General features: G+C 70.0%; 56 protein-coding genes and 3 pseudogenes (1 of these 59 running past the window's edge). 26 read left to right on the top strand and 33 right to left on the bottom strand.

Annotation, left to right across the window (positions count from 1 at the left end; translation table 11 throughout):
- On the bottom strand, window positions 1–686 hold the 5' portion of the coding sequence (locus AB0436_RS28020; RefSeq protein ID WP_366470724.1) for an alpha/beta fold hydrolase. The gene continues 76 nt to the left of window position 1, outside the view; the window shows 686 of its 762 coding nt (coding positions 1–686); the start codon lies at window positions 684–686; the stop codon falls past the left edge of the window.
- Between the two features lie 2 nt (window positions 687–688).
- Window positions 689–1,435, bottom strand: coding sequence for a 3-oxoacyl-[acyl-carrier-protein] reductase (gene fabG, locus AB0436_RS28015; RefSeq protein WP_366470723.1), 747 nt, complete (start codon window positions 1,433–1,435; stop codon window positions 689–691).
- Window positions 1,436–1,535: 100 nt separating this feature from the next.
- Here fabG and AB0436_RS28010 point away from each other — a divergent pair, with 100 nt between their 5' ends.
- Window positions 1,536–2,270 (top strand): 4'-phosphopantetheinyl transferase superfamily protein, encoded by a 735-nt coding sequence (locus AB0436_RS28010; protein WP_366470722.1) that lies wholly within the window; start codon window positions 1,536–1,538, stop codon window positions 2,268–2,270.
- Between the two features lie 192 nt (window positions 2,271–2,462).
- Window positions 2,463–3,584 (top strand): citrate synthase 2, encoded by a 1,122-nt coding sequence (locus AB0436_RS28005; RefSeq protein ID WP_366470721.1) that lies wholly within the window; start codon window positions 2,463–2,465, stop codon window positions 3,582–3,584.
- A 68-nt stretch (window positions 3,585–3,652) separates the two neighbouring features.
- Here AB0436_RS28005 and AB0436_RS28000 read toward each other — a convergent pair whose 3' ends face one another.
- Window positions 3,653–4,156, bottom strand: coding sequence for a DinB family protein (locus tag AB0436_RS28000; RefSeq protein ID WP_366470720.1), 504 nt, complete (start codon window positions 4,154–4,156; stop codon window positions 3,653–3,655).
- Window positions 4,157–4,252: 96 nt separating this feature from the next.
- Here AB0436_RS28000 and AB0436_RS27995 point away from each other — a divergent pair, with 96 nt between their 5' ends.
- Window positions 4,253–4,744, top strand: a complete 492-nt coding sequence (locus AB0436_RS27995) for a GNAT family N-acetyltransferase (protein WP_366470719.1) — start codon at window positions 4,253–4,255, stop codon at window positions 4,742–4,744.
- Between the two features lie 134 nt (window positions 4,745–4,878).
- On the opposite strand, the gene AB0436_RS27990 is transcribed toward AB0436_RS27995, so the two are convergent.
- From AB0436_RS27990 to AB0436_RS27970, 5 genes and pseudogenes are all read right to left on the bottom strand, one after another.
- The gene (locus tag AB0436_RS27990) at window positions 4,879–5,646 is read right to left on the bottom strand and encodes a D-Ala-D-Ala carboxypeptidase family metallohydrolase (protein WP_366470718.1); all 768 of its coding nucleotides are present in this window, start codon (window positions 5,644–5,646) and stop codon (window positions 4,879–4,881) included.
- Window positions 5,647–5,776: 130 nt separating this feature from the next.
- Entirely contained in the window at window positions 5,777–6,361 is a 585-nt protein-coding gene (locus AB0436_RS27985; RefSeq protein WP_366470717.1) for a TetR/AcrR family transcriptional regulator, read from the bottom strand.
- Between the two features lie 56 nt (window positions 6,362–6,417).
- Window positions 6,418–6,540, bottom strand: a pseudogene (locus tag AB0436_RS27980) (acyclic terpene utilization AtuA family protein); the annotation flags it as partial.
- Window positions 6,537–7,328 carry a TIGR03084 family metal-binding protein gene (locus tag AB0436_RS27975; protein ID WP_366470716.1) on the bottom strand — a complete coding sequence of 264 codons (792 nt, stop codon included), beginning with the start codon at window positions 7,326–7,328 and terminating at the stop codon, window positions 6,537–6,539. The gene AB0436_RS27975 and the pseudogene AB0436_RS27980, both read right to left, overlap by 4 nt.
- 105 nt (window positions 7,329–7,433) lie before the next feature.
- Complete coding sequence (locus AB0436_RS27970) at window positions 7,434–9,824, bottom strand: excinuclease ABC subunit UvrA (RefSeq protein ID WP_366470715.1); 2,391 nt, start codon at window positions 9,822–9,824, stop codon at window positions 7,434–7,436.
- Window positions 9,825–10,073: 249 nt separating this feature from the next.
- Between AB0436_RS27970 and AB0436_RS27965 the strand changes: the two genes are divergently transcribed.
- Complete coding sequence (locus AB0436_RS27965; RefSeq protein WP_366470714.1) at window positions 10,074–10,622, top strand: hypothetical protein; 549 nt, start codon at window positions 10,074–10,076, stop codon at window positions 10,620–10,622.
- A gap of 89 nt (window positions 10,623–10,711) precedes the next feature.
- On the opposite strand, the gene AB0436_RS27960 is transcribed toward AB0436_RS27965, so the two are convergent.
- Window positions 10,712–13,048 carry an LPXTG cell wall anchor domain-containing protein gene (locus AB0436_RS27960; protein WP_366470713.1) on the bottom strand — a complete coding sequence of 779 codons (2,337 nt, stop codon included), beginning with the start codon at window positions 13,046–13,048 and terminating at the stop codon, window positions 10,712–10,714.
- Between the two features lie 205 nt (window positions 13,049–13,253).
- On the opposite strand from AB0436_RS27960, the gene AB0436_RS27955 reads away from it, so the two are divergent.
- A complete protein-coding gene (locus AB0436_RS27955; RefSeq protein ID WP_366470712.1) occupies window positions 13,254–13,781 on the top strand; it encodes a hypothetical protein in 528 nt (175 codons plus the stop codon).
- A gap of 34 nt (window positions 13,782–13,815) precedes the next feature.
- On the opposite strand, the gene AB0436_RS27950 is transcribed toward AB0436_RS27955, so the two are convergent.
- From AB0436_RS27950 to AB0436_RS27930, 5 genes are all read right to left on the bottom strand, one after another.
- A complete protein-coding gene (locus tag AB0436_RS27950; protein WP_366470711.1) occupies window positions 13,816–15,210 on the bottom strand; it encodes an alpha/beta hydrolase in 1,395 nt (464 codons plus the stop codon).
- 71 nt (window positions 15,211–15,281) lie between these two features.
- The gene (locus tag AB0436_RS27945; RefSeq protein ID WP_366470710.1) at window positions 15,282–15,740 is read right to left on the bottom strand and encodes a MaoC family dehydratase; all 459 of its coding nucleotides are present in this window, start codon (window positions 15,738–15,740) and stop codon (window positions 15,282–15,284) included.
- Between the two features lie 70 nt (window positions 15,741–15,810).
- A complete protein-coding gene (locus tag AB0436_RS27940; protein WP_366470709.1) occupies window positions 15,811–17,349 on the bottom strand; it encodes a long-chain fatty acid--CoA ligase in 1,539 nt (512 codons plus the stop codon).
- 13 nt (window positions 17,350–17,362) lie between these two features.
- Entirely contained in the window at window positions 17,363–18,244 is an 882-nt protein-coding gene (locus AB0436_RS27935; RefSeq protein WP_366470708.1) for an amidohydrolase family protein, read from the bottom strand.
- Between the two features lie 40 nt (window positions 18,245–18,284).
- Window positions 18,285–19,196, bottom strand: coding sequence for an SDR family NAD(P)-dependent oxidoreductase (locus AB0436_RS27930; protein ID WP_366470707.1), 912 nt, complete (start codon window positions 19,194–19,196; stop codon window positions 18,285–18,287).
- Window positions 19,197–19,306: 110 nt separating this feature from the next.
- Here AB0436_RS27930 and AB0436_RS27925 point away from each other — a divergent pair, with 110 nt between their 5' ends.
- On the top strand, window positions 19,307–20,239 hold the full coding sequence (locus tag AB0436_RS27925; RefSeq protein WP_366470706.1) for a PaaX family transcriptional regulator C-terminal domain-containing protein: 933 nt from the start codon (window positions 19,307–19,309) through the stop codon (window positions 20,237–20,239).
- 323 nt (window positions 20,240–20,562) lie between these two features.
- Window positions 20,563–22,128 carry an MFS transporter gene (locus AB0436_RS27920; protein ID WP_366470705.1) on the top strand — a complete coding sequence of 522 codons (1,566 nt, stop codon included), beginning with the start codon at window positions 20,563–20,565 and terminating at the stop codon, window positions 22,126–22,128.
- 184 nt (window positions 22,129–22,312) lie between these two features.
- Here the strand turns inward: AB0436_RS27920 and AB0436_RS27915 are convergent, their stop codons facing one another.
- Together AB0436_RS27915 and AB0436_RS27910 are read right to left on the bottom strand one after the other, a co-directional pair.
- On the bottom strand, window positions 22,313–23,428 hold the full coding sequence (locus AB0436_RS27915; protein ID WP_366470704.1) for a hypothetical protein: 1,116 nt from the start codon (window positions 23,426–23,428) through the stop codon (window positions 22,313–22,315).
- Window positions 23,429–23,441: 13 nt separating this feature from the next.
- On the bottom strand, window positions 23,442–24,569 hold the full coding sequence (locus tag AB0436_RS27910; RefSeq protein WP_366470703.1) for an SPFH domain-containing protein: 1,128 nt from the start codon (window positions 24,567–24,569) through the stop codon (window positions 23,442–23,444).
- Window positions 24,570–24,802: 233 nt separating this feature from the next.
- Between AB0436_RS27910 and AB0436_RS27905 the strand changes: the two genes are divergently transcribed.
- A complete protein-coding gene (locus AB0436_RS27905) occupies window positions 24,803–25,222 on the top strand; it encodes a hypothetical protein (protein ID WP_366470702.1) in 420 nt (139 codons plus the stop codon).
- On the opposite strand, the gene AB0436_RS27900 is transcribed toward AB0436_RS27905, so the two are convergent.
- Both AB0436_RS27900 and AB0436_RS27895 read right to left on the bottom strand, forming a co-directional pair.
- Window positions 25,216–26,277: a helix-turn-helix domain-containing protein gene (locus AB0436_RS27900; RefSeq protein WP_366470701.1), complete on the bottom strand. Its 1,062-nt coding sequence runs from the start codon at window positions 26,275–26,277 to the stop codon at window positions 25,216–25,218. The genes AB0436_RS27905 and AB0436_RS27900 overlap by 7 nt on opposite strands.
- A gap of 139 nt (window positions 26,278–26,416) precedes the next feature.
- Window positions 26,417–27,343 carry an EamA family transporter gene (locus AB0436_RS27895; RefSeq protein WP_366470700.1) on the bottom strand — a complete coding sequence of 309 codons (927 nt, stop codon included), beginning with the start codon at window positions 27,341–27,343 and terminating at the stop codon, window positions 26,417–26,419.
- A gap of 227 nt (window positions 27,344–27,570) precedes the next feature.
- Here AB0436_RS27895 and AB0436_RS27890 point away from each other — a divergent pair, with 227 nt between their 5' ends.
- From AB0436_RS27890 to serC, 7 genes are all read left to right on the top strand, one after another.
- Window positions 27,571–28,884, top strand: coding sequence for an ATP-binding protein (locus tag AB0436_RS27890; RefSeq protein ID WP_366470699.1), 1,314 nt, complete (start codon window positions 27,571–27,573; stop codon window positions 28,882–28,884).
- The gene (locus AB0436_RS27885; protein WP_366470698.1) at window positions 28,881–29,282 is read left to right on the top strand and encodes a roadblock/LC7 domain-containing protein; all 402 of its coding nucleotides are present in this window, start codon (window positions 28,881–28,883) and stop codon (window positions 29,280–29,282) included. The genes AB0436_RS27890 and AB0436_RS27885 overlap by 4 nt, the downstream gene beginning before the upstream one ends.
- Window positions 29,279–29,653: a DUF742 domain-containing protein gene (locus AB0436_RS27880; protein ID WP_366470697.1), complete on the top strand. Its 375-nt coding sequence runs from the start codon at window positions 29,279–29,281 to the stop codon at window positions 29,651–29,653. Before AB0436_RS27885 ends, AB0436_RS27880 begins: the two co-directional genes overlap by 4 nt.
- The gene (locus tag AB0436_RS27875) at window positions 29,634–30,281 is read left to right on the top strand and encodes an ATP/GTP-binding protein (RefSeq protein ID WP_366470696.1); all 648 of its coding nucleotides are present in this window, start codon (window positions 29,634–29,636) and stop codon (window positions 30,279–30,281) included. Before AB0436_RS27880 ends, AB0436_RS27875 begins: the two co-directional genes overlap by 20 nt.
- Window positions 30,278–31,492 carry a cytochrome P450 gene (locus AB0436_RS27870; RefSeq protein ID WP_366470695.1) on the top strand — a complete coding sequence of 405 codons (1,215 nt, stop codon included), beginning with the start codon at window positions 30,278–30,280 and terminating at the stop codon, window positions 31,490–31,492. The genes AB0436_RS27875 and AB0436_RS27870 overlap by 4 nt, the downstream gene beginning before the upstream one ends.
- Window positions 31,493–31,567: 75 nt before the next feature.
- Window positions 31,568–32,779 carry a cytochrome P450 gene (locus tag AB0436_RS27865; RefSeq protein WP_366470743.1) on the top strand — a complete coding sequence of 404 codons (1,212 nt, stop codon included), beginning with the start codon at window positions 31,568–31,570 and terminating at the stop codon, window positions 32,777–32,779.
- A 125-nt stretch (window positions 32,780–32,904) separates the two neighbouring features.
- Entirely contained in the window at window positions 32,905–34,023 is a 1,119-nt protein-coding gene (gene serC, locus AB0436_RS27860; protein WP_366470694.1) for a phosphoserine transaminase, read from the top strand.
- A 69-nt stretch (window positions 34,024–34,092) separates the two neighbouring features.
- Here serC and AB0436_RS27855 read toward each other — a convergent pair whose 3' ends face one another.
- The 4 genes from AB0436_RS27855 to AB0436_RS27840 form a co-directional block, all read right to left on the bottom strand.
- The gene (locus tag AB0436_RS27855) at window positions 34,093–34,263 is read right to left on the bottom strand and encodes a type II toxin-antitoxin system RelE/ParE family toxin (protein ID WP_366470693.1); all 171 of its coding nucleotides are present in this window, start codon (window positions 34,261–34,263) and stop codon (window positions 34,093–34,095) included.
- Window positions 34,264–34,511: 248 nt separating this feature from the next.
- The gene (locus AB0436_RS27850; RefSeq protein ID WP_366470692.1) at window positions 34,512–35,117 is read right to left on the bottom strand and encodes a TetR family transcriptional regulator; all 606 of its coding nucleotides are present in this window, start codon (window positions 35,115–35,117) and stop codon (window positions 34,512–34,514) included.
- Window positions 35,114–36,592 carry an MFS transporter gene (locus AB0436_RS27845; protein ID WP_366470691.1) on the bottom strand — a complete coding sequence of 493 codons (1,479 nt, stop codon included), beginning with the start codon at window positions 36,590–36,592 and terminating at the stop codon, window positions 35,114–35,116. The genes AB0436_RS27850 and AB0436_RS27845 overlap by 4 nt, the downstream gene beginning before the upstream one ends.
- Window positions 36,593–37,074: 482 nt before the next feature.
- Window positions 37,075–37,611 carry a GNAT family N-acetyltransferase gene (locus AB0436_RS27840; RefSeq protein ID WP_366470690.1) on the bottom strand — a complete coding sequence of 179 codons (537 nt, stop codon included), beginning with the start codon at window positions 37,609–37,611 and terminating at the stop codon, window positions 37,075–37,077.
- A gap of 57 nt (window positions 37,612–37,668) precedes the next feature.
- Here AB0436_RS27840 and AB0436_RS27835 point away from each other — a divergent pair, with 57 nt between their 5' ends.
- Both AB0436_RS27835 and AB0436_RS27830 read left to right on the top strand, forming a co-directional pair.
- Window positions 37,669–38,493, top strand: coding sequence for a pentapeptide repeat-containing protein (locus AB0436_RS27835; protein WP_366470689.1), 825 nt, complete (start codon window positions 37,669–37,671; stop codon window positions 38,491–38,493).
- Between the two features lie 72 nt (window positions 38,494–38,565).
- Window positions 38,566–38,979 carry a PPOX class F420-dependent oxidoreductase gene (locus tag AB0436_RS27830; protein WP_366470688.1) on the top strand — a complete coding sequence of 138 codons (414 nt, stop codon included), beginning with the start codon at window positions 38,566–38,568 and terminating at the stop codon, window positions 38,977–38,979.
- Here the strand turns inward: AB0436_RS27830 and AB0436_RS27825 are convergent.
- Window positions 38,976–39,998 (bottom strand): WD40 repeat domain-containing protein, encoded by a 1,023-nt coding sequence (locus AB0436_RS27825; RefSeq protein WP_366470687.1) that lies wholly within the window; start codon window positions 39,996–39,998, stop codon window positions 38,976–38,978. The genes AB0436_RS27830 and AB0436_RS27825 overlap by 4 nt on opposite strands.
- Before the next feature lie 50 nt (window positions 39,999–40,048).
- Between AB0436_RS27825 and AB0436_RS27820 the strand changes: the two genes are divergently transcribed.
- Window positions 40,049–40,735 carry a GDSL-type esterase/lipase family protein gene (locus AB0436_RS27820; protein ID WP_366470742.1) on the top strand — a complete coding sequence of 229 codons (687 nt, stop codon included), beginning with the start codon at window positions 40,049–40,051 and terminating at the stop codon, window positions 40,733–40,735.
- A 9-nt stretch (window positions 40,736–40,744) separates the two neighbouring features.
- Window positions 40,745–40,988, top strand: a pseudogene (locus tag AB0436_RS27815) (hypothetical protein).
- On the opposite strand, the gene AB0436_RS27810 reads toward AB0436_RS27815, so the two are convergent.
- Window positions 40,970–41,686 carry an SDR family oxidoreductase gene (locus AB0436_RS27810; RefSeq protein ID WP_366470686.1) on the bottom strand — a complete coding sequence of 239 codons (717 nt, stop codon included), beginning with the start codon at window positions 41,684–41,686 and terminating at the stop codon, window positions 40,970–40,972. The pseudogene AB0436_RS27815 and the gene AB0436_RS27810 overlap by 19 nt on opposite strands.
- 76 nt (window positions 41,687–41,762) lie before the next feature.
- On the opposite strand from AB0436_RS27810, the gene AB0436_RS27805 reads away from it, so the two are divergent.
- On the top strand, window positions 41,763–42,800 hold the full coding sequence (locus AB0436_RS27805) for an Lrp/AsnC family transcriptional regulator (RefSeq protein ID WP_366470741.1): 1,038 nt from the start codon (window positions 41,763–41,765) through the stop codon (window positions 42,798–42,800).
- Between the two features lie 73 nt (window positions 42,801–42,873).
- Here the strand turns inward: AB0436_RS27805 and AB0436_RS27800 are convergent, their stop codons facing one another.
- Window positions 42,874–43,812, bottom strand: a complete 939-nt coding sequence (locus tag AB0436_RS27800; RefSeq protein WP_366470685.1) for a hypothetical protein — start codon at window positions 43,810–43,812, stop codon at window positions 42,874–42,876.
- A 183-nt stretch (window positions 43,813–43,995) separates the two neighbouring features.
- Here AB0436_RS27800 and AB0436_RS27795 point away from each other — a divergent pair, with 183 nt between their 5' ends.
- Window positions 43,996–44,493: a Scr1 family TA system antitoxin-like transcriptional regulator gene (locus tag AB0436_RS27795; protein WP_366470740.1), complete on the top strand. Its 498-nt coding sequence runs from the start codon at window positions 43,996–43,998 to the stop codon at window positions 44,491–44,493.
- Window positions 44,490–44,754: pseudogene (locus tag AB0436_RS27790) on the top strand (DUF397 domain-containing protein). Before AB0436_RS27795 ends, AB0436_RS27790 begins: the two are co-directional and overlap by 4 nt.
- 42 nt (window positions 44,755–44,796) lie before the next feature.
- On the opposite strand, the gene AB0436_RS27785 reads toward AB0436_RS27790, so the two are convergent.
- Genes AB0436_RS27785 through AB0436_RS27770 form a run of 4 tightly spaced genes read right to left on the bottom strand, consistent with a single transcriptional unit; the run spans window position 44,797 to window position 47,909 of the window.
- On the bottom strand, window positions 44,797–45,558 hold the full coding sequence (locus AB0436_RS27785) for a contact-dependent growth inhibition system immunity protein (RefSeq protein ID WP_366470684.1): 762 nt from the start codon (window positions 45,556–45,558) through the stop codon (window positions 44,797–44,799).
- A 43-nt stretch (window positions 45,559–45,601) separates the two neighbouring features.
- Window positions 45,602–46,768 (bottom strand): RNase A-like domain-containing protein, encoded by a 1,167-nt coding sequence (locus tag AB0436_RS27780; protein WP_366470683.1) that lies wholly within the window; start codon window positions 46,766–46,768, stop codon window positions 45,602–45,604.
- A complete protein-coding gene (locus AB0436_RS27775; RefSeq protein WP_366470681.1) occupies window positions 46,768–47,091 on the bottom strand; it encodes a hypothetical protein in 324 nt (107 codons plus the stop codon). Before AB0436_RS27775 ends, AB0436_RS27780 begins: the two co-directional genes overlap by 1 nt.
- Before the next feature lie 53 nt (window positions 47,092–47,144).
- Window positions 47,145–47,909, bottom strand: coding sequence for an SDR family NAD(P)-dependent oxidoreductase (locus AB0436_RS27770; protein WP_366470680.1), 765 nt, complete (start codon window positions 47,907–47,909; stop codon window positions 47,145–47,147).
- 200 nt (window positions 47,910–48,109) lie between these two features.
- On the opposite strand from AB0436_RS27770, the gene AB0436_RS27765 reads away from it, so the two are divergent.
- The gene (locus AB0436_RS27765) at window positions 48,110–48,982 is read left to right on the top strand and encodes a helix-turn-helix transcriptional regulator (protein WP_366470679.1); all 873 of its coding nucleotides are present in this window, start codon (window positions 48,110–48,112) and stop codon (window positions 48,980–48,982) included.
- 277 nt (window positions 48,983–49,259) lie between these two features.
- Here AB0436_RS27765 and AB0436_RS27760 read toward each other — a convergent pair whose 3' ends face one another.
- The gene (locus AB0436_RS27760; protein WP_366470678.1) at window positions 49,260–49,733 is read right to left on the bottom strand and encodes a rhodanese-like domain-containing protein; all 474 of its coding nucleotides are present in this window, start codon (window positions 49,731–49,733) and stop codon (window positions 49,260–49,262) included.
- 93 nt (window positions 49,734–49,826) lie between these two features.
- Here AB0436_RS27760 and AB0436_RS27755 point away from each other — a divergent pair, with 93 nt between their 5' ends.
- Together AB0436_RS27755 and AB0436_RS27750 are read left to right on the top strand one after the other, a co-directional pair.
- Entirely contained in the window at window positions 49,827–50,288 is a 462-nt protein-coding gene (locus tag AB0436_RS27755; RefSeq protein ID WP_366470677.1) for an Lrp/AsnC family transcriptional regulator, read from the top strand.
- A gap of 220 nt (window positions 50,289–50,508) precedes the next feature.
- A complete protein-coding gene (locus AB0436_RS27750) occupies window positions 50,509–51,507 on the top strand; it encodes an aldo/keto reductase (protein WP_366470676.1) in 999 nt (332 codons plus the stop codon).
- Between the two features lie 132 nt (window positions 51,508–51,639).
- On the opposite strand, the gene thpR is transcribed toward AB0436_RS27750, so the two are convergent.
- Window positions 51,640–52,185, bottom strand: a complete 546-nt coding sequence (gene thpR / locus AB0436_RS27745; protein WP_366470675.1) for an RNA 2',3'-cyclic phosphodiesterase — start codon at window positions 52,183–52,185, stop codon at window positions 51,640–51,642.
- Between the two features lie 107 nt (window positions 52,186–52,292).
- Between thpR and AB0436_RS27740 the strand changes: the two genes are divergently transcribed.
- Window positions 52,293–52,874: a Uma2 family endonuclease gene (locus AB0436_RS27740; protein ID WP_366470674.1), complete on the top strand. Its 582-nt coding sequence runs from the start codon at window positions 52,293–52,295 to the stop codon at window positions 52,872–52,874.
- A gap of 19 nt (window positions 52,875–52,893) precedes the next feature.
- Here AB0436_RS27740 and AB0436_RS27735 read toward each other — a convergent pair whose 3' ends face one another.
- Together AB0436_RS27735 and AB0436_RS27730 are read right to left on the bottom strand one after the other, a co-directional pair.
- The gene (locus AB0436_RS27735) at window positions 52,894–54,222 is read right to left on the bottom strand and encodes an MFS transporter (protein WP_366470673.1); all 1,329 of its coding nucleotides are present in this window, start codon (window positions 54,220–54,222) and stop codon (window positions 52,894–52,896) included.
- Between the two features lie 72 nt (window positions 54,223–54,294).
- On the bottom strand, window positions 54,295–54,732 hold the full coding sequence (locus AB0436_RS27730) for a MarR family transcriptional regulator (RefSeq protein WP_366470672.1): 438 nt from the start codon (window positions 54,730–54,732) through the stop codon (window positions 54,295–54,297).
- Between the last annotated feature and the right edge of the window lie 126 nt (window positions 54,733–54,858).

Genomic DNA, 54,858 nt, shown 5'->3' with positions numbered 1-54,858 from the left:
ATATAGAAGTGGTCTCCGGTGAAGGACCGCAGCGTGAAGCCGCCGCTGGTCAACTCCTCCCAGGCCAGTACCCGTTGCTGGTCGCAGCCCGGGTCCCGGTCGCCCCGGTACGCGATGATCGGGGCACGCAGCCGCACGGGTTTCTCCGGCTGGTACGTCTCGATCAGCTTGTAGTCGGAGCGCAGCGCGGGCAGCAGCAGGTCGCGCAGTTCCGGGATGCCGTAGGCATCGCCGCCGAGGGTCCCCAGCCGCCCCACTCCGGCGATCAGCACCTCGTCGGCGGCCCGGTGCAGCTGGGTACGGGACGTACGGTGCGGGGCGTTCCGGCCGGAGAGCATCACCGTCGCCGGCCCTGCGCCGGTGCCGGCCTCCAGCCGGGCCGCCGCCTCGTAGGCCACCGCGGCGCCCATGCTGTGCCCGAAGAAGGCGACCGGCATGTCCCGGTAAGGGGTGAGTGCTTCGGTGATTTCGCCGACCAGCTCGTCCATCGACTCGATGCACGGCTCCGAGAGCCGCTCCTGCCGGCCGGGATAACGGACGGCGAGCAGCTCGATGTCGGCGGGCAGTCGCGCGGGCCAGCCGTGGAAGAGCTGGGCGTTGCCGCCGGCGTGCGGGAAGCCGACGAGCCGGAGCCGCGGGGTGCTCTGCCGCGCGTACCTGCGGAACCAGATCTCCGAAGCGCTCACCCTCACAGCGCCATGCCTCCGTCGATCCTCAGGACCTGTCCGGTGATGTAGTCGGCCTGTGAGGAGACCAGATAGGAGACGAGCGCCGCCACTTCCTCAGGGGTGCCGAAACGCCCCAGCGGAATGCGCTTGATGGCTTCCTTCGCCATCGCCTCCGGCACCGAAGCGACCATCTCGGTGTCGATGAAGCCCGGGGCCACCGAGTTGGCGCGTACTCCGTACCGCCCGAACTCCTTGGCCAGTGCCTGGGTCAGGCCGATGATCCCGGCCTTGGAAGCCGAGTAGTTCGTCTGCCCCGCGTTGCCCATGACCCCGGCGACCGACGCGAGGGTGACCACCGTGCCGGCCCGGCGCCTGATCATCGCCCGGACCACCGAGCGCAGCAGGTTGTACGTACCGTCCAGGTTGGTGCGCAGCACCGAGTCCCACTCGTCGTCCGACATGAGCGCCATCGGACGGTCCCGGGTGATACCCGCCGAGGTGACCACCGCGGACACCGGGCCCAGCTCCGCTTCGGTCTCGGCGACAAAGGCCCGGACGCCGACCCGGTCGGCGACGTCGACCTTGCGGATCAGGGCTCGCCGGCCGGCCGCCTCGATCTCCTTCTCCACCTGCTCCGCCGCCGCGTCGTCGGAGCGGTAGCAGATCGCCACATCGAAGCCGTCCCGCGCGAGCCGGGCGGCAACCGCTCGACCGATGCCACGGGAACCCCCGGTGACCAATGCCACCTGCGCCTCTTGGTCGGACACTCTTCCCCCATCCGTTTGAATGGTTCGAGAGTGCGTTCGCTCGCTATATCCGGCCTATACGCCCCTGGCCATGCCTTCACCGTCGGTAGGGTGACTCGTCATGACCCCGCTTGCGAAGTGTGGCCCGGTCCTGGCCGGCGTTCTGGCGCCGCTGCTCCCGACAGGGGTCGCCGTCGTCGACACCTTTTACGACAGCAATGAACTCGGGCTGTTTCCCGAGGAGGAAGCCCTGCTGGTCAAGGCCGTGCAGAAGCGACGGCAGGAGTTCAGCACCGGGCGGCGGTGTGCCCGTGCGGCACTGGCCGCCCACGGTCTCCCTCCCGCACCGATCCTGCCCGGCCCGCGCGGAGCACCGCTCTGGCCCGACGGCATGGTCGGCAGCATCACGCACTGCGCCGGCTACCGGGCAGCGGCGGTGGCCAGGGCGACGGACATCGCGGCCCTGGGCATAGACGCCGAACCCACCGAACCGCTGCGTGATCCCGGCGTCCTCGCCCTCCTCACGGACGCCGAGGAACGTGCCGCACTCGCCGGGCTGAAGCTCCGGCAGCCCGAAACGCCCTGGGAGAAGCTGCTGTTCAGCGCCAAGGAGTCCGTCTACAAGGCCTGGTTCCCGCTGACGGGGGAATGGCTGGGCTTCCACGACGCCCATGTCTCCCTGGCCCCCGACGGCACCTTCACCGCCACCCTGCTCGTCCCCGGCCCCTCCGTCGGCGGTATCCCGCTCACCGGTTTCGACGGCCGCTGGCTGGTCACCGGCGGCCTCGCCGTCACCGCCGTCACGCTGTCCGCCACGGCGGTACGGGACCGGACGGCCGACGGGGTGCCGAGGTAGGCGCCGTTCACCTCCCTGCGCGGATCCGGACGGCTCGGTGCCGGGTGCGGGGCTCCGGGGAGGGAGAACGGGGGCACGGCCATGTGCTCCCGTGGCGTGACCACCCCTTGTACGGGGCATGACCGGGATGACCGAACCCGCCAAGACCCCGTTCAAACATTTCACGCCCCGAGCGCCCCAAGGAGCCACCCGATGCCCGCATCTTCCTCCGCCTTTGTCCCCGGCCTCGAAGGAGTCGTCGCATTCGAGACGGAGATCGCCGAACCGGACAAGGAGGGCGGCGCGCTCCGGTACCGAGGCGTCGACATCGAGGATCTGGTCGGACAGGTCTCCTTCGGGAACGTCTGGGGCCTGCTGGTCGACGGAGCGTTCAACCCCGGCCTGCCGCCCGCCGAGCCCTTCCCCATCCCGGTGCACTCCGGTGACATCCGGGTCGACGTCCAGTCCGCGCTGGCCATGCTCGCCCCCGTGTGGGGGCTCAAGCCGCTGCTGGACATCGACGAGAAGACCGCACGGGACAACCTGGCGCGGGCCGCCGTCATGGCGCTCTCGTACGTGGCCCAGTCGGCGCGTGGGCAGGGCAGCCCGATGGTTCCGCAGAGCGAGATCGACAAGGCCGGGTCGATCGTCGAACGCTTCATGATCCGCTGGCGCGGCGAGCCGGACCCGAAGCACGTCAAGGCCGTCGACGCCTACTGGACCTCGGCCGCCGAGCACGGCATGAACGCCTCCACCTTCACCGCCCGGGTCATCGCCTCCACCGGCGCCGATGTCGCGGCCGCGCTGTCCGGCGCGGTGGGCGCGATGTCAGGACCGCTGCACGGCGGCGCGCCGTCCCGGGTCCTCGGCATGATCGAGGAGATCGAACGCACGGGTGACGCGAGTGCCTACGTAAAGCGGGCCCTGGACCGTGGCGATCGCCTCATGGGCTTCGGCCACCGCGTCTACCGCGCCGAGGACCCGCGTGCCCGCGTCCTGCGCCGCACGGCCAAGGAACTCGGCGCCCCGCGCTTCGAGGTCGCCGAGGCCCTGGAGAAGGCAGCCCTGGAGGAGTTGCACTCCCGCCGCCCGGACCGCGTACTGGCCACCAACGTGGAGTTCTGGGCGGCCATCATGCTCGACTTCGCGGAGGTCCCGGCCCACATGTTCACCTCGATGTTCACCTGCGCCCGTACGGCGGGCTGGTCCGCCCACATCCTGGAACAGAAGCGGACCGGCCGCCTGGTGCGGCCGTCGGCCCGCTACGTGGGGCCGGGCGTCCGTGACCCCCGGGATGTCGAGGGGTACGAGCAGCTGGCGGAACTGGGGAACTGAACCCCACGGCCGGCCCCGTAGCGCTCGGAGCTCGGCTCCCGGGACCACTCGGGACCCGAGCTTCGGGCCTATTCGCCGACCTCTCCATCGATCGCTTCGCGGATCAGGTCGGCATGGCCGTTGTGGCGCGCGTACTCCTCGATCATGTGGGTGAGGACATAGCGGAGTGAGATGACCTCGCCCCGGAAGCCGACCGTGTCGTCGAGGGACTCGACGGCGTCCGCGGCAGCACGGGAGCCCTCGCACGCCTCACGCCAGAGCACCCAAGCCTCGTCCACGTCGGCGTCGTCCACGCGGAATTCCGCGAGCTCGCCGCTGATCCTGGGCCAGAGGGGCTTGCAGTCCTCGGCGTTCAGCACCAACCGGAACCAGCTCCGCTCGACCTCGGCCGCATGCCGTACGAGGCCCAGCAGGGACAGGTCCGAGGTCGGAACCGCCTGCTGCTTGAGTTGCTCGCCGGTCAGGCCCTGGCACTTCATGGCGAGCGTCGCGCGCTGGTAGTCGAGGAACGCGGTCAGCGACGCACGGTCGCCGGCCACCTTGGACGGGTGTATGCGATGGTCATCACTCATCGGGCGATCATTGCACCGGACGGCGGACGACTCGCAGCCCTGGCAGGCCCGTTAATCGGATCGCGTGGTGACCACGTGCTTCCTATACTCGCGGGCATGTTGCAGCTGGAGCGGCTCCGGGCCGATCACGCAGGTGCTCTGCTGACGTTCGAGGAAGAGAACCGGGAGTACTTCGCACGGACCGTGCCGGATCGCGGGGACGCGTACTTCGCCGACTTCGCCACCCTTCTCCGGGCCCGGCTCGACGAGCAGGACGCCGGGGTGTGTCACTTCCATGTCGTCCTGGACGACCAGGGGGAGCTGATCGGCCGCATCAATATCGTGGACGCCGTGGACGGCGCCGCTGACCTCGGCTACCGGATCGGTGAGCGCGCCGCGGGCCGGGGTGTCGCGACTGCGGCGGTCCGGGAGGTGTGTCGCCTGGCTGTCACGGCGTACCGGCTCTCCGTGCTCAACGCCGCCACCACCCTGGACAACCGGGCATCGGCGGCCGTGCTCGCCCGCAACGGGTTCACCGCTGTGGGAGACGTCGTCCTCAGCGGGTGCCCCGGCGTGCGGTACCGGCGCCGACTCGTGGCAGCGGGCTGACGCACCCGCCGCCGCGCGGCCCGCTGTGTACGGTCGGCTGATCTGCACCCGCGACACGACCGACACAGGAGTGCGGGGTCACCCCGAGGACCACCGCTGACGCGCCCGCGCGTCAGCGGAGCAACCCCGACGGCTCAGATCGTGCCGTCCTGCCACCACCAGGCCCGGCCGAGGTCGGCCCGGCTGTCGACGTGCTGGTGGTCCTCGGTGTAGGTCTCCAGTCCGGAGAACCCGCAGGTCTCCGCCTTCTGGTAGACGGTGCGGTTGGAGACGCCCGCAACGCCCAGGTCGGCGGCGGTGCCGTACAGGTGCATGCTGTCGCTGGCCCCGCCCACATCGGCGTTGTGCTGGATGCTGCGGAAGCCGGAGTTGACGGTGATGGCCGTGTTGCCGAGCTTCTTGCGCAGCGCTTCGAGTTTGTACATGGCGCGCCGTACGTTCTCCTTGGTGGCTGCCGCGCTCAGCTTTCCGCCGGAGAACGTACCGCTGACCCGGTCGGTGAACTCACTCCAGTTGAAGTGGACGGTCGAACCGTCGGACTGCTGCAGGGCGTTGAGCTGCGACTGGGTGGCCGGGCCGACCACGCCGTCGGAGCTGAGGCCGTAGGCGGTCTGGAACCGGCGCACCGCGGCCGCTGTTCCCGCACCGAAGTCGCCGTCGATGGCCACCCTGGCCTGGCTCGGGCCGGTCGCCGCCCACCCGGCGACCCGGATCTGGAGTTCCGTCACGTCGGCCCCGGTCGCGCCCTGGCTGAGTGTGCGGGACCAGGCGTAGGCGTACGCGGTGCCGGTCGGCAGCAGCGGAACGAGGGTCACCGCGGCAGCCGCGGCGAGCGCACCGCGCAGCAGGGCGCGTCGGCCGGGAGCGGAGGGGAGTGCGGAACCGGGTCGGGAGGGAGTCATCGTTGTCCTTCCGAGCAAGTGGGGATTGGCACGTCCATGACAGCGGTCAATGTACGCGCGTAGAACAGTCGCGTGAAGAGGAGGGTGAAACCGCCATTGGTCTATGCGACGGAAGGTTGGCGAGGGACGATCAGCCCAGGGCGTGGTCCAGCAACCGCGCCCACTGGGCGACGACCCGGCGGTGGCGGGCGGTGTCGTCGGTGAGCACGTTGGCGAGGCCCAGGCCGCAGGCCATGTCGAGGAGGCCCTGGACCGTTTCCCGTACGCCGGGGCGGGACTCGTCGGCGCCGAGGAGTTCAACGGCGATGCGGTGTGTCTCGCGGCCCACCCGGGCCTCGAGTTCCGTGACCCGCGGGCGGAGCTGGTCCTCGTTGGAGGCGGCGACCCAGAGTTGGAGGGCTGCGCGGAAGAGCGGGCCGGTGTAGAGGTCGACCAAGGCGGCGACGACGGCTGTGCGGTCCTGCACGGGCAGCGCGCGCAGAGCAGTGAAGCGCTCCTCGGCGACGTATTCGACGGCGGCGGTGAAGAGATCCTCGCGGGTGGGGAAGTGGTGCTGGGCGGCGCCCCGCGAGACGCCCGCGCGTTCGGCCACAGCGGCGACCGTGGAACCGGCCCAGCCGTGTTCGGCCAGGCTGGAGACGGCGGCCGCCAGCAGGCGCTGCCGGGTGGCGCGGCTGCGGTCCTGCTTCGGGCCGCGGTCGGCGGACCTGGTCACCGGACTCCTCCGAGGCTCTGGCCTTGAGGGTGAGGACTCAAATGGAATCCGGGGTAGCTCAGCTCGGCCAGGAAGTCGCCGGTGAGGACGTCCAGCGGGCCCCCGGTGAGCATGTCCTTCATCGCGTCGAAGCGGTCGCCGTAGAACCCGGACGCGTTGCCGATCCGCAGCGGCCTCACGCTTCTCCCTTCGGCGCGCGGCCCGCGCCGGGCGGCCCGGCGAAGGCCTGCGCGATGTCCAGCCACTGCTCGGCGTCGGTTCCCTCGGCGCGTACCGCGAGGTCGTCGCGGTGCGCGCGCTGCGTCACCAGCAGGCAGAAGTCCAGCGCCGGCCCGGACACCCGCTGCACCGCGTCCGCCGGCCCGTACTCCCAGAGCTCCCCGCCCGGCGCCGTCAGCTCGACCCGGAACTCCTCGTCGGGCGCCGCCAGACCCCGTACCGAGAACGCGAAGTCCCGCGCCCGCACCCCGATCCGCGCCACATGCCGCAGCCGCGCCGTCGGCTCGCGCCGCACGCCCAGCGTGTCGGCGATGTCCTGGCCGTGCGCCCAGGTCTCCATCAGCCGCCCGGTCGCCATCGAAGCGGTGCTCATCGGCGGCCCGTACCACGGGAACCGGGCGCCGGGTGGCGCGGCCCGCAGCGCCCGCACAAGCCGGTCCCGCCCCGCCCGCCACTGCGCCAGCAGCTCGGGCGCGGGCAGCCGCGCGCCGGCCGCCGCCCCCTCGTCCACGAAGGTGTCAGGGGCGGCCAAAGCTTTCTCGACCTCCCCCGCGAACTCCCCCGCATCGGTCACGGCGAGCAGCGCGACCCGGTCGGTCCAGGCGAGGTGGGCGATCTGGTGCGCGATGCTCCAGCCGGGCGCGGGGGTGGGCAGCGCCCACCGCGCTTCGGTCAACCCGGCGACCAACAGGTCGAGTTCATCGCCTTCGTCGCACACATCGTCGAGCACGGCAGCTGCATCGGACACGGGCGCTCCCTCCGGGACACGACTTCGTGCCCCGGAGCATGGCAGCGGACCGAGAAACAATCAAGCGTGCTTGCATTTTTTTCTGGGTGCCGCGCGCGGCCCCGGTCAGCTGCCGACGTATGCCGCCAGGTGCTCGCCGGTGAGGGTGGAGCGGGCGGCGACGAGGTCGGCGGGGGTGCCCTCGAAGACGATCCGGCCGCCGTCGTGGCCGGCGCCGGGGCCGAGGTCGACGATCCAGTCGGCGTGCGCCATGACCGCCTGGTGGTGCTCGATGACGATGACCGACTTACCGGAGTCGACGAGCCGGTCCAGCAGCCCGAGCAGCTGCTCGACGTCGGCGAGGTGCAGACCGGCGGTCGGCTCGTCGAGGACGTAGACGCCGCCCTTCTCGGCCATGTGGGTGGCCAGCTTGAGCCGCTGCCGCTCACCGCCGGACAGCGTGGTGAGCGGCTGGCCGAGACTGAGATAACCGAGCCCGACGTCGGCGAGCCGCTCGAGGACGGCGTGCGCGGCCGGAGTGCGCGCCTCGCCGGCCCCGAAGAACTCCTTGGCCTCCGTCACCGACATCGCGAGCACCTCGCTGATGTCGCGGCCGCCGAGGTGGTGGTCGAGCACCGACGCCTCGAACCGCTTCCCCTCGCACACCTCGCAGGTGGTCGCGACACCGGCCATGATCGCCAGGTCGGTGTAGACGACGCCGGCGCCGTTGCAGTTGGGGCAGGCACCCTCGGAGTTGGCGCTGAACAGCGCCGGCTTCACGCCGTTGGCCTTCGCGAACGCCTTACGGATCGGCTCGAGCAGTCCGGTGTACGTCGCCGGGTTGCTGCGCCGGGAGCCCTTGATGGCCGCCTGGTCGATCGACACCACGCCGTCCCGGCCGGACACCGATCCCTGGATCAGCGAGCTCTTGCCCGAGCCCGCCACCCCGGTGATGACGACCAGCGCGCCGAGCGGGATGTCGACGTCGACGTCGCGCAGGTTGTGTGTCGTCGCGCCGCGGATCTCCAGTGTGCCGGTGGGCTTGCGTACCGTCTCCTTGAGAGAGGCCCGGTCGTCGAAGTGGCGGCCGGTGATGGTGCCACTGGTCCGCAGCCCCTCGACGGTGCCCTCGAAGCAGACGGTGCCGCCCGCCGTACCGGCGCCGGGCCCGAGGTCGACGACGTGGTCGGCGATCGCGATCGCCTCCGGCTTGTGCTCCACGACGAGCACCGTGTTGCCCTTGTCGCGCAGCCGCAGCAGCAGGTCGTTCATCCGCTGGATGTCGTGCGGGTGCAGGCCGACGGTCGGCTCGTCGAAGACGTAGGTGACGTCGGTCAGCGACGAACCGAGGTGGCGGATCATCTTGGTGCGCTGGGCCTCGCCGCCCGAGAGGGTGCCGGACGGCCGGTCCAGCGAGAGGTAGCCGAGCCCGATCTCGACGAACGAGTCGAGGGTCTCGCCCAGCGCGGTCAGCAGCGGGGCCACTGAACGTTCTTTCAGCCCCCGCACCCAGGCGGCCAGGTCGCTGATCTGCATCGCGCACGCGTCGGCGATGCTGATCCCGCCGATCCGCGACGACCGGGCAGCCTCACTGAGCCGGGTGCCGCCGCACTCGGGACAGTCGGTGAAGGTGACCGCGCGTTCCACGAAGGCCCGAATGTGCGGCTGCATCGCCTCCTTGTCCTTGGCGAGCATCGACTTCTGGACCCGGGGAATGAGCCCCTCGTAGGTCATGTTGATGCCCTCGATCTTCATCCTGACCGGCTCATGGTGGAGGAAGTCGTGCAGCTCCTTCTTCGTGTACTTGGCGATCGGCTTGTCCGCATCGACGAAACCCGACGCGCTGAAGAGCCGGTAGTTCCAGCCGCCCGCCTTGTAGCCGGGGATCGTCAGCGCGCCCTCGTTGAGCGATTTGCTGTCGTCGTACAGCTGCGACAGGTCGATGTCCGTGACCGCGCCGCGGCCCTCGCAGCGCGGACACATGCCCCCGACGATGCTGAAGCTGCGACGCTCCTTCACGGTCTGCCCGGCGCGCTCCATGGTGACCGCGCCCGCCCCGCTGATCGATGCGACGTTGAAGGAGAACGCCTTGGGCGAGCCGATGTGCGGTTGCCCGAGCCGGCTGAAGAGGATGCGCAGCATCGCGTTGGCGTCGGTCGCGGTGCCTACGGTGGAGCGGGGGTCGCCGCCCATCCGCTGCTGGTCGACGATGATCGCGGTGGTCAGCCCGTCGAGTACGTCGACCTCGGGCCGGGCCAGTGTCGGCATGAAGCCCTGCACGAACGTGCTGTAGGTCTCGTTGATCATCCGCTGCGACTCCGCGGCGATCGTGTAGAACACCAGCGAGCTCTTGCCCGAACCGGAGACGCCGGTGAAGACCGTCAGCCGCCGCTTCGGGATCTCGACGCTGACGTCCTTGAGGTTGTTCTCGCGCGCGCCGTGCACGCGGATCAGGCCGTGACTGTCGGCAACGTGCGGCACGGGCAACTGCGTCTCCGTCCTCGTGGCCTTGCTCATCGTGTCTCCAGGGGGTCTGTCGGAGCGGGGCCGCCCACGTCCTGAACGCTAGCCGCGGCCCGGGGTCCGCGCTTCTCGATTCCTGATCTGTTCGGCCGCGGCTTTCGCCGCCGTCCCGTCACCCGTACGGACCACACCGGCTGGCGACGGCCGCGCGTCCGGGTGAGTCTGCGGGAGTGCCCTGCCCGGATCCGCACACCCGGTCCGCACATCGCGGGCATTCCCCGAAACGACCCCCGGAGGTCCGTCGTGGTCACCTCAGTCCCGTTTCGTCGTACCGCCGTCGCCGTGGTCCTGTCCGGTGCGCTGCTGGCCGGGGGGACCGCCTGCGGCAGTGACAGCACGCAGAGCGCGGGGGCTCCTTCGTCGGCGTCGCCGACCAGCACGGTCGAGAAGCAGAAACTGGCCAAGACCCGTTTCGTCGCCAATGCGGGGCTCGCGGCCGGCGCCACCTACGAGTGGATCGTGAAGCCGTACAAGGCGGGCAAATTCAAGAAGGGCGCGCACCACCGGACGTTCACGGTGATCAAGGCGGGGCTGGCCGGTGCGTTCGCGTACAACAGGCTCAAGGCCGCCCTGAAGAACGCCAAGGCCGACCCCACGCTGTCCAAGGCGGTCGCGCCGCTCACCGCCGGTGTCAACTCGCTGAAGAACCTGCCGAGCAAGCTGCGCGACGGCGACGGCAACGCGGCGGGCGCTTTCGACAAGGTGATCAAGTCGGTGAAGGACGCGGGGAAGAGCGCGGGCGCGGAGGTCAAGAACAAGGTGCCCTCCAGCAAGGAACTGGCCGGGAGCTGATCCCGTCCCCCGGACAGGGAGCCGGAAACCGGGCGGCCCGCACCTGGAGGGTGCGGGCCGCCTTCGCTTTCAGTCCCTGGGGTCCGCGATCAGCTTCCGGTACCGGTGTTGCGGCGTCGCCACCACACCAGGCCGGCGCCGGCCGCGAGGAGCGCGGCGGCGATGCCTGCCAGGGTGAGGACCTGAGTACCGGTGTCGGCCAGGCCGCCCCCGCCGCCGCCGTTCCGGTCGGGCGGGGTGGACGGCCCGGGAGCGGGCGTGCTGTGCCCGGGGGTGGGCGTGTGGGTGGCCGGGGCGGACGGCCGGCCGGTGGGCGTACCGCTGTGGCTGGGGGTCGGCGTCGGGGACTGGCCGCCGCCACCGGACTGGCTGCCACCGCCGCCGAGGAGCAGCTGCTGCCCGTTGTCCGCGTCGTCCGTCATGGCCTGCACCGAGGTCTTCGTGGAGCGCGGCAGGTTCTTGTGCTGGACGGTGAACTCGACGCGGCTGACGTTGCGCTTCGGGGACTTGGAGAAGTCGACGCCGCCCATGACGCAGGTCTTCTGCTGCCCGGCGAACTCGCAGGGGTAGCTGTAGTCGCCCTGGGTGAACGACTTCACGTACTCCTCCCACGTCTGCCGGGGCGTCCAGCTCTTGTTCTTGCCCCGGACCGGCCACTTGGCCACGTCGTTGCTGTTGATCACCGTCCGGTAGTCCGTGGCGTGCTGCTGGTCCTGCTGCCGGACGTACTCGGCCGCGACCCGGGCGCTGTAGACGCGGCGCAGGTCCGCGTACTGCGGCGCGGTGTTCACCTGGTGCTCGACGTCCGGGATGATGATCTCGTTGACCAGGCGCTGCGAGGTTTTGCGCTGGGCGTCGGTCAGGTCGCATTTCCCGTTCGGGCTCGGCGTCTTCACGTCGGAGGCCACCGAGTTGACCTTCAGCGGCGCGTCGAGGATGTAGATGCCGTTCTCGTCGGCGCGGACCTTCGCGGGCCGGGGCACGATCCAGTTACGGACCACGGTGCCGCAGTCCAGGCCGGCCGCCCGCATCGCCTGCCAGTACCGCTTGCCGAGCTCCTTCCTGGGGTCCATGTCCTTGGCGTAGTCGTGCTTCATGGCCAGGTCGGCCTGGAGCAGCACCCGGCCGGCGTCGGTCTTGCCGAACGTCTTGTCCATGATCTTGTCGGGCTGGTCCGGGTTGAGATTCACCCAGAACTTGTCCGGTGTCAGCGCGAGCCAGGTGAAGAACGAGTCGGAGATGAGCTGCGCCTTCTCCTTGCCTCCCCAGCCGAGGTTGGCGTCCTCGTCGGCCTTCTTCGCGGCGAACGAGTAGTTCAGCCCCTGGTTCTTGACGGGCTTGCCGACGTAGGACAGCTCCAGGGTGGAGAAGTCGACGCCGCCCGGACCGCGAACGCGCAGACCCTGCGGGTCGTTGGCGCGGATGCGCGCCATCCGTTCGGCCATGTCCTTCGGGGTCGGCGCGGATCCTTCGACGGCGCGGGCCGCGCCCCCGGAGGGCGTCCTGCCGCCGGTGTTCATGTACGGATCGGGCTTGGAGTAGGTGCCGCGCTGGTACTCGGGCACGCTGGTGGAGCGGTGCTCGTAACTGACCACGCGGGGGCGGCCCTGGGCGTCCCGGCCCGCCTGCTCGCCGAGTCTGTTCAGGTAGTTGCGGGTGGCGGGCTGCTTCTCCTCACCGTTGACGTAGCCGATGCGCGCGTTGCGGCGCTGCGGGTCCTCGAGGAACTTCTGGTTGGAGAGGTCCTGCTTGGTGTCGCGGCCTCCGCCCGCCTTGAACTCCAGGTACTCGTTGGTCTTGTAGTTCACGGCGTCGAACTTCCGGACCAACGGCTTGCCGGTCTTCGGATCCTTGACCGGGTTGCCGTCCTTGTCACGGATGGCAATCTCTTCCTGGCAGAGCCAGTCGGGGCCCAGCAGCCCGAGGTCCTTGACGACCTTCTTCTCGAAAAAGGCGCCCCGCCGGTTGTTGTTGTTCGGCAGAATGTAAGCGTCGTTCAGCCACTTCTCGAACGTGCCGTAGCGCGCGTTCGACGGGTCGCGCTGCAGGAAGTCCCGGTAGGTGGCGTAGACCCGGTCGGGGCTGCCCTTGGGGTACTGGTCGTACGGCTTGGTCAACTTGTCGAGGATCTTGTCCCGCTCCGCCGGGTCGGCCGGCAGGGTGAGCCCGTCGAGGGCCTGGCGCGGGGCGTCGTAGTTGTACGAATCCCAGTCGGCCTGGTTCCGGACGCCGACGCCCCGGTCCCAGGGCATCGACCCGGCCGAGTTGCCGCTCAGGCCGTAGGTCTCGTCGCACCGCTTGCCCTTCGCCGCGTACGCGGTGCCTTGCAGGGACGGCAGTCCGGTGAGGGTCAGGACACCGGCGCAGGCGAGCGCGACTCCGGCCCGTGCCCAGAGGCGGCCGTGCTGCTGTATCAGGTGAGACACGTGATTTCGTTCCCCCATGGGAGCCCCGCCAAAGGGTTGTTCGGCGGCACCAGGGGCCCCCGGTGACGTGTGGCGCCGCCAAAGCCCTCACAGTAGATGCACAGTTTTCCCCGCGCCCCCGCCTTCTTGACGTCATCACACGTCAACTCCCTTTGCACACAGGACGGTTACAGCACGGGGCGGCGCGCCCCGTAGGCTCGTCCGTATGGACCCGATCGACACTCCTGAGTGGGCCGACAACCCCCGGCTGCGCGCGTGGCTCACCACGCAGCGAGCCGCGTTCCCCTCCTGGGCCGAGGAGCACGGCGGCGGCTGGGACTTCACGCCGGGCTCGCTGGACCGCCTCGAGGAACGGATCCGCAGCTCGTTCTCCAGCTGGGACGACGTGCGCGACGCCCGTGACAGCCCCCTTCTGTCGGTCGCCGCCTGGTACCTCGGCGAGGTGCAGGTCCGCCATTGCCACGCCGTCTGGCGGTGCAGCCCCACTCCTCCGCCGCCCGGCAGCCTGACGGGCGGCCACCCGGTGGTGGTCTTTCCCCGGGAGGCGCTGGACGAGCATGAGCGGCTGGCGCTCGACGAGTTGGCGGAGGCCGGCGAGTACCCCATGGCCCTGGTCGACCCGGCCGGCACGATCAGGTCCCTGTTCGCGGCACCGGACAGTCACCTGCGGGACGCGATCGCCCGGTTCGAGCACTTCCAGCGATGGCGCTGCTCCGTGGGGGGCGGCGCCTGACCGCTGGTCGAGCGGCCCCGCCGTGGTGCGGACGTCAGTAGCGCAGCCGGTCGCGCCCGGGTTCGCCCAGGCCGCCGACGAGACGGGGCGCGTGGAAGGGCGCGTAGCGGGGGGCGGTGCCCGGGTTCAGGGCGGTGGCTGCCGCGTTCAGCTCGGTCGGCTGGGCGGCGTTGTCCCACCTCCCGGTGTCCAGCCGGTGCTCCAGGGCGTGCAGCGCGGCAATCTGCTCGGCCGACTGGAACGCGCAGTGGCCGGTTCCCTGGACGTAGGCCTGACGCAGCAGGTGGCTGTCGCCGGCCCGGGCGACCCGTTGGGCGTACCAGTTCTCCTGCTCCACCGGCACCAGTTGGTCGTCGGTGGTGTGGATGTCCAGCTCCGGGACGCCCAGGTGCCCGGTCGCCATCGAGGTGCGGGTCAGGGACGCGACGGCCCGGGGGTCGGCATGGATGTCGGCGTCGCGGGTGAGCGTGGACAGGTCGGCGTTCAGGTCGAGCCCGGCTTGCCTGTACAGCGCCCGGACCTCAGCGGTGTGGCTGCTGCTGTTCAGCAGCGCCCGGTAGTCGACCCCCGCCGTGTAGGCGCTGTTCCCGCCGGCGGCCAGCTCGATCTGCTGACGGCCGGTCACGTAGCGGGAGAAGCCGGGTCCGACGAGGGTCTGCTCCTGCTGCGCCTCCTGCGCCGCGTAGTCGTGCGGATCGGGCGCGGCCTGACCTGAGTACCAGGTGGGCTCGTTGATCAGAGCGGCGGCGAGGGCGATCCGGGCACGGCCCTGCGGTGAGTCCTGTGCGGCCGAGGTCGCCTTGTTCAGCGCGTCCAGCGCCGTCGAGGCCTGCTGCGGCGTTCGGTAGTCGACCAGTTGGATCTTCTGTTCCGGGGCGAGCAGGCGGGAGGCGGCGTACTCGCCGTCCAGTTGGTAGTTGTTCAGGTTGAGCGCGCCCCCGACCAGCCCACAGGTGGTCAGGGTCCCGTCGACCTGGTGCCGCGGGTCCTGCGTCTCCAGCGCGCTGACCAGCCCGCCCATGGATCTGCCCCAGGCGATCGTCCGCTGCGGCCGGCCGATCTTGTCCTGCACCGCCCGCAGGGAGGCGAACTGGTCTTTCACTGCGGACTGCAGGGCCCACAGCGAGGGGCCCGAGTAGGACGACCCGGCCAGGGCGTACCCCTCGGCCAGCAGTTGCTGCTTGGTGGCCGGGTCCGGGGCGTCCTGCGCCTGCAGGGCGCTGTAGCCGTGGCTGAAGAGGATGAGCGTGCCGTTCCACGCGGCCGGCACGTCAGCCATCCAGTCGGCACCGTCCGACAAGGTGCCCGTGTAGCTCCGCGACTGGGTGGCGGCCTGTGCCGGACCCATCGACGTCACCCCGCCGGCCGCCAAGGCGATGACCGCCGCCGCCATGATCCTGGAACTCCACTTGCGCCTGGTCCTGTGCATGGGCACTCCGTAAGTTGTTGGGTGGCCCGCGAGGGCCGGATCCGGCTGATGGGTGTGGTGGGTGTGCTGGGTCAGGCGTAGTGGCGGTAGACGGCCTGGGCGACGCAGGCCGGCTTGGCGCTGCCGTCCACCTCGACGGTGAAGGCCAGCTGCATCTGCACGCCGTTCCCCTTGACCTCCTCGACGGAGTCGACGACGCCGTGCAGGCGGATCTTGGCTCCGACCGGAACGGGGCTGGGGAACCGGACCTTTTCGAGGCCGTAGTTGACGCTCATCGAGACCCCGGTGATCTCCAGCAGCTCGTTGAAGAGCGGGATGACCAGAGCGAGCGTGAGATAACCGTGGGCGATGGGGCCGCCGAAGGGCCCGTCCTCGGCCTTCTCGGGATCGGTGTGGATCCACTGGTGGTCGTCGGTGGCGTCGGCGAAGGTGTTCACCCGGTGCTGGGTTATCTCCCGCCAGTCGGTGCGGCCGAGGTCGATGCCGGCGAGGGACTTCAGTTGGGCGAGGCCGTGGGCGGTGGTGGGCATGGGGAGGTGACCTTCCTGTGGCGGTGTGCGGGGCTGATGTGGTGTGCGGGGCTGTGGTGATGTGCGGGGTTCACGGGCGATCGGCGGAGTCCGCCGCGTAGGCCGACCGCAGGGCGGGTTTGACGAGCTTGCCGGAGGCGGTGCGGGGCAGCGCATCGGCGAAGACGACGGACTTGGGGATCTTGTACTTGGCCAGTCGCCCGCGCAGGTGGCCGAGGATGTCGGCCTCGTCGGCGCGGGCTTCCGGCTTGAGCACGACGACGGCGCGGCCGACCTCGCCCCACTGCCGGTCGGGGACGCCGATGACGGCGCACTCCTCGACGGCCGGATGGTCGAGGACGAGGTTCTCGATCTCCGCCGGGTAGACGTTCTCCCCGCCGGAGACGTACATGTCCTTGACCCGGTCGACGATGTAGGCGAAGCCGTCGTCGTCCGTGCGGGCGATGTCGCCGGTGCGCAGCCAGCCGTCGTCGGTGATCGCGGCGGCCGTCTCGGCTGGCCGGTTCCAGTAGCCCGACATGACGTGCGGTCCGGACACCAGGATCTCCCCGCGCTCCCCCGGCGCGGCGTCGCCGCCGTCGGGCAGGACCACCCGGGTGTCGGTGAAGAAGTGCGGCACCCCCGCCGAGCCGGCCTTGGCCGCGGTGTGTTCCTTGTCCAGGTAGAGGGTGCCGGGGGACGCCTCCGTCATGCCGTAGCCCTGGCTGAAGGCCAGGCCGCGGGCGAGGTAGCCGGCGATGGTGCGTTCGGGGACCGGCGCGCCGCCGCAGTTGAGGGTACGCAGGCTGGACAGGTCGGCCTGCGGCCAGTGCGGCCGGGCGGCGAGCGCGTCGTACATGGTCGGCACGCCGAACATGCAGGTCACCCGCCGGGTCTCGATCAGCTGCAGCACCCGGTCGGGGTCGAAGGCGCCGAGCAGGATCACCCGGCCGCCTTTGAGGAGGGTGGGCAGGCAGGTCATGTTGAGCGCCGCTGTGTGGAACAGCGGGGCGGTCACCAGCGTGACCTCGTCGGCGGCCAGATCGAGGTCGACCAGGACGTTGACGCTGTTCCAGACGATGTTGGCGTGCGAGAGGACCGCGCCCTTGGGGTGGCCGGTGGTCCCCGAGGTGTACATGATCATGCACGGGTCGTCGGGGGCCACTGACTCGTCCAGCGGTTCGGTGCCGCCGCGGCCGAGCAGGTCCTCGTAGCCGAGGGCGCCGGCCGCGGCCCCGGCGAGTGCGATGCGGTGGCGCACGCCGGCCTCGGCGGCGGCCCCGATGGCGGCGTCGGCCTGCTCGGGGGCGTGCACAAGGACGCCGGCGCCGGAGTCGGTGAGGTTGTAGGCCAGTTCGGGCGCGGCCAGGCGGGTGTTGAGCGGGACGAAGACCGCGCCGAGGGCGCCGGTCGCGAACAGGGTCTCCAGGAAGGCCGGGTGGTTGGGGCCCAGGTAGGCGACCCGGTCGCCGTGGCGCACACCCAGACCGCGCAGCGCGTGGGCCAGGCGCAGCGCCCGTTCGTGCAGTTGCCGGTAGGTGAACTCGCGGGACTCGTGGACGACGGCGATCCGGTCGGGGGTCTTGCGGGCTCGGCGTGCGGGCCAGGAGCCGATGCCTTGGTTGCGCACGGCGGCCTCCGTTTCAGTCTTCGGTCAGGCCGAGCAGGCGGGCGGCGTTGTCCTTGAGGATCTTCGGGCGGACCTCGGGTTTGATGTCGAGCTTGTCGAAGTCGGCGAGCCACCGGTCGGGGGTGATGACCGGGTAGTCGGAGCCGAAGAGGACCTTGTCCTTGAGCAGGGTGTTGGCGTAGCGCACCAGTTGCGGCGGGAAGTACTTCGGCGACCATCCGGACAGGTCGATGTGGACGTACGGCTTGTGTGTGGCCACTGCCAGCGCCTCGTCCTGCCAGGGGAAGGACGGGTGGGCGAGGATGATCCGCAGCTCGGGGAAGTCCACGGCGACGTCATCCACCAGCATGGGGTTGGAGTACTTCAGCCGGATGCCGCCTCCGCCGGGGACGCCTGCACCGATGCCGGTCTGGCCGGTGTGGAACAGCGCGGGCACGCCGAGTTCCTCGATGGCCTCGTACAGCGGATAGGCGAGGCGGTCGTTGGGGGCGAAGGCCTGAATGCTCGGGTGGAACTTGAAGCCCCGCACCCCGTGTTCCTCGACCAGCCGACGAGCCTCGCGGACCCCGGCCCGGCCTTTGTGGGGGTCGACGGAGGCGAACGGGATGAGGACGTCCGGGTGGGCGGCGCAGCTCTCGGCGACCTCCTCGTTGGCGATCCGCGGATGCCCGGTGGCGTGCTCGGCGTCGACGGTGAAGACCACCGCGGCCATGCGGCGCTCGCGGTAGTGGGCGGCCATCTCGTCGATCGTCGGCGTGCGGTGTCCGTGGGCCTTGAAGTACTCCGCGGAGGCGCCGAACAGCTCGGGGCTGAGCGCCCCGTGGCCGTCCTTGGAGATCTCGGCGTGCGTGTGCACGTCGATGGCGACGAGCTCGTCCGGGCTCAGGGATGTCATCGTCGGCTCACCTTCCGTTGTTCCGTGTGGGGTGGGAGGTTCAGGCGCCGGGGGCCTGGGGGGCGGGGATGCCGTAGGTCTGCGGCTCGCGGCCGACCGAGACGGGCCAGGCGGCGGCGATGTCGTCGGCGCTCCAGCCGCCTCGGTGGTAGGCGGTGGCGACCTCCTGGGGGTGCGACCACAGGGCCAGCTTGTCACCGCCGATGCCGACGCACTGGCCCGTGATGGACGCGGCGGCTTCCGAGGCGAGGTGGACCACGAGGCCGGCGACGTCCTCGGGCGTGCCGAGCCCTTCGGCCATGCGCAGCCAGTCCGGCAGCGGCTCGCCGCGCTCCTCGAGCGCCTCGATGTACGGGGCGAAGGCGGGGATGGTGCGGGTCATGCCGGTGGCGGCGACCGGGACCAGGGCGTTGACGGTGATGCCGGCCCTGGCCAACTCCAGGGCCCAGGTGCGGGTCATCGCCGCGATGCCGGCCTTGGCGGCGGCGTAGTTGGTCTGGCCGAAGTTGCCGCGCTGCCCGGCAGGGGAGCAGGCGGTGATGATGCGACCGCCCTCGCCCTGCTCACGCATCCGTACGGCGGCGGCGCGCACGCAGGTGAAGGTGCCGCGCAGGTGGACGCGCACCACGTCGTCGAAGTCCTCGTCGGACATCTTCCACAGCACCCGGTCGCGCAGGATGCCGGCGTTGGTGACCATGACGTCCAGCCGGCCGAAGGCGTCGACGGCCCGGGCCACCAGCGCATCCGCGACCTCGCCGGACCCGACCGGGGCCACCTCGGCCACCGCCTTGCCGCCGGCCGCGGTGATCTCCTTCACCGCGCGGTCGGCGGCCTCCGCGTCCACGTCGTTGACCACCACCGACGCGCCGGCGCGGGCCAGGGCGGCGGCGTAGGCGAATCCGAGGCCACGTCCGCTGCCGGTGACGACGGCGACCTTGTTCGAGAGATCCATATGTGTGCGGTCCTTGCCTTGCGGTGTGCTGACGCCGCCGACGTTAGGCTGTTTGATTGCGGCGGTCAATACTTTGCCGACTATCGAACAGGCCCCCTACACTGAGCCGCGTGACCAGGACAGGGACGAAGCCCTCCACGGGCGAGGAGGAAGGCGCCGCCGGGTCCGCGCGGCCGCAGACGCTGATGCTCAGCTTCCTGGGCCTGTACGTTCTGGAGCACGGCAGCGCGGTCTACTCGGGCAGCGTCATCGACGTGTTCGCGCGTGTGGGGGTCTCCGAGGACGCGGTGCGTTCCACCCTGACGCGGATGGTCAAACGCGACCTGCTGACCCGCCACCGCCGCGGCCGCAAGATGTACTTCGGACTCACCCGGCGCTCCACCGAGGTGCTGCGGGACGGACACGACCGCGTCTGGGGCGCCGGAGCCGTCAACCGCGACTGGGACGGCACCTGGACCCTGGTCGGCTTCTCCCTGCCCGAGGCCTGGCGCAGCCAGCGGCACGACCTGCGCTCGCGCCTGGTGTGGGCCGGCTTCGGCTCCCTGCAGAACGGCCTGTGGATCGCGCCGGGTGACCTGGACGTCCCCGCCGTCGTCGCCGGGCTGGGCCTGGAGGATCACCTCAACGTGCTGCGCGGACACGCGGCCGAGCCGACCGAGGCCGCCCAACTGCTCCACCGGGCCTTCGATCCGGCCGGTATCGCCGGGCGCTATCACACCTTCCTGGACCAGTGGGACCGCCCGGAGCCGGTGCCGTCCGCCCCCGACGACCTGGCCCGTCAGCTGCTGCTGCACACCGACTGGCTCCAGGTGGTCCGCTCCGACCCCCGGCTGCCCGCCGAGCACCTTCCCGCGGACTGGCCCGCGATCCGCGCCGAGCACGTCTTCCGCACCCTGTCCGCGCAATACGACGCCCCGGCCAAGCAACTGGCCGACGCGGTGCTGGACACCATTCCCGGCGATCCCATTTCCGGCGACCTCGCTTCCGGCGACCTCGCTTCCGGCGCCCCCTTTCCCGGAGACACGGCACCCGAGCGGGGCTGAGCAGCCGCCGGCAACGGCATGTACCCCGGGACGGAAGACCCACAACATTCGTCACTTCATTGACCGCCGTCCATATTCAGCCCTATATTCGCCGCACCCCCCGGTGCCGGCGAGCCTCCGGATCCGGCACCGGCCGCCCCGCTCCAGGTAGCGAGGCCGGTCCGCGGCGCACCGCGGACCCGGTCCTCCCCGCCGTCCGCCCACCCATGGGAACGGCACCCCGCCGAGGCCCTGGCCCCGTACCCACTCGGCCTCGAACAGCACACACCCGCCCCGTCGGCTGTATCCCGCCTGTTCCCGCCCGCCCACCCGCTGGAGCCGCAATGCCCCTGACCGACCCCGTCTCGTCCGCACGAGCCGCCCGCCCGACGCCGGACCGGCTGCCGCTCGGCACCCTCATCGCCGGCTGTCTCGCGGTCTGCCTCGCCCAGATCGCCCTCGCCGTCCCCGCCACCCTCAACGGCCTCTTCCAGGAGGACCTGCACCCCATCGGCTCCCAACTCACCTGGATATCCGACGCCTTCCTGCTGCCGGTGACCGTGCTGGAGCTCACCTTCGGTGTGCTGGGCGATCTGTTCGGCCGCAAGCCGCTGCTCGTGGGCGGCTCGATACTGGTCATCGGCGGCGAGGCGGTCTCCGCCGCGAGCAGCGGTGTCCACCTGTTGTGGGTCGGACAGGTGATCGCCGGTCTGGGCGCGGCCGCGCTCTTCCCCACCTCCCTCGCCGTGATCGCCGCGGGGACGCACAGCCATCGCGACCGGGCACGCGGCATCACCGTGTGGGCGGCCGCCCTGTCCACCGGCGGCTTCGTCGCTCCCGTGGTCGGCGGTATCACCGGCAGCTACGACTCCTGGCGCACGGCCTTCGTCGTGGTCGTGCTGATCGGCGTGGCCAGCACCGTGGTCAGCCTGCTGTGCGCCCGGGATTCCAAGGCCCCCGAAGGCCGCTCACTGGACCTCGGCGGACAACTCACCATCGGCATCGGCCTGTTCGCACTGCTCTACGCGGTCATCCAGGGGCCCACCGACGGCTGGGCATCGACGCCGGTCATCATCGCCTTCCTCGTCGCCGCGGTCTTCGTCGTGCTCTTCGTCATCGCCGAGAGGCGCGCCCGCTCCCCGCTGCTGCGCCTGGACCTGTTCGCCAACCGGGCGTTCGCGGTCGCTTCGGTCGTCGCCGTCGTCGGCATGTTCAGCTTCCTGGGAACCGCGTACGCGACCAGCATCCGGCTCGGCCCCGTCCAGCACCAGAGCCCCTTGCGCACCTCGGTGGCCTTCCTGCTCCTCAACGGCCTCACCCTGGTCATGGCCCCGCTCACCTCTCGGCTGCTGGAGCGGGTCAGCGGACGCTGGATCCTCACCGGCGGGCTGGCCCTGATGGCCGGCGGTGACTTCCTCGCCGCGACCCTGCCGGTCGACGACCGGGCACTGACCTCGCTGGTGCTGCCCCTCGGCCTGGTCGGCATCGGTTTCGCGCTCACCGTCTCCTCGATCACCGCCACCGCCGTGAACACGGTCCCGATCCATTACGCCGGTATGGCCAGCGCCTCGACCAGCCTGCTGCGCGACTTCGGGTTCACCCTGGGTCCCGCGGTCATCGGCGCCATAGCCCTCAGCCGCGCGAGCTCGTTGTTCACCTCGGGCCTGCATGGCTCCGCACTGAGTCCTCAGGTGAAGGCCGCCGCCACCGAAGTCGCCGCCCAGGGCGGCCCGCTGGCCGTCAACTCCGTCCCCTCCTCCACACCGCCCGGCGGCGCGGCACCGCTGGCCCTGCAGGCGCTGGGCCATGGATACTCCCTCGGCTTCGCGATCTGCGGCGCGGCGGCGCTGGTCTCCTGCCTGCTGGCCCTGATCGCCCTGCGCCGCGTGGGCGCCCCGCAGGGCTGCTGACGCTTCCCGATACCGAGCCCCTCGCGTTCCGCAGTCAGAACGGCGGGGACTACGACGAACACCCGGTGCTCCGCCCCGACCGGGCCCCGGACGAGGAGGGCCTCCGCATCCACTGTCGGACGGGCGACGCGGAAGAGCAGTGCGCACGCACCGGCGGTGATGAAGAGGCGGACAGGTAAGGGTCCTACTTCTGCATCACCAGGAAGACGATCAGCGCGACGAGGACCAGCGCGGACACCGCCGCGGCGGCGATCTTGCCCTTGCTGTACGGGCGTGCGCCGATGACCTCGGCGGTGCGGGCGTTCACCATGACCTGCCAGCTCCTGCCCGCGTACAGATAGGTCAGGAACCAGACGGGCAGCAGCACCAGCTTGAAGGTGAGGCCCGAGTAGCGGGTGTCCACGGAGGTCACCCGCTGTTCGTCACCGCCGATGTCGGCCCGGCAGTCGGACCGGATGACGTCGGCCATCCGTTCCTTGGCGGTCACCAGGGCGTCCTCCGGCTCCACGTCGTATCGCACGGTCCGGAAACCGGCCAGATACGCCGGCTGGAACGGCTTGGCCTCCTCCAGCGGCCACGGCGTGAGCTTGTCCAGCTGTTCGGCGGCGACATGGGTGGTCCCGGCGACGAGCACGTCGTCGAAGCCGCGGCCGACCGTCCCGGAGGCGGGGGACCAGCGGGTGCGGCGCACCTGGCGGGTCTTGGTGACGCTCTCGCCGTTCTCGGTGGTGGTGTAGGTCTCGGTGACGTAGTAGTAGTCGCCGCGCTGGCCCCGGTAGCTGGAGACCGTCTGCGCGTCGTACGTCCAGTGCGGCAGATAGCTGCCCCGGAACGTCTCCGCCTCGCTGACCTGCTTCAGGCGGGACGGCGCGAACCAGCGGGACGACGTCCACCCGCTCAGTGCCTCGCGGGCCGCGTTGCGGTCCAGGCCGAAGGGGACCACGGCTTCCGGTGTCACCCGCTCGGTGGCGCCGGGTTCGGCGACCAGCGCGGTGGCGCAGAACTGGCAGTGCGCGGAGAGGTCGTCGCTCTCGGTGTGGGCGCCGCACCCCGGGCAGACGTAGCTGCGGAGGCCCTCGGCGGTGGAGCTCAGTGGCTTGGCGGGCAGCGCCGCCAGCTCGTCGAAGCTGTGCTCACGCACCTGGCGCGGCACCGCCGTCACCGCCTGCTCATGACCGCAGTACGGACAGCGCAGCGCGTCGGAGCCCGGCGCGAACTCCACGGTGGCGCCGCACGCCTGGCACGGGTAGGAACGGGAGGCCGTACCGGGGTTCGCGGTGTTCTGCTCGTCGGTGCTCATCGTCGGCCCGCTCTCAGGCCTGCGGCGGCAGCGGCGGCGGTACGGCTCCGAAGAGCCGGCCGATGTCGGGCACCTGGTCGGCAGGCAGCCAGCCGGGCATCCCTTCCTTCCAGACGAGCGTCGTCCGGGTCAGGGTGCCCGCGCTCACCAGACCGGTCAGCGCGGTGGGGTCGTACGGTCCCTGCTGGGCGCCGTTGACGCCGACGAACCACTGCTCCTGCGCGGGCAGCGGCGGCGGGCCGGCCGAAGGGGCGGGGGCGGCGGCGGGTGCCGGAGCCGTGGGCTGCGGGGTGAGGCCGGCCGCCATCCGCTGGCCGGCGGCCATGCCGAGCCCCAGTCCCATGCCGTCGCCGACTCCGCTGCCGGGCGTGCGGGCACCGGCCGCGAGCGCGTCGGCTGCCTGGAACCGGGTGTACTGGTCGAGATCGCCCGCGATACCCATCCTGGAACGGGTGTCGATGGCTGCCTCGACCTCCGGCGGCAGCGAGATGTTCTCGATGATGAACGTGGGGACGGCGATACCGACCGGCTGCAACTCCCGGGTGAGCACGCCCGCCAGCTCGGCGCCGATCGCCTCCTGCCGGGTCGCCAGATCCAGCATCGGCACGCCCGACGCGGCGAGCGCGCCACTCAGCCTGCCGACGATCAGCTGACGCAGATACTCCTGCACTTCCTCGGTACGGAACTGCGGGTCGGTGCCCGCCAGTTCACGCAGCAGCGCCGCCGGGTCCGCCACCCGCGCCGCGTAGGTACCGAAGGCGCGCAGCCGCACCATCCCGAACTCGGGGTCGCGGACGATGACGGGGTTCTGCGTCCCCCATTTCATGTCGGTGAACTGGCGGGTGGTGACGAAGTACACCTCGGCCTTGAACGGCGAGTCGAAGCCGTACTTCCAGCCCTTCAGCGTGGCGAGCAGCGGGAGGTTCCGGGTCTCCAGGGTGTACGTGCCCGGCTGGAAGACGTCGGCTATCCGTCCCTCGTTGACGAAGACCGCGGTCTGCGACTCGCGTACGACGAGCCTGGCGCCCATCTTGATCTCGTTGTCGTGACGCGGGAAGCGCCACACGATCGTGTCCCGGCTGTCGTCGGTCCACTCGACGATGTCGATGAACTCACCGCGGATGCTGTCGAACAGTCCCATGAAAACCTCACCCGCTCGCTGATACGTCCCTCGCCCGAGCCGCCAGGGAACGATAACAACCCGGTATGACAACTGGCACACCCGGCTAAGCCCCTGGCGCAGCACGCTAAGGCGTTCCGCCGGATTTCCGGCGACGATTTCCTTGCCTGCACGACAACGACCACCGCAGGCGGGTCCGCCTTCGGCGGACACCTCCGTCAGAGCCACTTCACACCCAGGGGAAATCCGTGCGAATGCGCAACCGTATCGCTCCGTTCACGATGACCGCCGTACTGCTCGCGGGGGGTGCGGCCGCTGTGACGGCCGGCTCGGCCGGCGCGGCGGAACCGAAGACCGACGCCACCGCCCAGGCGGTCTCCTGCCTCGGCACCGCGAAGTACTACACCAGCGCGCCGGGTCACGGCAGCAGCAACGCCCACTGGCCCGGCACCGGCATCTGGGCGTACACCACCAGCAACTGCCAGGACATCAACGTGAAGGTCAAGTCCACCCGCTCGGTCAGGACCTGCTTCAAGGCCACCGGCAAGTGCAACGGCTGGAAGACGGCCAAGGCGGGAAAGTGGATGCTGGCCGCCACGAACGTGAAGGACCGGTCCGGCTTCTACATCCAGTTCAAGGGCACGGCCCGCAGCTACGGCTGGATCGCCTACTGAGGCGCCGGACCGGCTGAACCACGCGGGGCGTCGGGCCTTTGGGTCCGGCGCCCCGACTCGGCGCAACGGATGTCGGGTTCGGCCCGCAGGAGTCCGCGCCGGTATTCCGTCGGGGTGGTGCCGTAGGCGGTGCGGAAAGCGCGGGTGAAGTCGGCCGGAAGCGGAAAACCCCAGCGGGCGGCTGTCGCGTGCACCGGTCGGCCGGCCAGGTGCGGGTCGGTGAGGTCACGTCGGGCGCGGCTGAGCCGCCGGCGGCGGATGTACGCGGCGACCGTCTCACCGTGGGCGTGCTGGTGGAAGAGGCGGTGCAGGGTGCGCAACGAGATGTGGTGAGCGGCGGCGACCGTGGCGGGGGAGAGTTCGACGTCGCCGAGATGCCGGCAGATGAAGTCCTGGATCTCCAGGAACTGCAGGTGCTGACGGCTTTCAGCCGGTATCCGCTCCGCGGCATCGATGTGGTGGGCCAGCCATGCGGTGACCAGATCGATCAGGACGCCCCCCAGCCTTTGCCCGTCGGCTGCCCCGCAGGGCGCGGTGTCGGTGGTCAGGTGGGTGAGGAAACCGGCGAGCAGCCGTCCCGACCCCTTCCGTCCTGTCATACGGGCGGCCAGCATCCGGTCCACCCGGTTCGACGACAGCGGCAGCACGGCTCGCGGAATCTGCACCACCACGGAGGCCGCTGTGCCCTGCCGGGCATCCACCACGGTCTCGTAAGGGTGGGAGGTCGAGTACACGACCAGATCGCCGGCCCCGAGCGATGCTTCGCACTGATCCTGATGGATCGCTTGCTCGCCCCGAACGATGAGCCCCACGGCGTACATCTCGGGGTCGGAGCGCCGGATCAGCCGCGCTGTCCTGCGTGACCTCATGGACGCGTAGGTCATGGCGGTCACCTGCGCCGCGCCCATGTCCGCGGCTCGCAGTGAGGCCCGGAACTCAGCCGCCCGGTCGATACTGAACTCATTGGGTATCAGCGCGCTCGCTGTGATCTCACGCCAGGCGTCCACCCGGTTCGACACCGGCAGTTCCTGGCTGTCGAACACGTCCTCCAGCATCGAGCTCACCCCTCTTTGCCTGATCCGCGCGGTCGCCTTTCACCTTCTCCGGCCGGGGCCCGCCGGAAAAGTGCATCGTCGGACAGCGACCTGACCGAAACCGGACCGGGACACCACGCGGAAGAAGCGGAAGAAAGCGCTACTTCCCCGAGACCTGCGTCCGTACCGCCCCCATGCTGGCCACGATGACCAACGCGATCGCCAGCGCGTCCACCGCGGACAGCGCCTGGTGCAGGACGAGGAAACCGGCTGTCGCCGCGATGGCGGGCTCCAGGCTCATCAGGACCGCGAAGGTCGAAGCGGGCAGCCGGCGCAGCGCGAGCAGTTCCAGGGTGTAGGGGAGTACGGACGACAGCAGCGCGACCGCCGCGCCGAGGCCGAGGGTGCTCGGTACGAGGAGCCGGGAGCCGGCGTCCGCGATCCCCAGCGGCAGCATCAGCAGCGCGCCGACCGCCATGGCCAGCGCCAGGCCGTCGGCGCGCGGGAAGCGCGCCCCGGTACGGGCGGAGAAGATGATGTACGCCGCCCACATCCCACCGGCGGCCAGCGCGAACGCCACCCCCACCAGGTCGAGACCGCCGAAGCCGCCGCCGCTGAGCAGCGCCACGCCGCAGAGCGCGAGGGCGGCCCAGAGCACGTTCACCAGGCGGCGCGAGGCGATCACCGAGAGCGCCAGCGGACCGAGGACCTCCAGGGTCACCGCTGCGCCCAGCGGGATGCGGTCCACGGCCTGGTAGAACAGGCCGTTCATGCCGCCCATCGCCACCCCGAAGACGAGTACCGTGTTCCAGTCGGCGCGGGACAGTCCGCGCACCCGGGGCCGGCAGACGACCAGCAGCACCACGGCGGCGACGGCCAGCCGCAGCGACACCACCCCGAGCGCACCGGCCCGGGGCATCAGCCAAACCGCGACGGCGGCGCCGAACTGCACCGAGACCCCACCGGACAGCACAAGCCCCAGCGGCCCGAGACGCGACCGCAGCGTGGGCGACCCGAGGTCGCCGGGCGCGGGGGCGGTCAGAGCGGTGTCGAGGGCCTTGGCGTCGGCGGGGGCAATCGGGTCCATGGCCTCCACAGTAAGGGGCCGTGACGCAGTTCCTCACTTACGTTCGAGAGACGTGGCACACGGCGGGTGTGCGGCCCCGTGCAAAATACGTACCGAAGCCAACAAATTCCGGACCCATAAATTCCCAAAGCGATCACCAACCCTCCTATAGTTGCCAGGCGTTAGGCAGAACCCGCAGCTCCCCGCACAAACCCCTCCTGCCCCATCCGTCATGAGGACTCCGCCAGATGACAGAGCGCCCCCCGCTCCGCCCGACCGCACTGGCTCTGCTGATCTCCTTGATCGTCTCGGGCCTGCTCTGCGTATGTGCGGCGGCCGCTGCCCCCGACCACATACGCGCCCCACTCGCCTGGTGCTCCGCCGCTGCCGCAGTGCTGCTGAGTGCCGCCGTCGCCGCCGCGGTGTACGGCGCCACGTCGGCCCGGGCGCTCCGCACCCGCGTGGACCGGATGAGCGAGGAGGCCGCCCGGTGCGACACCAAGGTCGTCGAACTCACCGCCGAGCTCAGGGAGAAGACCGCCGAACTCACGGCCCGCGCGGCACGCGCCGAGTCGGTTCGGTCCGCCGCGATGTCCGCCGCCGCCAACGCTGCGGGGCGGATGCAGGCCCTCGCCACCGGGATGCTCGCGGACCTGCGCGAGATGGAGCACCGGCACACCGACGAGGACGTGCTCGGCGATCTGCTCCACCTCGACCACCGGACCGCCCAGGCGGGCCGCCTCGCCGACTCCATCGCCGTACTCGCCGGGGCACGCTCCGGACGCCGCTGGGCCAAGCCCATCGTCATGGAGTCGATCCTGCGCGGTGCGATGGGCCGGATCGCCGGCTATCAGCGCATCCGGCTGCACTCCACCAGTGAGGTCGCCATCGCCGGTCACGCCGCCGAAGGCGTGATGCACTGTCTCGCGGAGCTGCTGGACAATGCTGCCAACTTCTCGCCGCCGACGGCCGAAGTGCATGTGTACGTCGAAGAGGTACCGGCCGGCCTGATCCTCACCATCGAGGACAGCGGCCTGGTCATGAGCGACGTCCAGCTGCGCCGCGCCGAGCGGGCGGTCACCTCGGAGACCACCCAGCAGACCGACCTCGCCGGCCTGTCCGGTACCCGGCTCGGTCTGGCCGTAGTGGGGCGGCTGGCCCGCAAGCACGGCCTCACGGTCTCCTTCCGGCCGTCCGCGCGCGGCGGCACCGGCGTCCTGGTGCTGCTGCCGCAGGAGCTCATCACCCGGCCGCCGCTGATCAGGGGCACGACTACGGGTACGCGTACGGATGCGGGTACGCTCCCCGCCCCCGCACCGGCCGAGCCGGCCACCGAGCCCGAACCCCCGCACGCCACCCCCGCGTTGGGCGAGAGCGGCCTGCCCCAGCGGCGCCGCGGCCGGACACTGGCGGCCGCGCATCCGAGCGGGGCGATCCCCGACGGCGAGCCCCGGCCTCGTACCACCACGTCCAAGACGTCCACGACATCCGCCGTGAGGTTCAGCACGTTCCGGCAGGCCGTGCGTGGCGACTCCCCGGATCCGGAAGGCAGCACCTCATGACTCCCACGACCACCGACGAGAGGCTCAACTGGCTGCTGGAGAGCCTCCTGGAGCGCACCCCCGGGGCCCGGCACGCCCTCGTCCTCTCCCGTGACGGCCTCAAGCTGTGCCGCACCCCGGGGCTCACCGTCGACCAGGCCGACCAGCTCGCCGCCATCTCGGCCGGCATCCAGAGCCTGTCGCACGGCGCGTCCATGGAGTTCGGGGACGGCACGGGCGGCGTCCGGAGCGCGATGGCGGAGTTCTACGGCGGGGTGCTGTTCATCGTCGAGGCGGGCGACGGCGCTCATCTCTCGGTGATCGCGGACGAGTCGGCCGATGTGGGCCTGATCGGACACAACATGAGTGAGCTGGTCGAGCAGCTGGGCGAACACCTCAGCGCGGAGCCGCGCACGTGAACCCGGGCGGGAAGCGGCCCAGGCCGGGTCGCGACGACGACCCCGACCGCCTCTACACCCTCACCGGCGGCCGCAGCCGGGCCGACGCCGGCACCTTCGACCTGGTCACCCTGGTGGTGGGCGAGTGCGATCCGACGCCCGGAATGCAGTCGGAACACGCTGCCATCCTGCGGATGTGCGCCCGCCCCACCGCCGTCGTCGAGGTCGCCGCCGAGCTCGGGCTGCCCGTCTCCATCACCCGGATCCTGCTCTGCGACCTGCTCGACACCGGCCGGATCAGCGCCCGTCATCCGCGTACCGCGGGCGGCGGGGACCGTCTTCCCGATCCTCACATCCTGGAGCAGGTGCTCGTTGGACTCCGCAACCTCTAACCAGTCCGCAACCTCCCCACAGCCCGGCCTGGCCGGCACCGCCGACAACGGTCTGAAGATCGTCATCGTCGGAGGCTTCGGAGCGGGCAAGACCACCATGGTCCGGTCGGTCAGCGAGATCCGCCCGCTGAACACCGAGGAGACGATGACGCAGGCAGGCGCGGCCGTCGACGATCTCACCGGGGTGCACGCCAAGACCGCCACCACCGTGGCCTTCGACTTCGGCCGGATCACCATCGACGAGCGCACCATCCTCTATCTCTTCGGGGCGCCCGGACAGGAGCGTTTCTGGTTCCTGTGGGACCGGCTGTTCTCCGGCACGCTGGGCGCGGTGGTGCTGGTCGACACCCGCCGGCTCGCCGAGTCCTGGTACGCGATCGACCGCCTCGAACACCACGGCACACCGTTCATCGTCGCCTGCAACGACTTCGGCGGCCCCGTGCACACCCAGGAGCAACTGCGGGAGGCGCTCGATCTGCCGGACGGGATCCCGCTGATCGACTGCGACGCCCGCGACCGCACGTCGAGCAAATACGTACTGATCACGCTCCTGGAGCACCTCCAGGCCCTGTCGACCGCCCCGCCCGTACTTTCCACCCCATCCGTCCGGGAGCCCAGCGCCACATGACCACAGAAGCTCCGCCCACCCCGCTGAGCGGCCCCCGCTTCCAGACCGACCCCACCCGGCTCTACCGGGAGATGCGCAAGACCCACGGCCCGGTGGCGCCGGTGCTCCTGGACGGCGACGTACCGGCCTGGCTGGTGCTCGACTACCGGGAGCTGCACCAGGTCACCGGCGACCCGGCGCTCTTCAGCCGCGACTCGGACCTGTGGAACCAGTGGGACCGCATTCCCGCCGACTGGCCGCTGCTGCCCATGATCGGCCGTAAACAGCCGTCGATCCTCTACACGGTGGGCGAACGCCACCGCGAACGCGCCACCATGATCGGCAACGCCCTCGAGGCCGCCGATCCATTCGAACTGCGCCGGATCACCGAGCAGTTCGCCGACGAGCTGATCAACGCCTTCTGCGGGGCGGGCCGTACGGAGATCATCGGCCAGTACGCGATGCTGCTGCCGGTCCGGGTGCTGGCCCGGGTCTACGGCTTCCCCGACGAAGAGGGCCCGGCGCTGGTCAAGGCCCTCAACGACATGATCGACGGCGGCGAGGACGCGCTGGCGGGCCAGCAGCACCTGGCCGGTTCCATGGTCCGGCTGCTCGACGACCGGCAGGTCGCGCCCGCCGACGACGCGGCCTCCCGGATGCTGGCCGACCCGGCCGGCTTCACCGCCGAGGAGATCGCCCAGGACCTGATGGTCATGATGGCGGCCGGCCACCAGCCCACCGCCGACTGGATCGGCAACTCGCTGCGGCTGATGCTGACCGACGACCGGTTCGCCGCCTCGCTCTCCGGCGGCCGGCACAGCGTCGCCGAAGCGATGAACGAGGTGCTCTGGGAGGACACCCCCACCCAGAACGTGGCCGGCCGCTGGGCCGCCCGCGACACCGTCCTGGGCGGCCGGCGCATCGAGGCGGGCGACATGCTGCTGCTCGGTATCGCCGCCGCCAACGCCGACCCGCAGGTGCGGACGGACGGTTCGGCCTTCACCGGCGGCAACAACGCGTTCTTCTCCTTCGGCCACGGCGAGCACCGCTGCCCGTTCCCGGCCCAGGAGATGGCCGAGGTCATCGCGCGGACCGGCATCGAGGTCATCCTCGACCGGCTGCCCGACGTCGACCTCGCGGCCGACCCGGCCACCCTCACCCGGCGTCCCTCCCCCTGGCTGCGCGGTCTGTCCGCGCTGCCCGTCACCTTCACCCCGGTCCCGGCGCTGTGACCGGACAGCACACCGTCCCCAGCATCCTCTTAGGAGACACCGATGACCTGTCCGGTCGACCACGAGCCCCTCGTCCTGGACCCGATCGTCCTGGACCCCCTCGTCCAGGACCTGGACGCCGAGAGTGACGCCCTGCGCGCGGCGGGACCGCTGGCCCGGGTGGTGCTGCCGGGCGGCGTCGCCTGTTACGCGGTCACCCGCCACGCGGCGGCCAGGCAACTGCTCACCGACGCACGCCTGGTGAAGGACATCAACGTCTGGGGCGCCTGGCAGCGCGGCGAGATCCCGCCCGACTGGCCGTTGATCGGCCTGGCCAACCCGGGCCGGTCGATGCTCACCGTGGACGGCGCCGACCACCGCAGGCTGCGCACCCTGGTCGCGCAGGCCCTCACCGTACGGCGCGTTGAACGGCTGCGCGCGGGCATCGAGAAGCTCACCACCGGGATGCTGGACCGGCTGGCCGAGACACCCGCGGGCGAGACGGTCGATCTGAAGGCAGAGTTCGCCTACCCGCTGCCGATGAACGTGGTCAGCGAGCTGATGGGGGTGGACTCCGCCGACCATCCCCGGCTGAAGCACCTCTTCGAGAAGTTCTTCTCGACGCAGACACCGCCGGAGGAGGTCCCGCAGATGATGGCGGACCTCGGCGCGCTCTTCGCCAAGATCGTCGAGTCCAAGCGGGCCCACCCCGGGGACGATCTCACCAGCGCGCTGATCGCGGCCTCCGAGGACGGCGACCACCTCACCACGGAGGAGATCACCAACACCCTCCAGCTGATGATCGCGGCCGGTCACGAGACCACGATCAGCCTGATCGTCAACGCCGTGGTGGCCCTGCAGGCCCATCCCGAGCAGCGCAAGCTGGTGCTCAGCGGTGAAGTGCCGTGGGAGAACGTCATCGAGGAGACGCTGCGCTGGTCGACCCCGACCTCGCACGTACTGATCCGGTTCGCCACCGAAGACATCGCGGTCGGGGACACGGTGCTGCCCCGGGGCGAGGGGCTGATCGTCTCGTTCGGTGCGATCGGCCGGGACGAGGAGGCGCACGGCCCGACCGCCGGCAACTTCGACATCACCCGCACCCCCAACCGGCACATCTCCTTCGGCCACGGCCCGCACGTTTGCCCTGGCGCGGCCCTGTCCCGCCTCGAGGCAGGCGTCGCCCTGCCGGCGCTCTTCGGCCGCTTCCCCGAACTGCATCTCGCGGTGCCCGCCACCGAACTGCGCAACAAGCCGGTCGTCACCCAGAACGACCTTTACGCGCTGCCGGTGAAACTCGGCGGCTGACGCCCGCACCCGTGTCGCGCCCCGGACCATGGCGCCGGCCGTGCCGTCGGCCCGCGGTCCGGGGCTTCGTCTCATCGGGCGGACCTACTGTCCATATCCGCCCGGAACCGACTACGCTCCCGCTCGTGGCTGAGATCCGGATTCCCGCTGACATCAAGCCCGCCGACGGCCGTTTCGGCGCGGGCCCCTCCAAGGTGCGTACGGAGGCGCTGGACGCCCTCGCCGCCACCGGCACTTCCCTCATGGGCACGTCCCATCGCCAGGCCCCGGTCAAGAACCTGGTCGGCGCGGTACGCGCAGGCGTGCGTGACCTCTTCCAGCTCCCCGAGGGCTACGAGGTGATCCTGGGCAACGGCGGCTCCACCGCCTTCTGGGACATCGCGACACACGGGCTCATCGAGTCCAAGTCGCAGCACCTCAACTTCGGCGAGTTCTCCTCCAAGTTCGCGAAGGCCTCGAAGCTGGCGCCGTGGCTCGCCGAGCCCACCGTCATCGCCTCCGACCCGGGCACCCACCCGGACCCGAAGGCCGAGGCGGGTGTGGACGTCTACGCCCTCACGCACAACGAGACCTCGACCGGTGTCGCAGCCCCGATCAAGCGGGTCGCGGGCGCCGACGAGGGCTCCCTCGTCCTGGTGGACGCCACCTCGGGCGCGGGCGGTCTGCCGGTCGACATCACCGAGACCGACGTCTACTACTTCGCCCCGCAGAAGTCCTTCGCCTCCGACGGCGGGCTGTGGATCGGCGTCTTCTCCCCGGCGGCCCTGGAGCGCGCGGCCCGCATCCAGGCGTCCGGCCGGCACATCCCGGAGTTCTTCTCGCTGCCGACGGCGATCGACAACTCGCTGAAGAACCAGACGTACAACACCCCGGCCCTCGCCACGCTGTTCCTGCTGAACGAGCAGCTCACCTGGATGAACACCCAGGGCGGCCTGGACTGGACGGTCCGCCGCACGGCGACCTCCTCGCGCACCCTGTACGGCTGGGCCGAGGAATCCAAGTACGCGACCCCGTTCGTGACGGACCCGGCGAAGCGTTCGCAGGTCATCGGCACCATCGACTTCGCCGACGAGATCGACGCGACGGCCATCGCCAAGGCGCTCCGCGCCAACGGCATCGTGGACACCGACCCCTACCGCAAGCTCGGCCGCAACCAGCTGCGGGTAGCGATGTTCCCGGCGGTCGACCCGCAGGACGTCGAGGCGCTGACCGCCTGCATCGACTACGTGATCGAGAAGCTGTAACGGCTACCGCTCATCGAAGGAGCCCCGGCAGTAACTGCCGGGGCTCTTCGCATGGCCAGGGGCAGACTCTCAGCGCAGCCGGCCGAGGTGGACCACACTGATCCTGACCTGCCTGTCACTGATCTCATAGAGGACGCGGTGCCGCCCGACATGGATACGCAGCAGCGCGGCACTGCCGGAAGCGCCTTCGGGTCGGGGGTCGTCGCCGAGGTGGTCCACCGCCGTGAATACCTGGCGCACCCCATGGGGATCGTCCTTGGCGAACGTCTCCGCCTGGACAAGAGCCTCCGGCTTTCAGATGACTTGGCTGGTCACGCGTCATCCCCGCCGAAAACACGGCGGAGCGCTTCGCGGTGCGGTACGCCGGCCGATTCCCCGCGGTCCTGCCGCTCGCGGTAGGCGGCCAGCGCCCGCATCTCCTGCAGCTCGAGAGCGTCGGCCGGGCTGACCCAAGTCCATCTAGCGCATGCCCCGGAAGCGCCTCCCCGTCAGCCGTCGATCAGCCGCTGCAGCGCCGGCGCGCACAGCTCGGCCAGCCGCTCGGGGCTGGCGACCTGGCCCGCGCCGGGCCGGTGCAGACTGAGCGCCGCACCGAGGCCCAGCAGCTGCCCGGCGATCAGCTCCGCCCGCAACTCGCGCTCCGCACCCGTCAGCCGGGCGGCCAGCCGGGCGGTGACCTGTTCGCGGAAGCGCTCCTTCAGCAGGGAGCGTTCGTCGTCGATGCCCAGCGAGAAGACCACCCGCAGCAACGGGTCGGCCTGCTGCGCCCTTCTGCTGCGTACGAGGGTGAGCACCAGGTGCCGGCCCAGGTCGCCGAGCGGGGCGTCGAAGAGCTCGTCGGCCGCCGCCCCGAAGTCGGCGACCGTGCCGAACAGCTGCTCCTTGGTCCCGAACCGCTTCACGATCAGCGAGGCGCTGACCCCGGCGTCCGCGGCGATCCCGCGCATGGTCACCTCGGCGTACGGGCGCCGGGTGAAGGCGCGCCGGGCGGCGAGCAGGATGGCGTCCCGGCCGGTGGACCCGGCCTGCGCGTCCCGGCCGGTCGGCCCGGCCCGCGTCCCCGCCGGGCCGCTGTCCGTGCCGCTTGCGGTCATGCGCCCTCCTGAGCCAGCACCTTCGGTCCCCGTCCCCCGACGTTACCGGCGGTGGGCGCCGCCGACCGTCCCGGCAGGCACAGCGTCACGGCCAGCGCGGCGAGCGCGGCGCCGCCCGCGATGAGGAAGACCACGAGGTACGCGTGCAGGGTGGGGGCGGTGTGACCGCCGGCCCGGAAGGTGAGGTTGGCCAGCACGGCGGCGACCACCGCGCTGCAGAAGGCCTGCCCGACCGAACGCATCAGCGTGTTGAGCCCGTTGGCCGCGGCCGTCTCGCTGACCGGGACCCCGCGCATCACCAGCGACGGCAACGCCGAGTACGCGAGCGCGGTACCGGATGACACCACCGTGGCGCCCAGGATGATCAGCCAGAGGCTGTGGCTGGTGTAGAAGCGGACCACATAACCCGCCACCAGCACGGCCGAGGCGAGCGCGAGGGTGACCTTGGGGCCGTGCTTGGCGGAGATCCGCGCGGAGACCGGCGACAGCGCCACCATCGAGAGCCCGCCGGGCAGCAGACACAGCCCGCCGACCACGATGGACGCACCGAGCCCGTATCCGGTGCTCTTCGGCTCCTGCACCATCTGCGCGGTGGCCAGCGAGTTGGCGTAGAAGGCGAAGCCGACCAGCAGCGCCGCGATGTTGGTGAACAGCACCGCGGGACGTGCGGAGATCCGCAGATCGACCATCGGCGAGGGGACCCGCAGCTCGTAGTACCCCCAGACCAGGCCGATCACCACCGCGGCCACGAACAGCCCGACGATCCGGCCGGAGCCCCAGCCCCACTCGCCGCCCTGGGTGGTGGCCAGCAGCAGACAGACCAGCGCCCCGCTCAGCCCGACCGCGCCCAGCGCATCGAACCGGCCCCGGGTCCGCAGCGGCGACTCCGGCACCACCCGGAGCACCAGCAGGACGTCGAGCACGCCGAGCGCGGCCGACGCCCAGAACATGGTGTGCCAGTCGTAGTGCTCCACCACCATCGCGGCGACCGGCAGACCGATGGCCGCACCGATCCCCAGCGTCGAACTCATCAGCGCCACCGACGAAAGCACCCGGGCCGGCGGCAGTTCGTCCCGCATGATGCTGATCCCCAGCGGCACCACGGCGATGGCGGCGCCCTGCAGGGCACGGCCGGCGATCAGCACCCCGATGTGCGAACTGATCGCACACAGCACCGACCCCAGCACCAGCACACCGAGCGCCGCGACCAGCACCCGCCGCTTCCCGTACATGTCCCCGACCCGGCCGAGCACCGGCGTACAGACCGCCCCGGTCAGCAGCGTGACGGTGACCAGCCAGCTCGCGGCCGCCGGGGTCGACCCGGTGAGCGCGGGAACGTGCGGCAGCAGCGGCACCACCAGCGTCTGCATGACGGCAACCACACAGCCGCAGAACGCGAGAACACCGACGAGCAGCCGGGGGTGCGGGGCTTCCTCGACCTCGTCGACGTCCTCGGTCGGTATCGCAGGGGGCATGACTCTCCGTTGGTCGTGTCGACGTTGGCCGTGCCGACGCCGGGGCCGGGGGCTGGCCGGGGTGCACACGTGTTCACCCCAGGGTAAACGCTTGTGCACCCCTTCGACACTCCGCCTCTTGACAGTCAGTAGGTGTCATCGAGTCATGCTCTATCGGATCCCCGCGCTCAGCAGCGCGGACCGCGCCGTCCTCGCCGACGTCGACGCCATGCGGCAATCCCTGCGGCACCAGGTGCGGCAGACAGCGGCCAAGTGGACGGCCGACCTGCGCAAGACGTTCACCGCCGATGCCATCGCCGGCTCCAACAGCATCGAGGGCTACACGGTCCCTCGTCGAGGCCGAGCTGCTCCAGCCGGTCGGAAACACCAAGGCCCGCTACTACGTCCCCGGGGCACGTTTCCCGGCGCCTGTACTGGAGGAAGTCCGGCGGCCGATGTGGCTGAAAGACCCGTACGCCGACTGAGCCCGCACGCCCGCACGCTCAGGACCCGGGCAGCGCCCCCCGCCACCGCTCCTCCCCCTCCTGCCACTCGCCGGTCGGCCGCAGCCCCGCCGCCCCGGCCACCGCGGCCGACACGGCGTGGTCCGGGTGGATGTGCGCGATCACCTCGTGCAGGCCCGGCACACCGGCGAGATGCCGGCACAGACCTGCCGCCGCCTCCTTGGCGATGCCCCGGCCCTGCCACGGCGTTCCCACCACCCAGGCGATCTCCGCGACCGGCTCCTCGACCGTCGCCTGCAGCGTCCCCGTCAGGCTGCCCTTCACCGGGCAGCCCTCCGTCGAACGGCCCTCCGCGCGCAGCCGGATCACCCAGTTCCACCAGGTCACCGCCGGGTCCGGGGAGCCGGCGAGCTGACGCTCGTAGCGGGCGCGCAGTTCCTCCACGGTGGCCGGGCGGCCGCCGATGAAGGTGTGCAGGCTCGGGTCGGACAACACCTCCGCCATCTCATCGGCGTGCGCGACCCGCAGCGGCAGCAGATCGAGACGGTCGGTGGAGAAGGCCCGGGGTTCACGCATCCCGCGAGGCTACGACGCCCCGGCCGAGGCTGCGGTACGCGCCCGTAAAATCGACCCATGCCCCAGGATCACAGCGAACTCACCCTGCAGGGCGACTGCGCCAACTGCTTCGGGCTCTGCTGCGTCGCGCTCCCCTTCACCGCCTCCGCCGACTTCGCGCTCGACAAACGCGCCGGGCAGCCCTGCACCAACCTGCAGGACGACTTCCGCTGCGGCATCCACACCCGGCTCAGGGACAAGGGCTTTTCCGGCTGCACGGTGTACGACTGCTTCGGCGCCGGCCAGCAGGTCTCCCAGGTCACCTTCGGCGGCCGGGACTGGCGGCAGGACCCGGCGACCGCCCGGCAGATGTTCGACACGTTCCCGGTGGTCAGACAGCTCCACGAACTCCTCTGGTACCTGACCGAGGCACTCACCCTCGCCCCCGCCCGCCCCGTCCACGCCGACCTGCGCCGTCTCCTCGACGCCACCACCGCCCTCACCCGTCTCACCCCCGAGGCGCTCGGCGAACTGGACGTCCCGGCCCACCGCGCGGACGTCAACACTCTTCTCCTGCGCACCAGCGAACTCGTACGCGCCACGGCCGGCGGCAAGAGCAGGAAGAAGAACCGCCGGGGCGCCGACCTGATGGGCGCCCGCCTCCGGGGCGCCGACCTCCAGGGCGCCAACCTGCGCGGCGCCTACCTGATCGCCGCCGACCTCACCGGCGCCGACCTCCGCCTGGCCGACCTGATAGGCGCCGACCTCCGCGACGCGAACCTCAGCAGCGCCGACCTCACCGGCGCCTTCTTCCTCACCCAGCCCCAGCTGAACGCGGCGAAGGGCGACCCGGCGACGAAGCTTCCGCCGTCGCTCGTCAGGCCGGGGCACTGGGCGGCGTAGCGTCCGCCCCGCCAAGGGCTGAACGGACCGACAGGGGGTGACAGGAGGCGGCAGCCGTGCATGCATGGAGGCATGACCGCATCACCGCCCAGCCCGCAGCCCGGCCCTCTGACCCCGTTCGCCAAGCAGTACGCCGTGCTGCTCACCACCCGCAAACGCGACGGCAGCACCGTGGGTACCCCCGTCTCCATCGCCGTCGAGGGCGACCACGCCTACATCCGTACGTACTCCTCGGCGTGGAAGGTCAAGCGGATGCGCAACTTCCCGGAAGTGGAGATCGCACCCTCCACTCTCCGGGGAAAACCGACCGGCCCCGCCGTCACAGCGCGGGTGCGGCTACTGGCAACCGGCAGCGCGGAGAACAAGAACGCCGCGAAGGCGCTCGCCCGCAAGTACCCGATCGTGCACGGTGCCCTCGTGCCGCTCGCCCACCGCGTCAAACGGGACACGACCCTGCACTATGAGGTCCGGGCGCTGGAAGGCTAGCCGCGCCGCCGGCTGCCCCCGCCGCCCCGCCGGAACACCTTCTTCGCACCCACGAACAGCACGCAGAGCCCGGCGACGACTGCCACCCCCCACTTCGCACTGCTGCCGCTTCCGGTTCCGCCGGCGTTACTGTCCGCGCTCGCCGAACCGTCCTTGCCGGACGGCGACTTGGCGGCCTCCGACCCCTTCGGGTGCGGCACGGCGAACCGCTCCACCCGGCTCTCCGCCCCCTCCGATCCCATCATCAGCGCCGACCCGTCGGGGGTGTAGGTCACCGACTCGGCCTGCCCCTGGAACGGCACGTTCAGCTCGTGCTCGGCGCCGAGGCCGCCGTCACCGGCCGGCTTCCAGTCGTAGGTCCAGGCCCCCAGGTACCCGCGCAGCGTCAACTGCTTGCCGTCCGGCGAGAACGCCCCGTCGGTCACCCACGGGACATGGCCGATCCGCCGGAAGACGTTGGTCTTCGTCGCCGAGAGCTGCTTGGGCCCCACGTACAGCCCGCCGCCCTTCTTTTCGTTCTTCGACGCGATGTACACCCGCCCGGTCGTGGGCTGCACCATCAGCGCCTCCGCGTTCCGCGCGCCGTCGGCGTACTTCACGGTGTACTGGGTGGCCTGGACCGTCTCGTCCTTCAGCTGCTCGGGCTCGGGGAAGCGGTATATCCAGACGTGGTCCCACGCCCCGTCGAGGTTGTCGCCGATGTCCCCGACGTAGATGTCCCCGTCAGGACCGATCGAGATCGCCTCCACGTCACGCGGCTGCCCCACCCCGCGCATCGTCACCCTGGCCACCGTCTCGCCGGTCTTCGAATCCACGGCATAGACGTACGGGCCGTCGCTGCTGTCGTTGTGCGTCCAGTAGATCTCCGGATGCAGGCGGCTCGCCGCCAGGCCGCTGGACTCCTTGATCCGAGGATCCTTGATCGTGAACCCGCCGTCGTCGGCGGCGGCAGGAACGGCCGGAACGACGGCGAGCAGGACGGTGGCCGCAGCCCCGGCGACGTACAGAAGCGAACGCATGACCCCAAGATTGCCACCGTTCTTCTGTCAGCGATGATGACCGGATGCGTCTGAGGATGATGTTCGTCGGTGACTCGATGACCATAGGCCGGGCCGGCGACTACACCTGGCGCTACCGCATGTGGCAGCGGATCGGCGGCAGCTGCGAGATCGTCGGCCCGCGCGCGGAGCTGTACGAGTCGAGCACGGCCTATGCCGACCCCGCCTTCCCCGCCGACGCCCGCCGTCACCTGGCCGGCTGGGGCGAGGGCTGGCAGCACATGGCCCCGGTGATCCGCGAGACCCTGACCGCCCACCCGGCGGACGTGCTACTGATCTCGCTCGGACTGATAGACCTCGGCTTCTACACGGACGCCGATGAGACCGCCCGCAACGTCCACCGCTTCCTGACACAGGCGCGCGAGGCGAACCCGCACATCCGCGCGGTCATCCTGCCGGTGATCCCCAACATCCGCGCCGAGACGGACCCGCCCTTCGCCGCGGAGGTCGACCGCTTCAACACCCTCCTGGCGAAGACCGTCGCGGACCTCGACCAGCCGATGTCCCCCCTGCTGCTCGCCTCCCGCCCCGAGTCGTACGACATCCACCGGGACACCTACGACGGCACCCACCCGAACGCGAGCGGCGAACACAAACTGGCGGGGGCCTTCGCCGACGCGATGCATCAGGCCTGGGGGTTGGGTGCGCCGGCGCCGTCCCCCTTGCGGGTGATGGCGGGGGCGCCAGTTTCAAAGTAACTTCAAACAATCGCCCGCCTCAAGGAGTCGCCCCGACTCCTGCTGCATCGCAGGGACGGCGAGGACCTCGTCCTGACCACCGCTGCCCGGGCCGAGCAGGACCAGACCGTGGTGTCGGCGGCCACCCGGATACTGGCCGCGATGGCAGCACACAGCGGAGGTCCACTCGGACCCGGAACTCCTTGCCGCACTCACCAGGGACCACGACGAGGGCGGGCACTCGGCGGCTCGGGATTACCAGGGCACGGTCTGACCCGAGCGGTCCAGATACGCCAGGCCGGGCGTGCCCAGCCTGGACAGCAGGACGTCCACCAGCAGCGGGACGCTCTCCTCGACGGTGAACGGCGCGTTCGGCCCGCCCAGAGCGGTGCGGATCCAGCCCGGCGCCAGCAGGGCGAAGGCGCGCTGCGTCCCGGCCTGCCGGGCTGCGAAGCTGCGCATGAACATGTTCAGGGCCGCTTTGCTTCCGCGGTAGACCTCGCGGCCGCCGGTCGTGTTGTTCGTGATGCTGCCCTGCCCGGACGACATCGCCCCGATCAGCCCGGTGGGGGTCACCAGGTCTTCGAGCGCTTCGATGACGCGCATCGGGCTGAGGGCGTTGGTGATCATCACCTGTACGAAGTCCGATACCGGAACCGCGCCGATCGGGGTCTGCTCGTTGTTCGTGGTGCCTGCGTTGATGAAGAGTAGGTCCAGTCGCCGGTGGGCGAGGCGTTGGTGCAACGGCGCCAGGTGGTCGGGCTCGTTGATGTCGAGGTGCTCGACACTCACGCGCCCGTCGGACCGGTCCGCGAGATCGTGCAGGGGTGTCCGGGACGTGGTGTCGCGGACCGTGCCGATGACGTCCCATCCCCTGTCGAGGAATTCGGCCGCCACCGCGTGGCCGAGGCCCCGCGAGGCCCCGATGATGAGCGCGGTCGGCGTGTGCTGATCTGTGCTGTTCGATGACATACGGCAAGTCTGTTCGCCGCACTGTTGCCGGAGCGAATGTATGGGCCTCCTTTGTAGGATTCGCTTCGTGACGGGTATGGATGTGTGTGAATCCGGCGATCTGCAGCCCGATGACGTGCGAATCATCCGCGCCCTGCAGATCGCGCCCCGGGCCTCGTATGCCGCGATTGCGGCCGCGCTCGGTGTTTCGGAGAGCTCCGTCAACCGCCGCTACCGGCGCCTGCGCGCAGCGGGCATCGTCCGCGTCGCGGGCATGGTGAACCCGGGCGCGCTGGGACAGAGCAGGTGGCTGGTGCGACTGCGCTGCCGCCCCGGCAGCGTCTCGGCGATCGCCGACGCACTCGCCAAGCGCGACGACGTCAACTGGGTCGCCCTGAGCGCGGCCGGCTACGAAATCACCTGCGCCACTCAGTCACGGACCCGCGAGCAGCGCGAGGACCTGCTCGGCCAACGGCTTCCGCGCACCGCGGCGGTACTCGACATCAACGCCTTCGCCATGCTCCGTCAGTTCATGGGAGGCCGCGGCCACTACTGGGCCGCCCTGCAGGACGTGCTGTCCCCGGAGCAGGAAGCCATGCTGGGCAGTGAAGGTCCGCCTTTCACCGAAGCACCGGTCGTCGCCCGCGATTCAGTGCAGCTCACCGCAGAGGACGAGAAGATCCTCGGCTCGCTCGCCGCAGACGGACGCGCCGGTCTCGCCGACCTCGCCGCAGCGGCGGACTCCACTCCGGGGCGCGTGTCACGCCGCCTGCAGACTCTGCTCGAACGTCGCGTCGTCCACATCGACGTGGAGATCGCGGCAGCCGCGCTCGGCTACCACGCCCGGGCGAACCTGTGGCTGCGCGTGCATCCGTCGGCGGTGAAGACGGTCGGACGCACGCTCGCGCAGGAACCCGAGATCGCCTTCGCCGCAGCCGTGTCCGGGCCGCACAACATCCATGCCGTCGCGCACTGCCGTGATCTCGACGAACTCTTCGAGTTCACGACGGACCGCATCGGGTCGCTGGCCGGCCTGCAGAGCATGGAGGTCTCACCTGTGCTGAAGCACATCAAGCAGGCCGGCACGCTGCTGTCCGGCGATCGCCTCGTCGAACCGCGACGTACGCGAGGGTGATCCTCGGCGGCTGTGCGGGGGACGGCAGCGCCGGTCGGGTTCGCAGTTTCGCCGCCCGGCACGGCGAGCGCCGTCAGGCCGTCACCTCGGCCACACGCTCCCGCCAGGAAACCGCCCGCACCGTGGGCGCCGGGAGCCCCACCCGGTCCCGCCCGGCGACGGCACCGGCCTCCGCCACCCGGCACCGCCCACAGTGCGTCTCGTCGCTCACCGGCCGGAACACATGTTCATCGCCCCCGCCCTTGCACGTCACCAAGCCGGCCGGGCCCTCCGCCGGGACAGCCCGCTCGTCCGCCTCGGGGCGCTTCTCCTCCAGCCGGTACCGCAGGAACCCCACCGCCGAGCGAACGCCCTCCGCCGGCAGCCCCTCCGCGAGCACCCGCCGCAGGTCCCCCGGCGTTACCCCCCGCCGCAGCCACTCCGCCGCCGCTTCGGCCAGCCCCCGCGCCTCGCGGACGCCGAGGTGCAGCTCCTGGCTCGCATGGCGCAGCGACAGCAACACCCGTTCGGCCACCGCACGTTCGCCGACCGGCGCGTCTTCGGGTGGGGGGTGGGGGAGGTTCTTCTCCGGTAGTTCTTCTTCTGGTTCTGAGCCGCCGACTTTCCGTGTCTCCGGCCCGCCGACCGCCGGAGGGCGGGCACTCGGCGGCTGCTCGGTCGGCGGCCGGTCACTCGGGGGCTCCCCTCCGCCCCGTACCCGGCTGGCCTCGTCCCGCGTGAGGGTGACATTCGCGAGGAGTTGCCCCGTAACCCAACGGCCGCGCTCGCCCTGCCGACGCCACTCGTGCAGATATCCGCAGGCGGTGAGGGATTCCTTGGCCCGCTGGTACGCACGGCCCTTGATGCCCAGCTTGAGCGCGTGCTCGCTGAGAGATTTGTGCGTCTCGCTGTCCGGCAGCCCCTGCACGTACAGCAGAAGGATCTTCGCGTCGCTGTTCAGGCGTTGATGCCGTACGACGTCGTGCGAAGCCTTCGTATAGCGCCGCGTGGGCGCGATAGCATGACGAAACATCCCGTTGGACCTCTGATCCATGCGGCGGTGTAGGTCCTCGGGCGGGTGTTGGTAGCACCTCCGGGGACCGCTCCGTTTTCACGGAGCGTGATGACGCGATCACCGTACAGCATCCAGGGCGCGTCCGACCATTTCATGCAATAAGTCGCACTCCACGAACGGAACTTCGGCCGTCGGCAGCGACTGCCACGTCAGCGGCCAGGTCGCCCCGTCCAACGCCGGCACCCCCACGTACGCCGCACAACCGTCCCCCCGGCCCAGCGCCCGCACCCCGCCCGGCCACCGGTACGCGGCGGCGGTGCACAGGGTGCACTTCTCGCGGCGGCGAAGGAGTGGCGGGTCAGCCATCTGCCTGCCTGGACGGAGGAGTACGCGCAGGAGGAGGCGAAGGCGTTGGCCATCCACATGTACCAGAACCACGTCGTGCCTGGCCTGCTCCAGACAGAGGCGTACGCCCGAGCAGTCAGGGAGACCCACGCCGGACTCGACGGCCCCTTGATCCTTCTGGAGACCGAAGAGCGTCGCCAACTCGCCTACATCGAAGGCCAAAGCGGCGGCTACTTCGTCGCCCAACAACCTGACCTGGGCGATCCCTTCGGGAAGTATGGCACTTTGCGGGCGCAGGCCCTCACCCCTGAAGAGTCGACAGAACTGATCGAACAGGTGGCACGCGAACTATGAGTACGGACCTGAAGTGGTTCAAGAGCAGCTACAGCGGGAGTCAAGGCGAGTGCGTCGAGGCGGCCCTGACGTGGACCAAGTCCACCTACAGCGGCAGCAAAGGCGAATGCATTGAGGTAGCAACCCACGCCACGGGCCGTCCACGTCCGTGATTCAAAGGACATCGCCCTGCCTGCCCTCGCCTTCTCCCCCTCCGCCTGGGGAACGTTCACACGAAGCGCAGTAGGTGTCGATATGACCGTTCACCGCCGCCTCGCGTAGAAATAGCGCGCCCGAGCCAGACAACGCTCACCAGATCGGCGCTCAGCGCTGAACGGCCGATCGCTTGTCGTGGGGCGGATAGGCGGGATTCCTACCGGTGGGCAGCTGGTAGTTCACCTCTTCAAGATGAGCGTTCAGGCGTTCCGCAATGTGGTCCATCCACTGGATGTACGTCTGGCCATCTGGTGGCATGAGGGAACAGCCGAGTGCTACGACCGCATTTTCCACGCACACTTCGTCGGAGCAGATCTCGCGCAATTCCCCGATTTCCCGCGCAGCCGCAGCGGTTTCGTGGTGCTCCCCACCGGCTCCGGCTGCCACCCAACCGTCCAGTACGACGTCGTGCGGAGCCTCGACATCCTGGTGAAAGGAACCGCCAAGGAGGTTCCCAAGGTTCGGCAGACGCTCGCGCCACTCCCAGCTGGTTTCGGGAACTGCCGGCTCTGCTACTTCACCACCCTCGGTAAATGCAGCGAGATGCGGCAGCATCGCAATCAGGCAGTCCTCGCGGGTGCGACCGGGCGGAGTGATCATAGGAGCCATGGACGCGAGGTTGAAGGCCACATCCTCGTCGTCGAAGCCGTACTTGAGAACATCCAGGATCTCGCGGCTCGCCCGGAACGCCCGGCCCGGATAGTAGGTCGCCATCCGCAGATAGCTGCGCATAGCCTTCGACGGGGCCTCATCAGTGTCGGTGTATGCGTTCTCGTCGACTACAGCCGAATATGCGGACAGCAATAGCCGCAACTCCGGCAACCATTCTGCCCATGGTGCGTCATCATCAAAAATGTCCGGTTGTGTCATCTTGGTTTCCTCCTGCGGTCATCGTTGGCGACCGCACGCTTCGTTAGCCTAGGGGATGGGTGGTAAGGATGTAATAACCGCCAGGTGCGTCGGGATCAGGTTTCAAAACAACTCTGACACCGCGAACATCTCTTGCACCCTTACCTGACTGCCAATCCTCTCGGGATAGCGAGCGTCCAGCGACTTCCCCGGTGTTCTTCAGTTCGAAGGGCTTCGGTGCACCAGTGGTCTGAGTCTTTAGCCAATTCTTGATCTCATAGTTGTTGGCATCCACTGCCTGCTGCGAGAATCGCTGGGCATCACCTACATTTTTGTACGTCGAAACCGACTGTGGCCTCCCATTCTTCGATTTGGCGAGACGATCACCCATTTGTTGGTCACTGCGACCCACGTGCTCGGTGACTCCATGGCCGCCGTAGCCCTCGTCCTTGAGCGGGTCGGCTTCGCGGAGCGGCCGGGGCTTCGATCCCTTACGGCTGGAGCGGCTCCAGGCGTTGTAGTCGCCTTGGGACATCGCCGTCATGAAGTCGCCCAGGCCCTTGTAGGCCAGGGTGCCGCCTCCGGCAATGGCTGCGCCACTGACGACATTCACCGGGATCCCGAGGAAGGCCCCCGCCCCAGTGGCGTCAAGGGCGGTGCCACCGACCTCGCCACCGGCGCCGAGGGACATCAGCCAGACACCCACGGCTGTCTCGAAGACACCGGTGAGAGATTCCTGGCTGAAGGCGACCTGCATCACATTGGCGACTTCAACGCCGGTGTCCTCCAGAGGGTCAACGACCCACTTCTTCCACCAGGGTCGCTTCTTCGGCTTCGGCTCCGGCTTGGCCCGCGTGGTGATGCCGTTGAACGCGTCAATCGGCGAGATCCCGTCGCCGAAGTCGTGGGGTCCCTTCGCCCCATCAAACATGAGGAGCCGAAGACTGATCTCCACGGAGATGTCGTGCAGTTCCGTCCCGAGTGACCCGGGCAGGCCCACGAAGGGAGAGATTCGGGCGGTCGGCAGAAGCACACCGCTGCCAACGGACGTCTCCTGCACACGCTGCAAGTCGGGACTGCTGGTCGCCCGTTGGCCGGAGTCGAGTGCCCCCTGCGCTTCGGACAGAATTGAACCAATGCTGCGATGCAGTGCGGCTGCTCCGGCACTGGCCTTTTCCAGATCCCGGGCGAGCTTCGCGACCCTTTGTTCGTCGAACCCCCTGAACCCCATCAGCGGCCGCTCTGATGTTCGGCGGCGTGACTCGCACGATCGTCGAGGTGGCGAGCCTCGCTGTCCCACCGTTTGGCGTCTGCGACGAGGTCATCTGCCATCTTGCGCAGTGCACGGCTACGTTGTTGCAGCGTCGAGGTCGTGGAATCCGCGAAGGGGCCCTGCCAAATCCGTATTCGGTCCTTGCCTGTACCTGCGGCCTGCTTCACCTCGCTGTCGATATAGGTGCCAAGGCCATGCGCCGCGGTACGAGCGCGACGCGCCGCTGAACGTAGCGTCTCGGCACGCCTCTTCAGTTCGGCCGAAGTATCTGTGTCTCCCATGAAACCCCCGTGGCGCGAGCAGTGCACTCTGCACACATGGACCACAGAGTAGATCAGCCTTGGCGGTCGGGGAGCATGGTCGCCAGGGCCTGGGAGCGCTGTGCGACAAGGTCGTCATACGTGCCGTCGCGCTCGGCCCAGCGGTGCATGAGGACTCCCTTCACGAGGATTTCGTGAGGGGTGGGTTCCTCCGAGAACAGCTGCATGACCTCGGTGGCGAAGTCGTCGAGCGGCAGCGCGCGCGGGTTCACCTTCTCCTGGCCCGCCGTGGCGACCGCCGGGGGGACGAGTTCGACGACGTCGACGCCTGTGCCGTCGAGTTGCGCGCGCAGTGCCTCGGAGTAGGCGTGCACCGCGGCCTTCGATGCGGCGTAGGTGGGCATGGGCGGGAACGGCAGGAAGGCGATGCCGGAGGTGACGGTGACGAAGGTGCCGGCGCCGCGTCGGACCAGGTGCGGGGTGAACGCGTCGATCACCCGGATGGTGCCGAGCAGGTTGGTGTCGATCGTCGTCTCCGCCGCCTCGAAGTGCGCGGGGTCGCGCAGGTCCTCCAGGAGCATGACACCCGACATCGTCACCACGGTGTCCAGCTCGGGGTACTGGGCGAGTACGGCGTCGCGAGCACGTGCGACGGATGCGCCGTCGGTGACATCGATGGTGAAGGTGCCGATGCCTTCTGCGGAGAGTCCGGAGAGCGCCGCTGCGCTGCGGCCGCCGACCGCCACGGTGCTGCCTTCCGCGGCGAACCGCCGGGCCAGTTCCCGGCCGATCCCGGACGTGCCGCCGACGATGAAAACGGTGCGGTTGGTGAGATCCACGAGGTCTTCCCTTCGAATCGGAGCACCGCCGGAGTTCGGGCGTGCGACGCCGCTCAGCGGTGATCTCTGTCGATCTCTGTCCTTCTCGAACAGTGATGCCGCAAGTCTTGACGGGATCCACCGGTCGTGGCAGAGCCCCCGTCTTCCCTGGTCCTGGCAGGGCCCCCGCTGAGCTACATGCACCGCATTACGGTGGGGATATGAAGGACGAGGAATCCGGCAAGCGGCTCGGCAGTTACCTCCGTGCCCGGCGTGAGCTGGTCTCTCCGGCGCAGGCCGGGCTCCCGCCCGGTGGTCATCGCCGGGTGCCCGGCCTGCGCCGTGAGGAAGTCGCCCTGCTCGCCGGCATCAGCCCCGACTACTACCTGCGCCTGGAGCGGGGCCGGGACAAGAACCCATCGGTTCAGGTCCTTGAGTCGCTCGCTCGCGTCCTGCGTCTCGACGACGTCGAGCGGACGTATCTGCTCGGCCTCGCGGCAGCACGCCCCAGGGCGCCGCGCCGCAAGCGGCCCGAGCACGTCCCGGCGCGGGTGCACCAGCTCCTCGCCCATCTCTCGATTCCCGCGTTCGTCGAAGGACGCGCCTTCGACGTCCTGGCCTCCAACGCCATGGCTGTCGCCCTGTCCCCCCGCCTGCGGCCGGGCCAGAACCGGCTTCGTTCCTTGTTCCTCGATCCCGAGGAACAAGCCTTCCAGCAGGACTGGGCGCGAGCCGCCGCCAGTTTCGTCGCCGCTCTTCGCACCACCATCGGGGACGACACCGACCATCCCCGGTTCGTCGAACTCGTCGGCGAACTCGCACTGTCCAGCGAACGGTTCCGCACCCTGTGGGCCCGGCACGATGTCCGCAAACTCGACGGAGGCACCACCACCGTCCATCACCCCGTCGTCGGTGAACTACGGCTGCACCGCGACAAACTCCCCGTCGACGACGTCATCCTCGTCGTCTACTACCCCGACAAGGACGGCGACAGCGACAAGAAACTGCAACTTCTCGCCGCGCTTTCACACACCGAACCCACCGGCACAGCAGCCGACAGACCGGCCGAGACCCCGCACCCGAAGACCCCCTGACGCACACCGGCCAGGCCGGCACCACAGCCGAGCCCGTCTCCCCGTGGAGGGCAGGCTGCCGGCGGTGGCAAGGGCGTGCAGGCACTAGGTGGCGAGCTCGCCCGGGGCGACGTCGTCGCGGACGTCCCCCGCCTGCGCGGAACTCGTGCCGCGGTAGTGCAGAACCAGGGTGTCTACGTGCGACCAGCCGAGGTGGCCACACCGTCATCCGCGAGGCCGTGCGAGCACAGCTCGATCGAGGCCGGGTGGACGATGCCGCACCGTCGGGTCGTGTCGTTCAACAGGCGCAGGCAGTGGAGCCGATCGGGGAGGTCAGCGGGTCGGCCGGCCGCTGCTCGATGCCGTTCGCCGTCTCGATCGCGAAGCCTTCCCGAATCCAGTACTCGATGCCGCCGATCATCTCCTTGACCCGGTAGCCGAGCCGGGCGAGGGCGAGCGCCGCGCGGGTGGCTCCGTCGCAGCCGGGTCCCCAGCAGTAGGTGACGACGGGGACTGCCGGATCCAGCAGGTCCGTCGCGCGAGCAGGGATCTCGGCGGTGGGCAGGTGCAGCGCGCCTGGCACATGCCCCTGCTGCCACGCGACCGTGGCACGCGAGTCGAGCAGGACGAAGCCCGGGTCGCCGGAGTCGAGAGAGGCACGCACGTCGGAGACGTCCGCCTGGAAGGCCAACCGTGCGGTGAAGAAGGAAACGGCGTCGGCCGGGGCTGCGGGCGGTACCCGTAGCGCCGCGCTGGTGTCGGTGATCGTCATGCCTGCAACGCTAGGACGGGCAAGGCCACAACAGAACCAGCGTTCACCGGAAGCGGGCTTGCTCTGCCGGTGATTCCCCGGTATTTCTTCGACATGACCGCTCATTCCACGGACGAAGTCGACATGCGCATCATCGAGGCCCTGCAAGGTGACGGGCGGGCCACGTACGCCGAACTGGCGCGCGCCGTGTCCATGTCCGCCAGCGCCGTCACCGAACGTGTCCGGCGGCTGGAGGAGCGCGGCGTGATCGCCGGCTACGCAGCCGTCGTCGACCCCGAACGGCTCGGGCTCGAGATCCTGGCCTTCGTGCGGCTTCGCTATCCGACCAGCAACTACAAGCCCTTCCACGACCTGGTCGCCACGACCCCGGAGATCATCGAGGCTCACCACGTGACCGGCGAGGACTGCTTCATCCTGAAGGTCGTCGCCCGCTCCATGCGCCACCTCGAACAGACCACCGGCCGGATCACTGCCCTCGGCTCAGTGACCACCACCGTCGTCTACTCCAGCATCCTGACCAACCGCGCGATCAGTGCTGCCACCCTGGGCAGTTGAGTGCTCGGTGCTCATCGGTGTTCAACCGAACGGGGCGCGCAAGCGGCGCGGTTCGGAGCGGGGCTGCCTCCACCGATCGGCGGCTCCGTCAGACCGCAGAACCGTGAGGAGGGCGCCGAACATCCGGGGCCAGCCGTTCCTGCAGCCGCGTGAACCGGCCGAAGAGGCGGCGTCCCGCGTGCTTGATTCGAGCGCACTCGAAGGGGTTGGCTAGGACCTCATGAAGTACACGCAGCTTGGACGCACCGGACTCAAGGTCAGCCGACTGGTCCTCGGCACCATGAACTTCGGGCCTCTGACCACCGAGGCCGACAGTCACACGATCATGGACTCCGCGCTGGACGCGGGCGTCAACTTCTTCGATACCGCCAATGTGTACGGGTGGGGCGAGAACAAGGGGCGGACCGAGGAGATCCTCGGCACCTGGTTCGCGCAGGGCGGCGAGCGGCGCGACAAGGTCGTGCTCGCCACCAAGATGTACGGGAACATGGCCGCTTCGGGCGACGCCTGGCCCAACCACGACAAGCTCTCCGCGGTCAACATCCGCCGTTCCGTCGAAGCCTCGCTGAAGCGGCTGCAGACGGATCACATCGACGTGTACCAGTTCCACCACGTGGACCGGAACACGCCGTTCGAGGAGATCTGGCAGGCGATCGACGTCCTGATCCAGCAGGGCAAGATCCTCTACGCCGGGTCGTCCAACTTCGCCGGCTACAAGATCGCGCAGGCCAACGAGCTGGCCGCCCGGCGCGGCTCGGTGGGCCTGGTCAGCGAGCAGTGCATCTACAACCTGATGGAACGCCGCGCCGAGATGGAGGTCATCCCGGCCGCGCAGGAGTACGGCCTGGGCGTCATCCCCTGGTCGCCGCTGCACGGCGGGCTGCTCGGCGGTGCGATCCGCAAGGAGCGCGAGGGCGGCGGTTCGACGCGGAGCTCCTCGGGCCGTTCGGCGGACGCGCTGGCGAACCCGTCGGTGCGGTCGCAGATCCAGGCGTACGAGGACCTGCTGGACAAGCACGGTCTGGAGCCGGGCGAGGCCGGGCTTGCGTGGCTGCTGACGCGGCCGGGTGTGACGGGGCCGATCGTCGGTCCGCGTACCGGTGAGCAACTGGCCTCGGCGCTGCGCGCGGTCGAGCTGGAGCTGCCGGAGGCCGTGATCTCCGGGCTCGACGAGATCTTCCCGGGCCCGGGGCCCTCGCCGGAGGCCTTCGCCTGGTAGGCCCGTTGATCCCTGAGGGCGGCCGCTGCGGGACTACTGTCCGGTGGCGGCCGCCACCGCGACGACGACGAACAGCAGCACCAGCACGGCCGCCATGATCCAGTTTCTGGTTTTCGGGTCCACGCTCCGAGGTTACGTGCCGGTCCCGAGCGGCCATGCGGCGACCACCTTGTACTGGGGGTCTGCCCCGCTGCGTACGAGCACCAGCTCACGTACGGTCCAGGGGATGCCGGTGAAGCCGGACAGGCCGTCGGTGTACCGGCCCAGGCCGGCGGCGGTGCGGCTCGTGGCGAGGGTGAGGTGCGGCACGTAGGGCCGGTGCTCCTCCATGGTGATCCCAGCCTCCTGCGCGGCGGCCTTCGTGGCGGCGGCAAGCGCGGCCATCGCGGTCAGCTGTCCGCCCGCTCCGGCCCAGAGAACCTTGCCCCCGAAGGACCCTCCCCCGGTGATGTTCAGCTCGAACGGCTCGTGGTGCCGGGCGGTGTGCGCGAGGCGGGCTTCGAGGGCGGGGATCAGGGTGTCGTCGACCTGACCCAGGAAGGCGAGCGTGTAGTGCCAGCCGGCCCGGCCCGTCCAGCGGAGGGCGTCGGCGCCCGGGAGCGTGCGCAGCGGGGCGACCGTGCGGGCGAGCTCATCGACGGCCTCGGGCAGCGGCAGCACGGCGGCGAACAGTTTCATGCGGCCAGTGTCCCTGGCCGGGCCCGCCACGTAACCCGGTCACCGTGCGTATCGTTGTACTGCGCGGCTGCCCGCATCCACGCGCGGCAGCGGGGAGGAGTGCCACGATGACCGTCATCGACGACAGGATCAAGATGGCCGACACCAGCGACGAGCGCACCTTGGACATGATGTTCGAGTGGCTTGAGGCGACCCCCGAGGGAATCAAGGTCGAGATTGTCGGGGGGCACATTTTCATGTCGCCGCAGCGGGACACCCACTGGGACATCATCCTGGACGTCGTCGAGCAACTGCGCGCCGTTTACCCACGTCAGCGCCTGAAATCCGACGTCCGCATCGATTTCCCGGGTCGGCTGAACGGCTTTGCCTCGGACGTCCTGGCTCTCGTGGACGGTGCCGTCAAGGATGACAAGGGCCGCTGGCGTTACCAGGACGTCGAGTTCGTCGCCGAGGTGATCTCGGAGGGCACGGCCACCAACGATTACGGGCCGAAGAAGGCCGTCTATGCGGCAGCGGGGGTCCCCGTCTACCTGATCATCGACCCGTACAAGGGGGTGTGGTACCTGCACACCCTGCCGAAGGACGACGATTACCACATTGTGGTCACGTTGAAGTTCGGTGACCCCGTGGACCTCACCGCCACCGTCGTCGGCCTGACGCTGCAGACCGACGACTTCCCCCGCGACTGAACCCGGTCGGCAAGCCCGGTCAGGCCGCCGTGGCCAGCTCCCCGCGCGGTACGAAGGACACGTGCCGGCGTCCGCGCCGGAGGTCGACCTCCAGGCGGAGGTTGGCGGCGCGAGCCAGCATCAGGCCGACGCCCATCGCCGCGACCGCGCAGATCGCGCCACCGAGCGTGAAGCTGACCCGTACCCCGTAGGTGTCGGTGAGCCAGCCAAAGAGCGGGCCGCCCAGCGGTGTGCCGCCGGTGAAGACCATCATGAAGAGGCTCATCACCCGGCCCCGCATCTCGGGATCGGTGCCCATCTGGACCGACGAGTTGGCGGTGACGTTGACCGTCAGACCGACCACGCCGATCACCGCGATCATCGGGGCGAACACCCAGACCGACGGCAGCCACGCGGTGATCACCTGGAGCATGCCGAAGCAGATCGCGGCGCCCACCAGGATCCGCAGCCGCGATGTGCCGCGACGGGCCGCCAGCAGTGCGCCGACCAGGGAGCCGACCGCCATCAGCGTGTTGAACAGGCCGTACATGCCCACGCCGCCGTGGAAGGTGCCGTTGGCGAAGGCGCTCAGCCAGATGGGGAAGTTGAAGCCGAAGGTGCCGACGAAACCGACCAGGACGATCGGCCAGATGAGGTCGGGGTGCTTGGAGACGTAGTTCAGGCCCTCGCGCAGCTGACCCTTGCCGCGCGGTCTGCGCGGGCTGTGGTGCAGCTCGCGGGTGCGCATCAGCAGCAGGCCGGTGATCGGTGCGAGGAAGGAGAGGCCGTTGGCGAGGAACGCCCAGCCGGGGCCGACGGCCGCGGTGAGGACACTCGCCACGGCGGGGCCGAGCAGGCGCGCGGTCTGGAAGTTCGCCGAGTTCAGGCTGACGGCGTTACGGACCTGGTCCGGCCCGACCATTTCGGACACGAAGGACTGCCGGGTCGGGTTGTCGACGACCGTGACCAGGCCGGTGAAGAAGGCGGTGAGGTAGACGTGCCAGACCTCCACATGGCCGGTGAGGGTGAGCACGGCGAGGAAGAGGCCGCCGAGGCTCATCGCACCCTGGGTGCAGAAGAGCAGGCTGCGCTTGGTGAAGCGGTCGGCGATGACGCCGCCGTACAGACCGAAGAGCAGCATCGGCAGAAATTGCATGGCCGTGGTGATACCGACGGCCGCCGAGGATCCGGTGATGCTGAGCACCAGCCAGTCCTGGGTGATGCGCGCCATCCAGGTGCCGGTGTTGGACACCACGGCACCGGTGGCGAAAAGCCGGTAGTTACGGATCTTCAGCGAGCTGAACATCGAAGTCCGGGCAGGGGTCTCTTGGGGTGCGGGGGCGGAGTGTGCTCCGGGTCCCGAACTCAACAGTGGTCGCCTCCTGGGCGTAGAGCGGGTGTGCGGCTGTGGATGCGGTGGGTGCGGCGTGGGGTGTGGCGGTTACAGACGTGCGAGTTTTTCCAGTACGGGAGCGGCGGCTTGAAGCCGGGTCCAGTCGTCCTCGTTGAGGCCCTCGGCGAGCTGGGCCAGCCAGACGTTCCGCTTGCGACGGCTCTCCGCCAGCATGGCTTGGGCCTCCTCGGTCTGACTGACGACCTTCTGCCGGCGGTCGTCGGGGTGGGGTTCGAGCCTGACCAGGCCCTTTGCCTCCAACAGCGCCACGATTCGGGTCATCGAGGGCGGCTGCACGTGTTCCTTGCGCGCGAGCTCCCCGGGCGTGGCCGAGCCGCAGCGGGCCAGCGTCCCGAGCACCGACATCTCGGTGGGACTCAGCGACTCGTCGACGCGCTGGTGCTTGAGGCGTCGGCTCAGCCGCATCACCGTGGAACGCAGAGTGTCCACGGTGGCGGCCTTGTCGTCGGACGATAGGTCAGGCATGGTCGTTAGCGTAACTCATTACCTTTACTAAAGACCACTCGAGTATGCCGTCCGGTGAGCGACATCACCCATATGAGTGAGGCGAGGCACGAAGATGACGCACGACGACGCTCGGCGGCGCAACCC

It is taken from the genome of Streptomyces sp. NPDC051322 (genome assembly GCF_040689485.1).
Classification (GTDB): Bacteria; Actinomycetota; Actinomycetes; order Streptomycetales; family Streptomycetaceae; genus Streptomyces.
This window is presented reverse-complemented; position numbering and strand designations above follow the sequence as displayed.

Bases quoted from the DNA above. Each gene is read 5' to 3' on its own strand.
- AB0436_RS28010 (WP_366470722.1), top strand. From the start codon at position 1,536: ATGACCCCGCTTGCGAAGTGTGGCCCGGTCCTGGCCGGCGTTCTGGCG.
- AB0436_RS28005 (WP_366470721.1), top strand. From the start codon at position 2,463: ATGCCCGCATCTTCCTCCGCCTTTGTCCCCGGCCTCGAAGGAGTCGTC.
- AB0436_RS28000 (WP_366470720.1), bottom strand. From the start codon at position 4,156: ATGAGTGATGACCATCGCATACACCCGTCCAAGGTGGCCGGCGACCGT.
- AB0436_RS27995 (WP_366470719.1), top strand. From the start codon at position 4,253: ATGTTGCAGCTGGAGCGGCTCCGGGCCGATCACGCAGGTGCTCTGCTG.
- AB0436_RS27990 (WP_366470718.1), bottom strand. From the start codon at position 5,646: ATGACTCCCTCCCGACCCGGTTCCGCACTCCCCTCCGCTCCCGGCCGA.
- AB0436_RS27970 (WP_366470715.1), bottom strand. From the start codon at position 9,824: ATGAGCAAGGCCACGAGGACGGAGACGCAGTTGCCCGTGCCGCACGTT.
- AB0436_RS27955 (WP_366470712.1), top strand. From the start codon at position 13,254: ATGGACCCGATCGACACTCCTGAGTGGGCCGACAACCCCCGGCTGCGC.
- AB0436_RS27950 (WP_366470711.1), bottom strand. From the start codon at position 15,210: ATGCACAGGACCAGGCGCAAGTGGAGTTCCAGGATCATGGCGGCGGCG.
- AB0436_RS27945 (WP_366470710.1), bottom strand. From the start codon at position 15,740: ATGCCCACCACCGCCCACGGCCTCGCCCAACTGAAGTCCCTCGCCGGC.
- AB0436_RS27935 (WP_366470708.1), bottom strand. From the start codon at position 18,244: ATGACATCCCTGAGCCCGGACGAGCTCGTCGCCATCGACGTGCACACG.
- AB0436_RS27930 (WP_366470707.1), bottom strand. From the start codon at position 19,196: ATGGATCTCTCGAACAAGGTCGCCGTCGTCACCGGCAGCGGACGTGGC.
- AB0436_RS27920 (WP_366470705.1), top strand. From the start codon at position 20,563: ATGCCCCTGACCGACCCCGTCTCGTCCGCACGAGCCGCCCGCCCGACG.
- AB0436_RS27915 (WP_366470704.1), bottom strand. From the start codon at position 23,428: ATGAGCACCGACGAGCAGAACACCGCGAACCCCGGTACGGCCTCCCGT.
- AB0436_RS27910 (WP_366470703.1), bottom strand. From the start codon at position 24,569: ATGGGACTGTTCGACAGCATCCGCGGTGAGTTCATCGACATCGTCGAG.
- AB0436_RS27905 (WP_366470702.1), top strand. From the start codon at position 24,803: ATGCGCAACCGTATCGCTCCGTTCACGATGACCGCCGTACTGCTCGCG.
- AB0436_RS27900 (WP_366470701.1), bottom strand. From the start codon at position 26,277: ATGCTGGAGGACGTGTTCGACAGCCAGGAACTGCCGGTGTCGAACCGG.
- AB0436_RS27895 (WP_366470700.1), bottom strand. From the start codon at position 27,343: ATGGACCCGATTGCCCCCGCCGACGCCAAGGCCCTCGACACCGCTCTG.
- AB0436_RS27890 (WP_366470699.1), top strand. From the start codon at position 27,571: ATGACAGAGCGCCCCCCGCTCCGCCCGACCGCACTGGCTCTGCTGATC.
- AB0436_RS27885 (WP_366470698.1), top strand. From the start codon at position 28,881: ATGACTCCCACGACCACCGACGAGAGGCTCAACTGGCTGCTGGAGAGC.
- AB0436_RS27870 (WP_366470695.1), top strand. From the start codon at position 30,278: ATGACCACAGAAGCTCCGCCCACCCCGCTGAGCGGCCCCCGCTTCCAG.
- AB0436_RS27850 (WP_366470692.1), bottom strand. From the start codon at position 35,117: ATGACCGCAAGCGGCACGGACAGCGGCCCGGCGGGGACGCGGGCCGGG.
- AB0436_RS27845 (WP_366470691.1), bottom strand. From the start codon at position 36,592: ATGCCCCCTGCGATACCGACCGAGGACGTCGACGAGGTCGAGGAAGCC.
- AB0436_RS27840 (WP_366470690.1), bottom strand. From the start codon at position 37,611: ATGCGTGAACCCCGGGCCTTCTCCACCGACCGTCTCGATCTGCTGCCG.
- AB0436_RS27835 (WP_366470689.1), top strand. From the start codon at position 37,669: ATGCCCCAGGATCACAGCGAACTCACCCTGCAGGGCGACTGCGCCAAC.
- AB0436_RS27830 (WP_366470688.1), top strand. From the start codon at position 38,566: ATGACCGCATCACCGCCCAGCCCGCAGCCCGGCCCTCTGACCCCGTTC.
- AB0436_RS27825 (WP_366470687.1), bottom strand. From the start codon at position 39,998: ATGCGTTCGCTTCTGTACGTCGCCGGGGCTGCGGCCACCGTCCTGCTC.
- AB0436_RS27810 (WP_366470686.1), bottom strand. From the start codon at position 41,686: ATGTCATCGAACAGCACAGATCAGCACACGCCGACCGCGCTCATCATC.
- AB0436_RS27805 (WP_366470741.1), top strand. From the start codon at position 41,763: ATGGATGTGTGTGAATCCGGCGATCTGCAGCCCGATGACGTGCGAATC.
- AB0436_RS27800 (WP_366470685.1), bottom strand. From the start codon at position 43,812: ATGTTTCGTCATGCTATCGCGCCCACGCGGCGCTATACGAAGGCTTCG.
- AB0436_RS27785 (WP_366470684.1), bottom strand. From the start codon at position 45,558: ATGACACAACCGGACATTTTTGATGATGACGCACCATGGGCAGAATGG.
- AB0436_RS27780 (WP_366470683.1), bottom strand. From the start codon at position 46,768: ATGGGGTTCAGGGGGTTCGACGAACAAAGGGTCGCGAAGCTCGCCCGG.
- AB0436_RS27775 (WP_366470681.1), bottom strand. From the start codon at position 47,091: ATGGGAGACACAGATACTTCGGCCGAACTGAAGAGGCGTGCCGAGACG.
- AB0436_RS27765 (WP_366470679.1), top strand. From the start codon at position 48,110: ATGAAGGACGAGGAATCCGGCAAGCGGCTCGGCAGTTACCTCCGTGCC.
- AB0436_RS27760 (WP_366470678.1), bottom strand. From the start codon at position 49,733: ATGACGATCACCGACACCAGCGCGGCGCTACGGGTACCGCCCGCAGCC.
- AB0436_RS27755 (WP_366470677.1), top strand. From the start codon at position 49,827: ATGACCGCTCATTCCACGGACGAAGTCGACATGCGCATCATCGAGGCC.
- AB0436_RS27750 (WP_366470676.1), top strand. From the start codon at position 50,509: ATGAAGTACACGCAGCTTGGACGCACCGGACTCAAGGTCAGCCGACTG.
- thpR (WP_366470675.1), bottom strand. From the start codon at position 52,185: ATGAAACTGTTCGCCGCCGTGCTGCCGCTGCCCGAGGCCGTCGATGAG.
- AB0436_RS27740 (WP_366470674.1), top strand. From the start codon at position 52,293: ATGACCGTCATCGACGACAGGATCAAGATGGCCGACACCAGCGACGAG.
- AB0436_RS27730 (WP_366470672.1), bottom strand. From the start codon at position 54,732: ATGCCTGACCTATCGTCCGACGACAAGGCCGCCACCGTGGACACTCTG.